This window comes from Olleya sp. UBA1516, from assembly GCF_002323495.1.
Taxonomy (GTDB): Bacteria; Bacteroidota; Bacteroidia; order Flavobacteriales; family Flavobacteriaceae; genus Olleya.
Window position 1 is genome coordinate 115,344 of the sequence record NZ_DCQO01000022.1, and the last position, 57,671, is coordinate 173,014.

The 57,671-nt window shown below is 32.1% G+C and carries 57 protein-coding genes (1 of these 57 only partly in view); 39 read left to right on the top strand and 18 right to left on the bottom strand.

The genetic code is table 11. The annotated features are described in order from the left end of the window. Positions 1-267 precede the first annotated feature (267 nt). Together B2989_RS14765 and B2989_RS14770 are read left to right on the top strand one after the other, a co-directional pair. Positions 268-822, top strand: coding sequence for a sigma-70 family RNA polymerase sigma factor (locus tag B2989_RS14765; RefSeq protein ID WP_145002810.1), 555 nt, complete (start codon positions 268-270; stop codon positions 820-822). Between the two features lie 8 nt (positions 823-830). After that, positions 831-1,082 (top strand): hypothetical protein, encoded by a 252-nt coding sequence (locus B2989_RS14770; RefSeq protein WP_292949970.1) that lies wholly within the window; start codon positions 831-833, stop codon positions 1,080-1,082. Here B2989_RS14770 and B2989_RS14775 read toward each other — a convergent pair. Next, positions 1,065-1,892, bottom strand: a complete 828-nt coding sequence (locus B2989_RS14775; protein WP_292949972.1) for a hypothetical protein — start codon at positions 1,890-1,892, stop codon at positions 1,065-1,067. The genes B2989_RS14770 and B2989_RS14775 overlap by 18 nt on opposite strands. 161 nt (positions 1,893-2,053) lie before the next feature. Between B2989_RS14775 and gcvP the strand changes: the two genes are divergently transcribed. The 4 genes from gcvP (at position 2,054) to B2989_RS14795 (ending at position 7,552) form a co-directional block, all read left to right on the top strand. Next, positions 2,054-4,906 (top strand): aminomethyl-transferring glycine dehydrogenase, encoded by a 2,853-nt coding sequence (gcvP, locus tag B2989_RS14780; RefSeq protein ID WP_292949974.1) that lies wholly within the window; start codon positions 2,054-2,056, stop codon positions 4,904-4,906. A 94-nt stretch (positions 4,907-5,000) separates the two neighbouring features. Continuing rightward, positions 5,001-6,059: a 3-oxoacyl-ACP synthase III family protein gene (locus B2989_RS14785; protein ID WP_292949976.1), complete on the top strand. Its 1,059-nt coding sequence runs from the start codon at positions 5,001-5,003 to the stop codon at positions 6,057-6,059. A 39-nt stretch (positions 6,060-6,098) separates the two neighbouring features. Further along, complete coding sequence (locus tag B2989_RS14790) at positions 6,099-6,620, top strand: methyltransferase (protein ID WP_292949978.1); 522 nt, start codon at positions 6,099-6,101, stop codon at positions 6,618-6,620. 83 nt (positions 6,621-6,703) lie between these two features. Continuing rightward, the gene (locus B2989_RS14795) at positions 6,704-7,552 is read left to right on the top strand and encodes a glycosyltransferase family 2 protein (protein ID WP_292949980.1); all 849 of its coding nucleotides are present in this window, start codon (positions 6,704-6,706) and stop codon (positions 7,550-7,552) included. On the opposite strand, the gene B2989_RS14800 is transcribed toward B2989_RS14795, so the two are convergent. From B2989_RS14800 to B2989_RS14815, 4 genes are all read right to left on the bottom strand, one after another. Then, positions 7,549-8,355 (bottom strand): DNA/RNA non-specific endonuclease, encoded by an 807-nt coding sequence (locus B2989_RS14800; protein ID WP_292949982.1) that lies wholly within the window; start codon positions 8,353-8,355, stop codon positions 7,549-7,551. The genes B2989_RS14795 and B2989_RS14800 overlap by 4 nt on opposite strands. Next, a complete protein-coding gene (locus B2989_RS14805) occupies positions 8,355-11,321 on the bottom strand; it encodes a T9SS type A sorting domain-containing protein (protein ID WP_292949984.1) in 2,967 nt (988 codons plus the stop codon). The genes B2989_RS14800 and B2989_RS14805 overlap by 1 nt, the downstream gene beginning before the upstream one ends. 193 nt (positions 11,322-11,514) lie before the next feature. Further along, the gene (locus B2989_RS14810) at positions 11,515-12,216 is read right to left on the bottom strand and encodes a hypothetical protein (RefSeq protein ID WP_292949986.1); all 702 of its coding nucleotides are present in this window, start codon (positions 12,214-12,216) and stop codon (positions 11,515-11,517) included. 255 nt (positions 12,217-12,471) lie between these two features. Further along, positions 12,472-15,111 (bottom strand): valine--tRNA ligase, encoded by a 2,640-nt coding sequence (locus tag B2989_RS14815; RefSeq protein ID WP_292949988.1) that lies wholly within the window; start codon positions 15,109-15,111, stop codon positions 12,472-12,474. Between the two features lie 185 nt (positions 15,112-15,296). Between B2989_RS14815 and B2989_RS14820 the strand changes: the two genes are divergently transcribed. Continuing rightward, complete coding sequence (locus tag B2989_RS14820; protein WP_292949990.1) at positions 15,297-15,722, top strand: DUF1573 domain-containing protein; 426 nt, start codon at positions 15,297-15,299, stop codon at positions 15,720-15,722. 58 nt (positions 15,723-15,780) lie between these two features. Here the strand turns inward: B2989_RS14820 and B2989_RS14825 are convergent, their stop codons facing one another. Next, positions 15,781-17,118 carry an aspartyl protease family protein gene (locus B2989_RS14825; RefSeq protein WP_292949992.1) on the bottom strand — a complete coding sequence of 446 codons (1,338 nt, stop codon included), beginning with the start codon at positions 17,116-17,118 and terminating at the stop codon, positions 15,781-15,783. A gap of 127 nt (positions 17,119-17,245) precedes the next feature. Between B2989_RS14825 and B2989_RS14830 the strand changes: the two genes are divergently transcribed. The 4 genes from B2989_RS14830 to B2989_RS14845 are packed head-to-tail and all read left to right on the top strand — an operon-like array spanning position 17,246 to position 20,842. Further along, entirely contained in the window at positions 17,246-18,436 is a 1,191-nt protein-coding gene (locus B2989_RS14830; RefSeq protein WP_292949994.1) for a pyridoxal phosphate-dependent aminotransferase, read from the top strand. Next, positions 18,436-19,449, top strand: a complete 1,014-nt coding sequence (gene murB, locus B2989_RS14835) for a UDP-N-acetylmuramate dehydrogenase (protein WP_292949996.1) — start codon at positions 18,436-18,438, stop codon at positions 19,447-19,449. Before B2989_RS14830 ends, murB begins: the two co-directional genes overlap by 1 nt. A gap of 57 nt (positions 19,450-19,506) precedes the next feature. Next, positions 19,507-20,037, top strand: a complete 531-nt coding sequence (locus B2989_RS14840) for an RNA polymerase sigma factor (protein WP_028283724.1) — start codon at positions 19,507-19,509, stop codon at positions 20,035-20,037. 7 nt (positions 20,038-20,044) lie between these two features. Next, positions 20,045-20,842: an anti-sigma factor gene (locus B2989_RS14845; protein WP_292949999.1), complete on the top strand. Its 798-nt coding sequence runs from the start codon at positions 20,045-20,047 to the stop codon at positions 20,840-20,842. A 67-nt stretch (positions 20,843-20,909) separates the two neighbouring features. On the opposite strand, the gene aqpZ is transcribed toward B2989_RS14845, so the two are convergent. Further along, complete coding sequence (gene aqpZ / locus B2989_RS14850; protein ID WP_145002844.1) at positions 20,910-21,599, bottom strand: aquaporin Z; 690 nt, start codon at positions 21,597-21,599, stop codon at positions 20,910-20,912. A gap of 203 nt (positions 21,600-21,802) precedes the next feature. Here aqpZ and B2989_RS14855 point away from each other — a divergent pair, with 203 nt between their 5' ends. The 6 genes from B2989_RS14855 (at position 21,803) to B2989_RS14880 (ending at position 27,924) form a co-directional block, all read left to right on the top strand. Beyond that, positions 21,803-22,006: a hypothetical protein gene (locus tag B2989_RS14855; RefSeq protein WP_028283727.1), complete on the top strand. Its 204-nt coding sequence runs from the start codon at positions 21,803-21,805 to the stop codon at positions 22,004-22,006. Between the two features lie 3 nt (positions 22,007-22,009). After that, positions 22,010-23,125, top strand: coding sequence for a glycosyltransferase (locus B2989_RS14860; RefSeq protein ID WP_292950002.1), 1,116 nt, complete (start codon positions 22,010-22,012; stop codon positions 23,123-23,125). Then, on the top strand, positions 23,116-23,664 hold the full coding sequence (locus B2989_RS14865; RefSeq protein WP_145002849.1) for an RNA polymerase sigma factor: 549 nt from the start codon (positions 23,116-23,118) through the stop codon (positions 23,662-23,664). The genes B2989_RS14860 and B2989_RS14865 overlap by 10 nt, the downstream gene beginning before the upstream one ends. A gap of 82 nt (positions 23,665-23,746) precedes the next feature. Then, positions 23,747-24,625 carry a lipoyl synthase gene (gene lipA / locus B2989_RS14870; protein WP_145002852.1) on the top strand — a complete coding sequence of 293 codons (879 nt, stop codon included), beginning with the start codon at positions 23,747-23,749 and terminating at the stop codon, positions 24,623-24,625. Between the two features lie 2 nt (positions 24,626-24,627). Further along, the gene (gene gap, locus B2989_RS14875) at positions 24,628-25,620 is read left to right on the top strand and encodes a type I glyceraldehyde-3-phosphate dehydrogenase (RefSeq protein WP_292950005.1); all 993 of its coding nucleotides are present in this window, start codon (positions 24,628-24,630) and stop codon (positions 25,618-25,620) included. A gap of 51 nt (positions 25,621-25,671) precedes the next feature. Next, positions 25,672-27,924: a tetratricopeptide repeat-containing hybrid sensor histidine kinase/response regulator gene (locus B2989_RS14880; protein ID WP_292950006.1), complete on the top strand. Its 2,253-nt coding sequence runs from the start codon at positions 25,672-25,674 to the stop codon at positions 27,922-27,924. On the opposite strand, the gene lpxK is transcribed toward B2989_RS14880, so the two are convergent. Further along, complete coding sequence (gene lpxK, locus B2989_RS14885; RefSeq protein ID WP_292950007.1) at positions 27,902-28,909, bottom strand: tetraacyldisaccharide 4'-kinase; 1,008 nt, start codon at positions 28,907-28,909, stop codon at positions 27,902-27,904. The two genes, B2989_RS14880 and lpxK, sit on opposite strands and share 23 nt — an antisense overlap. Before the next feature lie 111 nt (positions 28,910-29,020). Here lpxK and B2989_RS14890 point away from each other — a divergent pair, with 111 nt between their 5' ends. From B2989_RS14890 to B2989_RS14905, 4 genes are all read left to right on the top strand, one after another. Then, positions 29,021-30,115, top strand: coding sequence for a Nif3-like dinuclear metal center hexameric protein (locus tag B2989_RS14890; RefSeq protein ID WP_292950008.1), 1,095 nt, complete (start codon positions 29,021-29,023; stop codon positions 30,113-30,115). Between the two features lie 3 nt (positions 30,116-30,118). Beyond that, on the top strand, positions 30,119-30,898 hold the full coding sequence (locus B2989_RS14895; protein ID WP_145002867.1) for a zinc ribbon domain-containing protein: 780 nt from the start codon (positions 30,119-30,121) through the stop codon (positions 30,896-30,898). A gap of 143 nt (positions 30,899-31,041) precedes the next feature. Further along, positions 31,042-31,689 carry a peptide-methionine (S)-S-oxide reductase MsrA gene (msrA, locus tag B2989_RS14900; RefSeq protein WP_292950011.1) on the top strand — a complete coding sequence of 216 codons (648 nt, stop codon included), beginning with the start codon at positions 31,042-31,044 and terminating at the stop codon, positions 31,687-31,689. Positions 31,690-31,821: 132 nt separating this feature from the next. Then, positions 31,822-33,729, top strand: a complete 1,908-nt coding sequence (locus B2989_RS14905) for a T9SS type A sorting domain-containing protein (RefSeq protein WP_292950013.1) — start codon at positions 31,822-31,824, stop codon at positions 33,727-33,729. On the opposite strand, the gene B2989_RS14910 is transcribed toward B2989_RS14905, so the two are convergent. After that, positions 33,726-34,520 carry a class I SAM-dependent methyltransferase gene (locus B2989_RS14910; protein ID WP_292950015.1) on the bottom strand — a complete coding sequence of 265 codons (795 nt, stop codon included), beginning with the start codon at positions 34,518-34,520 and terminating at the stop codon, positions 33,726-33,728. The two genes, B2989_RS14905 and B2989_RS14910, sit on opposite strands and share 4 nt — an antisense overlap. 72 nt (positions 34,521-34,592) lie before the next feature. Here B2989_RS14910 and B2989_RS14915 point away from each other — a divergent pair, with 72 nt between their 5' ends. The 14 genes from B2989_RS14915 (at position 34,593) to B2989_RS14980 (ending at position 46,129) form a co-directional block, all read left to right on the top strand. After that, entirely contained in the window at positions 34,593-35,255 is a 663-nt protein-coding gene (locus B2989_RS14915; protein WP_348661666.1) for a hypothetical protein, read from the top strand. A gap of 176 nt (positions 35,256-35,431) precedes the next feature. After that, the gene (gene kynU / locus B2989_RS14920) at positions 35,432-36,697 is read left to right on the top strand and encodes a kynureninase (protein ID WP_292950017.1); all 1,266 of its coding nucleotides are present in this window, start codon (positions 35,432-35,434) and stop codon (positions 36,695-36,697) included. Positions 36,698-36,704: 7 nt separating this feature from the next. Then, a complete protein-coding gene (locus B2989_RS14925; protein WP_292950019.1) occupies positions 36,705-37,049 on the top strand; it encodes a PH domain-containing protein in 345 nt (114 codons plus the stop codon). Next, complete coding sequence (locus tag B2989_RS14930; RefSeq protein WP_292950021.1) at positions 37,042-38,439, top strand: FAD-dependent oxidoreductase; 1,398 nt, start codon at positions 37,042-37,044, stop codon at positions 38,437-38,439. Before B2989_RS14925 ends, B2989_RS14930 begins: the two co-directional genes overlap by 8 nt. Positions 38,440-38,518: 79 nt before the next feature. Then, on the top strand, positions 38,519-38,926 hold the full coding sequence (locus B2989_RS14935) for a RidA family protein (RefSeq protein ID WP_292950023.1): 408 nt from the start codon (positions 38,519-38,521) through the stop codon (positions 38,924-38,926). Further along, positions 38,927-40,363: an aldehyde dehydrogenase gene (locus tag B2989_RS14940; protein ID WP_292950025.1), complete on the top strand. Its 1,437-nt coding sequence runs from the start codon at positions 38,927-38,929 to the stop codon at positions 40,361-40,363. Positions 40,364-40,433: 70 nt separating this feature from the next. Beyond that, entirely contained in the window at positions 40,434-40,754 is a 321-nt protein-coding gene (locus tag B2989_RS14945; protein ID WP_292950027.1) for a GIY-YIG nuclease family protein, read from the top strand. 239 nt (positions 40,755-40,993) lie between these two features. After that, a complete protein-coding gene (locus B2989_RS14950) occupies positions 40,994-41,776 on the top strand; it encodes an SDR family oxidoreductase (RefSeq protein WP_292950029.1) in 783 nt (260 codons plus the stop codon). A 181-nt stretch (positions 41,777-41,957) separates the two neighbouring features. Then, complete coding sequence (locus B2989_RS14955; RefSeq protein ID WP_292950031.1) at positions 41,958-42,494, top strand: 3-hydroxyanthranilate 3,4-dioxygenase; 537 nt, start codon at positions 41,958-41,960, stop codon at positions 42,492-42,494. A gap of 316 nt (positions 42,495-42,810) precedes the next feature. Next, the gene (locus B2989_RS14960) at positions 42,811-43,896 is read left to right on the top strand and encodes an amidohydrolase family protein (RefSeq protein ID WP_145002903.1); all 1,086 of its coding nucleotides are present in this window, start codon (positions 42,811-42,813) and stop codon (positions 43,894-43,896) included. Next, on the top strand, positions 43,896-44,537 hold the full coding sequence (locus tag B2989_RS14965) for an O-methyltransferase (RefSeq protein ID WP_292950034.1): 642 nt from the start codon (positions 43,896-43,898) through the stop codon (positions 44,535-44,537). The genes B2989_RS14960 and B2989_RS14965 overlap by 1 nt, the downstream gene beginning before the upstream one ends. Positions 44,538-44,545: 8 nt before the next feature. Further along, entirely contained in the window at positions 44,546-45,325 is a 780-nt protein-coding gene (locus B2989_RS14970) for a HipA family kinase (protein WP_292950036.1), read from the top strand. Then, the gene (locus tag B2989_RS14975) at positions 45,315-45,719 is read left to right on the top strand and encodes a DUF3037 domain-containing protein (RefSeq protein WP_292950038.1); all 405 of its coding nucleotides are present in this window, start codon (positions 45,315-45,317) and stop codon (positions 45,717-45,719) included. Before B2989_RS14970 ends, B2989_RS14975 begins: the two co-directional genes overlap by 11 nt. 11 nt (positions 45,720-45,730) lie before the next feature. Then, the gene (locus B2989_RS14980; RefSeq protein ID WP_292950040.1) at positions 45,731-46,129 is read left to right on the top strand and encodes a hypothetical protein; all 399 of its coding nucleotides are present in this window, start codon (positions 45,731-45,733) and stop codon (positions 46,127-46,129) included. Here B2989_RS14980 and B2989_RS14985 read toward each other — a convergent pair whose 3' ends face one another. Next, positions 46,130-47,182 (bottom strand): flavin-containing monooxygenase, encoded by a 1,053-nt coding sequence (locus B2989_RS14985; RefSeq protein WP_292950042.1) that lies wholly within the window; start codon positions 47,180-47,182, stop codon positions 46,130-46,132. It lies immediately after the preceding gene. A 191-nt stretch (positions 47,183-47,373) separates the two neighbouring features. Between B2989_RS14985 and B2989_RS14990 the strand changes: the two genes are divergently transcribed. Continuing rightward, entirely contained in the window at positions 47,374-47,880 is a 507-nt protein-coding gene (locus B2989_RS14990; protein ID WP_292950044.1) for a hypothetical protein, read from the top strand. Between the two features lie 111 nt (positions 47,881-47,991). Continuing rightward, positions 47,992-48,522: a DUF421 domain-containing protein gene (locus B2989_RS14995; protein WP_292950046.1), complete on the top strand. Its 531-nt coding sequence runs from the start codon at positions 47,992-47,994 to the stop codon at positions 48,520-48,522. A 71-nt stretch (positions 48,523-48,593) separates the two neighbouring features. Here the strand turns inward: B2989_RS14995 and B2989_RS15000 are convergent, their stop codons facing one another. Continuing rightward, positions 48,594-50,108, bottom strand: coding sequence for a S8 family peptidase (locus B2989_RS15000; protein ID WP_292950048.1), 1,515 nt, complete (start codon positions 50,106-50,108; stop codon positions 48,594-48,596). 240 nt (positions 50,109-50,348) lie between these two features. Continuing rightward, on the bottom strand, positions 50,349-50,636 hold the full coding sequence (locus B2989_RS15005; RefSeq protein ID WP_145002937.1) for a Sec-independent protein translocase subunit TatA/TatB: 288 nt from the start codon (positions 50,634-50,636) through the stop codon (positions 50,349-50,351). A gap of 106 nt (positions 50,637-50,742) precedes the next feature. Here B2989_RS15005 and B2989_RS15010 point away from each other — a divergent pair, with 106 nt between their 5' ends. Then, entirely contained in the window at positions 50,743-52,503 is a 1,761-nt protein-coding gene (locus B2989_RS15010; RefSeq protein WP_292950050.1) for an aromatic amino acid hydroxylase, read from the top strand. Here the strand turns inward: B2989_RS15010 and B2989_RS15015 are convergent. Together B2989_RS15015 and B2989_RS15020 are read right to left on the bottom strand one after the other, a co-directional pair. Beyond that, positions 52,500-53,102, bottom strand: coding sequence for a hypothetical protein (locus B2989_RS15015; RefSeq protein ID WP_292950052.1), 603 nt, complete (start codon positions 53,100-53,102; stop codon positions 52,500-52,502). The genes B2989_RS15010 and B2989_RS15015 overlap by 4 nt on opposite strands. Positions 53,103-53,135: 33 nt before the next feature. Beyond that, a complete protein-coding gene (locus tag B2989_RS15020; protein WP_292950054.1) occupies positions 53,136-53,888 on the bottom strand; it encodes an enoyl-CoA hydratase/isomerase family protein in 753 nt (250 codons plus the stop codon). A gap of 85 nt (positions 53,889-53,973) precedes the next feature. Here B2989_RS15020 and B2989_RS15025 point away from each other — a divergent pair, with 85 nt between their 5' ends. Beyond that, a complete protein-coding gene (locus B2989_RS15025) occupies positions 53,974-54,279 on the top strand; it encodes a rhodanese-like domain-containing protein (protein ID WP_292950056.1) in 306 nt (101 codons plus the stop codon). Here B2989_RS15025 and B2989_RS15030 read toward each other — a convergent pair. The 4 genes from B2989_RS15030 to alaS all read right to left on the bottom strand — a co-directional run. Beyond that, positions 54,274-54,885: a DUF4230 domain-containing protein gene (locus tag B2989_RS15030; RefSeq protein ID WP_292950058.1), complete on the bottom strand. Its 612-nt coding sequence runs from the start codon at positions 54,883-54,885 to the stop codon at positions 54,274-54,276. The genes B2989_RS15025 and B2989_RS15030 overlap by 6 nt on opposite strands. A gap of 320 nt (positions 54,886-55,205) precedes the next feature. Continuing rightward, positions 55,206-56,150, bottom strand: a complete 945-nt coding sequence (locus B2989_RS15035; RefSeq protein WP_292950060.1) for a GSCFA domain-containing protein — start codon at positions 56,148-56,150, stop codon at positions 55,206-55,208. Between the two features lie 143 nt (positions 56,151-56,293). Continuing rightward, on the bottom strand, positions 56,294-56,686 hold the full coding sequence (locus tag B2989_RS15040) for a GxxExxY protein (protein WP_272021967.1): 393 nt from the start codon (positions 56,684-56,686) through the stop codon (positions 56,294-56,296). Positions 56,687-56,743: 57 nt separating this feature from the next. Further along, positions 56,744-57,671, bottom strand: the end of a protein-coding gene (alaS, locus tag B2989_RS15045; RefSeq protein WP_292950062.1) for an alanine--tRNA ligase. 1,688 nt of this gene lie beyond the right edge of the window; the window shows 928 of its 2,616 coding nt (coding positions 1,689-2,616); its start codon lies beyond the right edge, outside the window; its stop codon occupies positions 56,744-56,746.

The window sequence follows — 57,671 nt, forward strand, 5'->3', positions numbered from 1 at the left end:
AGCACAGCCAAAAATGCATAGCAAAATAAGTTAGAATAGTAGATTTTTAAAATCAGGCAAAAGAAGAATACATGTTTTGGAGTAAAGCTAATATTATTCATTTTGACTATTCCTCACCTTAAAAACTAACTATTAAAAAGGTTCTTTCAACCCTTTGCTATCCAGTTTACATATCAAAGTTTTAGGTATTCCATTATTTAGATGTAAAAAAACGTAATTACTTAATTGTAATTTTAGTATTTTTAGCACGAAAAAGAAATCTTAAACATGTCAGATCACACAATTAATCCTAATAAATGGATAGATTTATACAGCGACTACCTCTTTAATTACACCATTACACGTGTAAATGACAGAGCAATAGCGCAAGACTTAGTTTCTGACACTTTTCTAGCTGGTCTAAAAAGCATGAAAAACTTTAAAGGAGAAGCTAGTGAGCGTACTTGGCTAGTATCTATTTTAAAAAGAAAAGTCATTGACCATTACCGTAAATCTAATTCTAATAAAGGTAAAGCTGAAGTTAGAATGTCTTACAATTCTGACAGCGAAACAGAAGGTGATTGGTTAGAAGAGCGCGTTGCAGATCCTTTTGATAAAACTGCAGAAGACCAAATTGAAAATACTGAATTAGCCAGCGCAATTGATGATTGCCTGTCTAAATTACCAAAAAAACAAGCTCAAATATTTGAAATGAAAACCATTTTAAATTATGAAACCGAAACAATTTGTAATGAATTAGAAATAACTGCGTCTAATCTTTGGGTAATAATCCACAGAGCAAGAACTGCTATGGCAGGTTGTTTAGAAAAAAATTGGTTTTAATTATGTTTATGAAAAAATTTATGATTTCTTGTGAGGAATCAAGTCATATCTGCGATAAAGCTCAGTATCACGAAGCTAGTATTTTAGAAAAAGTGAAGTTTAAATTTCACACATTTATGTGTGCGGTTTGTAGACATCACTCTAAAAACAATACCAAGTTAACGCATTTAATAAATAGCATAAAAGGAAACCCATTATCGGTAACCGAAAAAAAAGAACTTAAATCTTCTTTTGACAAAGAATTACAGAAGCATAAATAACATCCAAAATATGGGTAAGGCTTCTACCCAAAACGATGTATAATAGGTGTTTCTATTTTGATTAGCAAAGTAGATAAACAAGCATAAAATTACACCTACAACACCTTGCAGTAGCAATCCCAAAACAGAGATACTGTCCTTAAAAAATTCTGAAAAATAGAAAATTAAAACAAAAGCAAAACCTAATAACTTCGTGCGTTTTACACCTATTTTTTGTGGTATGGTAGCCAACTTTAAACTATCATAGCTTAAATCTCTTATTTCAAAAGGCAGCATTAATGCTATAACCAAAATAAAATTTTGACAAATTGTAATAATAGCATCTTGATTAAATACTCCATTGCTATCTAATAGTGGTAAGACTACCGTAACACCACTCCAGACCAAAGCAATAACATACACCTTTAAACCACTTATATCCCTTAAGTTTTGTTGCGTATCTAAATACCATTTTTTTGGTAAAAAAGGTATGGCGTACAAAAATGTAACAACACCAAAACCACCAATTAACAAGACAGTGTTTTGTTGTAATTGCAACCCAAAATACAACATCAAACTAAAGCATATAAAAGAGAACAGTTGTATAACTTTTAACCAATTAGCCAAACTACGATGGTGCCATTTAGCAATACCAAAATATTTTACAAAATTATAACCTGTTATAGTGGCAAAAAAATTAAAATAAAGGATGGTAGCGTCATAATTTATGTTCAGCTTTTTTAAAGTAATCCAACTTAACGCATAGACTGCTAAAGCAACATGAATGCTACTATTTATGTAAAAATCTAAAAGCTGTTTTAGGACCTTCATTAGACAAAAATAATTAATCTGTTAATAAAGCAGCCGATTAGTTGAAAACTTTCAATTTTTAACAAAATTTTACTATTAGTTTTCGTTAATTTTGCAAACATTAAAAAACAACTATATTTTTTCTCAAACCTTGTAAAAAGGTTAATAACAACACAACACAAATGAACACAAACGCATTCGCATTACGTCACATTGGTCCAAGAGAAAATGATCAAAAACTAATGCTTCAAACAGTAAACGCAGATACCATTGAACAATTAATATCTGAGACTGTTCCTGCTCCAATTCGTCTTGAAAAAGACTTACAGCTAGATGAAGCTATGACAGAATATGAGTATTCAAATCATATTAATAACCTGTCAAAACTTAACAAAACTTACAAAACGTATATTGGTTTAGGATACCATCCAACTATTCTACCTGCTGTTATACAACGTAACATACTAGAAAATCCAGGTTGGTATACTGCTTACACGCCTTACCAAGCCGAGATTGCTCAAGGTCGTTTAGAAGCATTACTAAATTTCCAAACTATGGTTACTGACCTAACTGGAATGGAGTTAGCAAACGCGTCTTTATTAGACGAAAGTACTGCTGCTGCAGAAGCAATGAGCTTACTATTTGCTGTTAGAGAACGTGATCAGAAAAAAGCTGGTGTTTCTAAATTTTTTGTTAGCGATACTATTTTACCTCAAACCCTATCTTTATTACAAACACGTGCTACTCCAATTGGTGTAGAGTTAGTAATAGGTGATGAAACTACGTTTGATTTTTCTACAGACTTTTTTGGAGCAATACTACAGTATCCAGGTAAAGATGGACAAATTACAGACATCAAAACCTTTATAGAAAAAGCTAACGCAAATAACATTAAAGTAGCAGTTGCTGCAGACATTTTAAGCTTAGTAAAATTAGAAGCTCCTGGTAAATTTGGTGCAGATGTTGTCGTTGGTACTACACAACGCTTTGGTATCCCAATGGGTTATGGAGGACCACATGCAGCTTATTTTGCGACTAAAGAAGCTTACAAACGTGATATTCCTGGGCGTATTATTGGTGTAACTAAAGATGCAAATGGTAACAGAGCTTTGCGTATGGCTTTACAAACTAGAGAGCAACACATTAAACGTGACAAAGCAACCTCTAACATTTGTACAGCACAAGTATTATTAGCAGTTATGGCTGGTATGTATGCTGTGTATCATGGACCAAAAGGGTTAACTTTTATTGCAAATCAAGTACATAATGCAACGTCAACATTAGCCAATGCCTTAACTAAAATGGGTGTTGAGCAATTAAATACTTCATTTTTTGATACGCTTCAGGTTAAGGCTAATGCTTCAGCTGTAAAAACAATTGCAGAAAAGCACGAGGTTAACTTCTATTATCCTAATCACAATACAGTTACAATCTCAATCAACGAGACAACTTCTGTTAAAGATATCAATCAAATTATAGCAATTTTCGCTGAAGCGGAAACAAAGCCGACTATAATAATCGATAGTTTTACAGAAGCAAACAATATACAAAACAGCATACAACGTCAATCTGAGTTTTTAACTTTAGACGTATTTAACACGCATCATTCTGAAACCGAATTAATGCGTTACATAAAAGGTTTAGAGCGCAAGGATTTAGCCTTAAACCACTCTATGATTTCTCTTGGATCTTGCACAATGAAGCTTAATGCTGCTTCAGAGATGTTACCATTAAGTTCTCCAAATTGGGGAAGCATCCATCCATTTGTTCCTTTAGATCAAGCTGAAGGTTACCAACAAATGTTAAAAGCATTAGAAGATCAATTAACTGAAATCACTGGTTTTGCAGGTACCTCTTTACAACCTAACTCTGGAGCTCAAGGTGAGTATGCTGGATTAATGGTTATTAGAGCGTATCACGAATCTAGAAACGATCATCACAGAAACATCTGTTTAATACCAAGTTCTGCTCACGGAACCAATCCTGCAAGTGCAGTAATGGCTGGAATGAAAGTTGTGGTTACTAAAGCTGATGAAGATGGTAATATTGATGTAGAGGATTTACGCGAAAAAGCAGAATTGCATAAAGACAATCTAGCTGCTTTAATGGTAACTTACCCATCTACTCATGGTGTTTATGAGTCTGGAATTAAAGCTATTACACAACTAATACACGATAATGGTGGTCAAGTCTATATGGATGGAGCCAACATGAATGCTCAGGTTGGATTAACTAATCCTGGAAATATTGGCGCAGACGTTTGTCACTTAAACTTACACAAAACCTTTGCTATTCCTCATGGTGGTGGTGGACCTGGTGTTGGACCAATTTGTGTTGCTAAACAATTAGTGCCATTTTTACCTGGTAACCCTGTTGTAAAAACTGGTGGAGACCAAGCTATAACTGCTATTTCTGCTGCGCCTTTTGGATCTGCTTTAGCATGTTTAATATCTTATGGTTACATAAAAATGTTAGGTGCTGAAGGATTGAAAAAATCAACCGAAATAGCGATACTTAACGCTAATTATATCAAACACAGATTACAAGGTGCTTTTGAAACTTTATACTCCGGAGAACAAGGTCGTGCTGCTCATGAGATGATTATAGATTGTCGTCCATTTAAAGAGCATGGTATTGAGGTTGTGGATATTGCAAAACGTTTAATGGACTATGGTTTTCATGCTCCAACAGTATCTTTTCCAGTTGCAGGAACTATGATGATTGAACCTACAGAAAGTGAAAGTAAAGCAGAAATGGATCGTTTTTGTGACGCTATGATTTCTATTAGAAAAGAAATTGATGCTGCAACTAAGGATGACGATAATAATCCTTTAAAAAATGCACCTCATACATTAGCTATGTTAACAAGTGACGAATGGTTATTACCATACACTCGTGAGAAAGCTGCTTATCCTTTGGATTACGTGGTAGACAATAAGTTTTGGCCTTCTGTACGTCGTGTGGACGATGCTTATGGAGACCGTAATTTAATATGTACTTGTGCTCCAATTGAAGCTTATATGGATGCTAACTAAACGTTGGACATCGTAAATAATTAACCAATAAAATTGCCTTTAGTTTTTTACTGCTTATCTTAGCAGTTAAACAATTAAAGGCAATCCTTTTTTTATGAATATTAAGATTATTGGAACAGGAAGTTACATTCCAAGTACTATTGAAAAAAATGAAGATTTTTATAATCATGAGTTTTTAAATGCTGATGGTTCTAAAATAAATAGCACAAATGAAGTTATCGTTGATAAATTCAAAGCCATTACAGGTATTGAAGAAAGACGCTACATAAAATCAGAATTATTAAACTCTGACATTGCATTTTATGCAGCCGAAAAAGCAATTGCTGATGCTAAAATCGACAAAGAAACTTTAGACTATATTATTGTTGCCCACAATTATGGTGACATAAAACACAATACAGAACAAAGTGACACTGTCCCTAGTATAGCCTCACGCGTAAAACATTTATTACAAATTAAAAATCCTAAATGTGTGGGTTACGACCTACTATTTGGATGTCCAGGTTGGATAGAAGGTGTCATACAAGCCAATGCTTTTATTAAATCAGGAATAGCAAAACGCTGTTTAGTTATTGGTACGGAAACATTATCTCGCGTTGTAGATAAACATGACAGAGACTCCATGATTTATAGTGATGGCTCTGGAGCTGTAATTGTCGAAGAAACCAATGACAATAGTGGAATTATTGCACACGAGTCCGCTACTTATGCGTTAGATGAAGCTCATTTTATCTTTTTTGGAGAAACCAATAATTTAGAATCTACAAGTCAACGTAGATACATTAAAATGTATGGTCGTAAAATTTACGAATTCGCTTTAACCAACGTGCCTTTAGCTTTAAAATCATGTTTAGAAAAAAGTGGCTACAATATAAATGATGTTAAAAAAATATTGATACATCAAGCTAACGAAAAAATGGACGAAGCTATCGTAAAACGTTTTTACAAGCTACACGACATGAAAATGCCAGAAGGCATTATGCCAATGAGTATTAACACTTTAGGTAATTCTAGTGTAGCAACTGTACCTACTTTGTACGATTTAATTTTAAAAGGTAAACTAAAAGACCAAGAGATTAATAAAGGTGATGTTATACTTTTTGCTAGTGTTGGTGCTGGTATGAATATTAATGCTATAGTTTACAAACAATAAAACGTCTGCATTTTATTATAAAACTAAATCATTTTTTTTGTGTACGAACAAACTTTTCCGCATAAACGCTTTAAACTAACGTATCAATTTTTAGAAAAACATATTTCTAAATCTGAAACAATTTTAGACTTAGGAGTAGAAAACCCTTTTACTAAAATATTAAAAGACAATAATTACAATGTTGAAAACACTAAAGGTGAAGATTTAGATTTTGATGTTTCAAGTATCAAAAACTCTGAAACCACAGTAGTTACAGCTTTTGAAATTTTTGAACATTTATTAAACCCCTTTACTGTTTTACAAAGTATAAAAGCGGACAAATTAGTAATTAGCGTACCACTTAAATTATGGTTTTCTTCGGCTTACCGAAGCAAAACAGATCCTTGGGATAGACATTATCACGAGTTTGAAGATTGGCAATTAGATTGGTTATTAGAAAAAACAGGTTGGAAAATTATTGACAGACAAAAATGGACTAATCCCACCAAAAAAATTGGAATCAGACCTATTTTAAGATGGTTTACACCTAGATATTATATTATTTATGCTGAAAGAACTTAAACAAATCTAGTCCTTACGAATATAGTGAAGCAATCTTTTCATTAAATTAAAATCATTTAACTTTGAATTTTAACTACTAAACCTTGAATTTCAGTATAATCATTCCTGCACATAACGAAGCTTCATCAATTGGATTAACACTGCAATCTTTAGTTAGTCAGACATTGCTGCCCAAGCAAATTGTAGTGGTTAATGATAATTCTACAGATAACACAAAAACTATTGTAAAAGATTTTCAGAAACAACACGATTGCATCACTTTAGTTAATGCTACCTCATCAAACCAACACTTGCCAGGCACTAAAATAATTAATGCCTTTTATAAAGGCTATGAGGTCGCAAATAAAAATTATGATGTGATTTGTAAATTTGATGCCGATTTAATTTTTCCTTTAAATTATTTAGAAACATTAGCCTTTCATTTTAATAAAGATGCATCTATTGGGATGGTTGCTGGCTATTGTTATATTGAAAAAAATAACGATTGGGTTTTAGAATCTATTACTGGTAAAGATCACATAAGAGGAGCACTTAAAGCCTACCGAAAACATTGTTTTGAAGCCATAGGACAATTAAAAAAATCTATGGGTTGGGATACCATTGACGAGCTTCTAGCAAAGTATAACAACTGGTCTATTGTCTTAGATGAAAATTTACATGTTAAGCATTTAAAACCCACAGGAGCTAGCTACAATAAAGGTGCAAAACACCTGCAAGGCGAAGCCATGTATAAAATGCGTTATGGTTTTACACTGACGTTAATTACTGCTTTAAAAATGAGTGTAAAAAAGAAAAGCTTTAGATACTTTAAAGATTATATTGTTGGGTATTTAAAAGCCACAAGTAATAAACCTGAACGCTTAATTACTAAGGCTGAAGGACGGTTTGTTAGAGATCTAAGATGGAAAGGTGTAAAACAAAAATTATTTTAAAAGCTCCATCCTTTATAACTGCTTGATGCTTCTAGCCTATCTTCAATAGCATCATCTAATTCTGAAAAGAAATCAATACCAGTTAATTGTTCTATATGATCTACAGAGGTTACAAATTTATATAAAGGTTGTTCAGACTCCATGTGTGGTAATAAAAAAGCAATCACTTTAGTAGTTCCATTATTATTGTCAATTAATACTTTATAAAACTGATTAGGAATTGACACCTCTTCCTCTCCTATTGTTTTTAATCCATTTTCTAAAACACCTCCTGTAACTACAAAAACACCATCGTACTTACTAGCCCAATAACGTGTTTTTTGTTCTAATCTATTCCAAACTCCTGCATTAAAATCGTGATTTTGAGGAGCGATATTACTAGTCAAAAAAGTTTCATCATGTGCTTCTTGGCTATATTTTCTGTCTCCTGCTGGACAAAGGTGTCCACGATCGTAACCTGACTTTTTATAATTACGCCAATGTGCAGCACCTGTTTTTACAGCATGATCCACTTCAAAATAAGGACGTTTATAATCCGCATTACTTAAATGAGATTTTTTCAGCTCGTAAGCTACCCATTCTGCTTGTTCATGTGGCTCGCTATAACTTAAACTATAACCATTATGGTGTATAATTTGTCCTGTCGTGCTTGTTGGTAAAAAGTACTCGTTTGTATTGTTTTTTACTGTTGTACCTTGTATTACAGTGTCTATTTTATCTTTGGAATCTAAATAATTATTTACACCATACGATGCTATAATTACTAATGCTGTTAATATAGAATACTTAGTTTTATTAGACATTAACGTTTAATAAATTTAAGATTAACCAACTGTCCATTAGCCTTTGTGATTTTAGCAATATATACTCCTGAGTTTATATTTGACAATTCAACTTCCTGAGATTCAATAGAATTTATAGTTTTAACATTTTGACCTAATAGGTTAAATACATTTATATTTTTAATACTATTCAGGTTTTCAATATCTTTAAATACTAAAGCATTTTTAGAACTATCAAAGTATACTAAAGACTGTGTAGTTATAAAATCTTCGGTAGATAAAGTTTCTGATGATTGATATACAATAGAGAATCTAGACTCATCAACACCTGACACTAAATTTAATGTTACAGGATTAGATTTAATATCGTATAACGTATTAGTTTGATTATCTTTTAAATAGATTTTCTGATTTGTTGGAAAGTTCAAAGTTTCACTAATTTCAAAAGTAAAATTACCTGAATTTGAAATATCAATTCCTAAAGGAATCTCATCTGAAACATCAAAAGTATTTAGACCTTGAATACTTAATCTTTGATCAGAAATAACCCAATATAAATCATTAGGTAAATCGTTAAACATTTTACTATCGTAACCTTTATCAAAATCTGTACTAGCGTTAGTATCATAACCTAAAGCAATAGTAGACTCGTTATCATTATTATCTTTAAACTTAAGCCAAAATTTAATACGGTTATCCGCTAAAGTTGCCTGAGCAGATCTAAAAAAAGTAGTTTCACCTGCAGACTCTTTAGCAAAAATACGCTGATTATTATTAAAGGTTATGGTTCCAGAATTGGCAATCTTTACAAAAAAGCCTTGCGCTACAGCTACATTACTTGTTGGAGCACCTTTGGTTGTTGTACCACCATTTGTTGGAGGAGCAGGACTACCTATAGACGTTAACAAGTTGTAAGTTGCATAACCACCTTTATAATTGGCTAAAATATGAGAATTGTTAGATTCAAAATGTTCATAAAAATATAAAGTTCCGTCAAGTACTGATAAATTATCTGTAATAAACTGGTCAGCATCAATTGCTGATGGATAAGGGTTTCCTATTAAAATTTGATTTCCACCTAAGGCTGACACATTGTAATCGCCATCATTAGCTGTGCCTCTAAATACATAATTTTGATCCACAGATGGGAATGGAGATGGTGACACATTACCAGATCCTTTCATTATATAACCCGTTGTTGGGCTAAGTGGTGTGGTTGTTGAAATGTGATTCCATCCATAATAATTATCAATTAAATTATTAAAAGTATGCAACCAATAACTACTAATTTCTCCTGGCGAAGCCAAAGGATTAGCATCATAACCTGATGTAAAACCTACAGGACCAGCTTCGGTTTCTAAGAAACTTACTTGCCAATCTCCACCTCTATTAACTGGAGCACTCCAATAATTATAATTATATAAATTATAAGAACCTTGTTGTCTAATTTTTAAATCACCAGAACCAGAGTTTAAACTTGTTCCTGTATGTTTTTGAATAAGTTGTGCGTCGCCTAGCAACTCTATAGTACCTTGATTTACAATACCCTTTTCTACTTCTAATAAAATACCATCTTCAACTTGTAATGTTGCTCCTGATTGTACCTCAACGTCTCTAACAAAAGCATCTTCGGTTAAAAAGGCAGTACTTCCGGACTTAACAATTAACTTAAGGCATGAATCTGTATTATTTGGTGCATTTAATACTCCAGACCCATTAAAGTATGTCGTTCCATCCCAAACAATCGAATCTATATTTCTAAGTGTAAAATAATCTCCATCTGCAAAAGACACGCCTGTTGCTGTTGCTGTATTACCTGAAACTACTAAATTAAATATTGACGGACTTCCAAAATTACTATCATTATCTACTACTAATTGTAATGTATTACATTGAATGCTACTAGCGATACTTGAAATATCAAAAGACACAGAAACTGTACCTAAATCTCCAACCTTACTAACACGCCATTTAGAGTTTAACTGATTTGTATAAGTAGTGGTTTCACTTACCAATGTATATACAGGATCTTTAGTTTCTTCTCCCCAAAACAAATAGTCTCCGTTTGATAAGGCTGAAGGCGAATTAATGGTTACAATTCCTGTTCCTTTAGAATCTGTATGATTACTTCCATCGTCAGCTTGACCAATTCCAGCAACGTCAAAATCGAAGTTACCATTTACAGCGTTATCTTGAGTATAATAATCTACAGTGCTCTCTAAAGTCAATCCATACTTTGCTGTTAGATAGTTTTGGATAATAACTCTTTCTGCAGCGTTGATAGCAACGTTGAACAAAATCACTTCTGAGAAATCACCTTGATGAGATTGGGCTGCATCATAATTAGCATCCACTGCATCTTGTTCTCCCGCTAAAGACAAGCTACCTCCAGGCGTAATTGTCGATCCTGGAACATAATTAAAAGTTCGCTTTAGTTTTCCATCAAAATAAGTTTTCATTCCTACACCTGAATTCATCCAACTCATATCTACCATATGCCAATTCCCATCGTTGGCAGTAATATTCATACTTGTGTTTCCGTTTCGGTAAAAACTTAAATTAGAACTATTAAAAAAAAGAAAATTATTATTATGACTTGTTGAAGCATAAGATAAAACACCATCACTAGAATCTGTTGTTTTGTTTATATAAAATGCACTAACTTGCGTGGTAGGAAAGCTTGTAAAATCAGTTTTTCTTAGACGTCTATTACCAGCTTCAAATCTAACAACGTCATAACTATTAACAATATTAGTTTTAACTATTGGTCTAAATGTTGCGTCAGGCTGTGTTAATGAGTTTGCATTACCTGAAGTATCATCCCAAGTATCCAAAACAGTTCCATCTGCTACAGAAAAACCATCTGGTTTTAACCATAACACTTGAGTTGTTGAATTACCAACACCACCAGGACCAGATTGAGAAAACAAATAAATGGGCAAAAATAATGCTACAAGCATTACTACTTTAAAGGAACTTTGAAACATGCTATTAATATTTAGGGACTGCTAAAGTATAAAAACAAAAAACCTACTTAAAGCAATTAAGACTATGTTTAACATAGATTTCGATAAAGCGTATTTTACATCGATGATTGTGGTTTTAACCACACCTCCAAAATTATAAACACAAAAAAACCACGTATTTACGTGGCTTTTTTCTGTAATAATTTAAGCTTTATTATTTATCGTCAGCTACTTTATTTAGCTTTTTTATTTCTTCATTATACTCTTCTCTAGCATCATCTACATCACCATCATCCATAATCTCTTCTTTATATTCTTCATTAGCTTTACGATTAATTTTGACATATTTATCAAAGGTTTCATTAATCTCTTCAACTAAATCGTCATAGGCTTCATTTAATTCTTCTAAATTTCTAACATTACGTTTTTCCTTTCCATTTTGTTCCTTAATATATTCGTTATATTCCTTTTGAACGTCTTTAATATCTTCAGTGATTTCTTCTGTTTTCATCCAATCTGGTCTTGTGCTTTGAAGTGACGCAATTATAGATCCCATATTAGGTATCGCAGCAGATTTAGTATTAAAGTCTGCATCTTCAATTTTTTTCATTTGAATGGAAAGCTTATTAAATCCATCCCATCCACTAATCTGCATTGCGTTTACTTTAGTATTTATAGATCTAGTGACAACATCTCCAGACTTGGTTGTTGTGGTATTACCATCAGAAACATTTTTATTAATCATCATTTTGTCTGAATTTGAAGACATTGCTTTTGAATTGGCTTCTAATTTAGCGTCTTGACTAGTTTCTGAATCAGTCATATTAGATTGATTATTTTTTTTATCATCCATACAAGACGTAAATAGAAGTCCTGTAATTGTCAATAATCCGATGGCATTTTTTAAATTTTTCATAGTAATATTTTTGGTTTGAATCAAAGATATTAGACTTTAGAAACACTAAATCACAAAAAATTATAAATTAAGCATAAAAAAGAAGATTAAATTAACATTAATTTAATTAAAACAACAATAATAGACATTTTAATAAAACAAAATGTTAAATTTCATGTATTAAAATATGAATAATTCAAAAAATTAACAAATAATCACAAACAAAAAAAGCCTTCCCAAACGGAAAGGCTTTTTACTTATAAATATAATTTTAAGCTACGACTTTAAACTAGCCAAGCTACTTTTTAATGTTTCTATTTTAGCTAAAGCATCTGCTTCTTTGTTACGCTCATTAGCAATTACTTGCTCTGGTGCTCCTGCAACAAAACGCTCGTTAGATAGTTTCTTTTGTACAGATTTAAGAAAACCTTCTGTGTACTTCAACTCTTCCGTTAGCTTAACAATTTCTGCTTCTACATCTATTGCACCATCCATTGGAATAAAGTACTCGTTAGATTTTACTCTAAAGGTTAATGCGCCTTCAACAGGTTCTTTTACATAATCGATAGCTTCTAAATTACCTAATTTTGCAATTACAGTATCAAACGCTGTATTTGAGTTTTCGTTATTTATAACTGAAAAACCAATCGCATCTTTAAAAGCGATGTTCTTTTCTTTTCTAACGGTTCTTATTCCAGAAATAACCTCTGAAGCAAATTCAAACTGTGCAATTAACTCTTTGTTTACTGGTTTAGCTTCTGGCCATTTTGCAACAATTAGTGCTTCTTCCGGAGTTCTTTCAGCAATATACTGCCAAATTTCTTCCGATAAGAAAGGCATAAATGGATGTAATATTTTTAAGTTATCCTCAAAAATAGACATCACTTTATTATACGTTGCAGCATCAATTGGTTGTTGATATGCTGGTTTTACAATCTCTAGTAACCATCCACAAAAATCGTCATAAACTAGCTTATAAATAGCCATTAAAGCATCACTTAAACGGTATTTACTAAAGTGATCTTCAATTTCTAATAAAGCTTCACTAAACTTAGACTGGTACCAATCTAAAGCTATTTTACTAGATTCTGGTTGCACAATAGTATCACTAACTTCCCATAAATTGGTTAAGTTAAAAGCATTCCAAATTTTGTTTCCAAAACCTTTACCTTGTTGGCATAAGGCTTCATCAAACATTAAATCGTTTCCTGCTGCACTACTTAATAGTAACCCAACTCTAACACCATCTGCACTATACTCTTCTATTAATTTTAAAGCGTCTGGCGAGTTCCCTAAGGACTTACTCATTTTACGACGTTGCTTATCACGTACTAAACCTGTTAAATAGACATTGTTAAATGGTTTTTGGTCTTTATACTCATAGCCTGCAATTATCATACGTGCAACCCAAAAGAATAAAATATCTGGTCCTGTAACTAAATCGTTAGTAGGATAGTAATATTTAATTTCTTCATTTTCTGGATTACGGATTCCATCAAAAACAGACATTGGCCATAACCAAGAGCTAAACCAAGTGTCTAAAGCATCTGTATCTTGTTTTAAATCTTCTGCTTTTAAATCTGCTTTTCCTGTTACTTTTTGTGCCTTTTCAACAGCTAATTCAATAGTTTCTGCAACTACAAAATCTTCTTTTCCGTCTCCATAAAAATAGGCAGGAATTTGTTGTCCCCAAAGTAGTTGACGCGAGATATTCCAATCACGAATATTCTCCATCCAATGACGGTATGTGTTTTCAAATTTCTTCGGAAATAATTTAATTTCAGCTTCTTCTCCTAAAACAGCTTCAATTGCTGGCTTAACCAACTCTTCCATTTTTAAGAACCACTGGTCACTTAATCTTGGCTCGATAACTGCTTTTGTACGTTCTGAGGTTCCTACTTTATTCATGTGTGTTTCAGTCTTTACTAAAACACCCAATGTTTCTAATTCTTTAGCCACATTTTTTCTAGCCACAAAACGATCTTGACCTTCAAATTGTAATCCAAAGCTATTTAATGTTGCATCTTCATGAAAAATATCAATAACTTCTAATTTGTGCTTATCTCCAAGATTCTTATCGTTTTCGTCATGTGCAGGTGTTACTTTTAAGCAACCTGTTCCAAATTCGATATCAACATAATCATCTTCAATTATAGGAATAACACGATTAGAAATTGGTACTATGGCTTTTTTTCCACGTAAGTGTGCAAACCTTTCGTCTTCTGGATTTATACAAATTGCTGTATCTCCAAATATAGTTTCAGGACGTGTGGTAGCGATAGTTAAGGTATCCTCACTTCCTTCAATTTTATAATTTATGTAGTATAAGTTTCCTTGACGCTCTTCGTGGATAACCTCCTCATCAGACAAGGTTGTTTTTGCTTCAGGATCCCAGTTTACCATGCGGTAACCTCTATATATTAATCCTTTTTCGTGTAGATCCACAAATACTTTAATTACAGCTTCAGACATGTCGTCGTCCATTGTAAATTTGGTACGATCCCAATCGCAAGAACATCCTAATTTTTTAAGTTGTTCAAGGATTACGCCTCCATATTCTTCTGTCCATTCCCAAGCATGTGCCAAAAACTGGTCTCTTGTCAGGTCATTTTTGTCAATACCTTGCTCTTTTAATTTAGCAACAACTTTAGCTTCAGTAGCAATTGACGCGTGATCTGTACCAGGAACCCAACACGCATTTTTACCTTGTAAACGTGCACGACGAATTAAAACATCCTGTATAGTATTGTTAAGCATGTGTCCCATATGTAAGACTCCTGTTACGTTTGGAGGAGGAATTACAATTGTGTAAGGCTCTCTGTCGTCTGGTTCTGAATGAAAATAATTATTTTTCATCCAGTAGTCATACCACTTATTTTCTGCTTCTATAGCATTATATTTTGATGGAATTTGCATACTTTGGAATAGTTTTTGAAATATATCTTACAAAAGTACTTATATTTCTGTTTTTGTGAAATTATAACGATGAATAATGTATAGTTAAATATGTTATAAGTATTTGCAAGTATGCATTACATCTAATAACTTTGTAAAATGGAATAAAAGTAATTAGATTTACAAACCAATAAAATCAAAATACAATGAAAAAATTATTTACAATATTATTTATCGGACTTATTAGTTTATCGATGAATGCTCAGGACAAAGTAGCAAAAATAGAGTTTAAAGATACGACTATAGACTACGGAACTATTAACAGAGGAGATAATGGTGTAAGAACTTTTGAGTTTACAAACACTGGTAATGCACCTTTAATTGTATCTAAAGTTAGCTCTAGCTGTGGATGCACAGTACCTAAAAAACCAGAAGCTCCAGTAATGCCTGGACAAACTGGAGAAATTGAAGTAAAATATGATACTAACAGAGTTATGCCTATTAGAAAAACAATTACTGTTTTATCTAATGCTGACACACCAACAGTATCTTTAAAAATAAGAGGAGAAGTTATTGATCCTGCTAAAACTAGTGTTTTAGAGAAAAAAGGAAAAAGTGTAATGGAGCAATAAGCCCTCTATTTAAATCATATTTTAAAAGCCGAAACATATGTTTCGGCTTTTTTATGGTCTACTCTATGGGAGATTTTAATCTAAATTTAATTTCTTTTTCGTAACCATTTCTATTGACTAACAATCTAATTTGAGTCCCTGATTTTTTATAAAAGTGATTAACAATACGATCTAATGTTAAATCAAAAGTAATTTTATTATTTATTGTTAAAATAACGTCACCTTTTTTGACTCCAGCCCAATAAGCAGGAGAGTTTTTGACAACATTATGTACTATAAATGTTGGTTTTAATGAAAAATTACGATTTGTCTTTACTACACTATTAACTGCAATGGAATTGGACTGTTCACTTCTAATATGAGCACTGTTTTCTTCAACATTAATCTCCATGACCACTCTTACACCATCGTGCTCTACTTGCAAACCACTTTTATTATAGCTAAACGCATCATGAAAAGTACTATTTTTTTTAAGAGTAATTTTAGAGTTTGAATAATCTACAATTAGATTAAATCGCTTTAAAATTTCTCCACCAATAGTCCCATCTCTATCTTTAAATTTTTTAACTGCCTTCACAGTTACAGAATCAGGAAAAGCAACTTTAGGATATTTAATAGTAAAACGATTTAAGTTTAGCGCTTCTATCTTAGTTCTTTTACCAAAAACGTCTCCACTAAGTCCAGAACCTAAAAAATCTTCAAAATATTTATCGCTATGCTGCAAGCCTTTATCTTTATCCTCAAATAACCACAAGGCATCACTACCTCCAGAATCCATAAGTAGTTTTACTGGAACTAATTTATCTTTAATAGTTACGTTAGTATTTAAGTAAGGCCTATTATCTTTAAATTCTAAATCTAAAACTTCACATCTATTGCACCTTTTATACTTATAATGTTCAGGATTGTGTAACCTAATATATCTACCAGAATAATTAACCTCCACAACAAAATCCTTAAACAAATCATAGCCAATAATACCATCTATTGGTGTACCTAACTTAGGAGCCAAATTAATTCTGGAATCAAATACTGCAAACAATGTTTGATCAGTATTTATGGCGTCTCCAATTTTAAAAGTATTATGACTAGATCTTAAAGCGTCAATATAGTCTCCATCTCCAAGTCCCTTAATTTTAATTTTTTCTGAATTTAAAATTTTTAACGAGTCTGAGCCTTTTATAAAATTGAAAAGAATTGGTTTGCTAACACCTGTATCAAGCAGAAATTTTAAAGTAATACCGTTAACTTCTACAGGAATAAGAATTATATTATTAATTAACTCAAACTCTATTTTTTGGGATTTAATTTTATCTGTTAACTTGTAGTTACTTTGCGCATTAACACAAAAAGTAAGGATTAAAAAAAAATAAAATAATAGTTTATGTAAGCGCATCCATGGTATAATAAATTATGTCTTTAATAAAATTACAAATCTTTTAACTATAATCTCTTTTAAAAGGTCTTTTTTTAAAGAAACATTACAATTATTTTTTGCAAATTTGCAACCTAAACGATATGTAATGCCAAAAATTTCTCAAAAAGGGCAATCAATGCCACAGTCACCAATAAGAAAGTTAGTTCCTTTTGCTGAAAAAGCATATAAAATGGGGAAAACTGTTTATCATTTAAATATTGGGCAACCAGATATTAAAACACCACAAGCAGCTCTTGATGCAGTAAAAATGCATGGCTTAGATATATTAGCTTATACACGATCTGAAGGATCTGAAGAGTATCGTAAAAAAATCGCCAACTATTACCAAAAAAATGATATCCATGTAAAACAAGACGATATTATTGTAACAACAGGTGGTAGTGAAGCATTACTTTTTGCTTTTGGAAGTATAATGGATGTTGATGACGAAGTGATTATTCCAGAACCTTTTTATGCAAATTACAATGGATTTTCAACTGCATCTGGTGTTAAGGTCGTACCTGTAATTTCTAAAATAGAAGACAATTTTGCCTTACCTGCAATTGAAGAGTTTGAAAAACTTATCACACCAAAAACTAAAGCAATATTAATCTGTAATCCAGGAAACCCAACAGGTTATTTATATTCTAAAGACGAAATAAAAAAATTAGCCGAAATAGTTAAAAAACATGATTTGTTTTTAATAGCTGATGAGGTTTATCGTGAGTTTGCTTACGATGGAGCAAAACACTATTCCATATTACAAGAACAAGATCTAGACGACCATGCAATAGTTATAGACTCTGTGTCTAAACGCTACAGCATGTGTGGTGCAAGAATTGGTTGTTTAGTCTCTAAAAACAAAGAGGTTATCGCAACTGCATTAAAATTTGCACAAGCAAGATTAAGCCCTCCAACCTTGGCACAAATTGCTAGTGAAGCTGCTTTAGAAACACCTCAAAGTTATTTTGACGATGTTATTGAAGAGTACGTTGAAAGACGTAATGTGCTTATCGCAGAATTGCAAAAAATAGATGGTGTACAAGTCGCTAATCCAAAAGGTGCTTTTTATTGTATCGCACAATTACCTATAAAAAATAGTGACGCTTTTGCACAATGGCTTTTAGAAGATTTTGATATTGATGGAGAAACCGTTATGGTCGCTCCTGCTGCAGGTTTTTACAGCACACCTGGAGTTGGATTAAATCAAATCCGTATTGCTTATGTATTAAATCAAGACAGTTTAAAAAAAGCAGTAAATATTATAAAACAAGCATTAAAAGTATATAAAGACTAGTGCAAATTTTAAACGACATATCTTTAAAACCTTATAATACCTTTGGCATAGATGTTAACGCTAAACAATTTGTAGCAGTTAGCACACTACAAGATTTAAGGTTTATCTATTCCAATTACAAAAACGCCAATAAATTTATCCTTGGTGGTGGTAGCAATATGTTACTTACCAAACCTGTAGATGCTTTAGTGATACAATTAAATCTTAAAGGAAAAACTATTGTTGACACTACAGATAATCATGTATTAATAGAGTGTCAAGCTAGCGAAAACTGGCATGAATTTGTAAAATGGACACTAAAACAAGATTTTGGCGGTTTAGAAAATTTGTCTTTAATTCCTGGCAATGTTGGCACAAGTCCAATACAAAATATTGGCGCTTATGGCGTAGAATTAAAAGATCATTTTTACTCTTGTAATGCTCTAAATCTAGACACTTTAAAAATAGAAACTTTTACTAAGCAGGACTGTGATTTTGGGTATAGACATTCAATATTTAAACAAGAAGCAAAAGGAAAATATATAATAACAAGTGTGGTTTTTAAACTAACAACTAAAAACCACATTTTGCATACTAATTATGGTGCTATAACTACAGCGTTAGAAACCATGAATATTACCCAACCCACAATACAAGACATCTCCAAAGCAGTTATAGCTATTCGCGAAAGCAAATTACCAGACCCTAAAATTATTGGCAATTCTGGAAGTTTTTTTAAAAACCCTGTTATTTCAAAATCTCAGTTCTTACAATTGCAAGATAACTTTAAAGAAGTGCCACATTATGTGATTTCGGATAACGAAATAAAAATACCTGCTGGATGGTTAATTGAAACCGCAGGTTTTAAAGGAAAAACATTTGGCAATTATGGCGTGCATAAAAAACAAGCCTTAGTACTAGTTAATTATGACGACGCTAAAGGAGAAGACATATTAAACCTTTCAAAATTAATACAAAATACTATTTATCGTATCTTTAATATTTCAATTGAAGCTGAAGTAAATATTTTTTGACACAATATAAAATAACTTCAATTTAAATTAGTTAACTAACAACTACAATACAATAGCTTGGAATTTTCTTTAGAAAAACATATTATAACACACCTTAAAAATGGCGACAAACAAGCCATTAATTTGTTATACGAAAATTATGCTGATGCTTTATTTGGAGTCATAAAAAAAGTGATTTCGGATGACGACTTAGCGCAAGACGTGCTTCAAGAGACTTTAATAAAAGTTTGGAAAAAAGGTAAAAGTTATAATCCTGATAAAGCCAAATTATTCACTTGGCTATACCGCATTGCATATAACTCGGCAATCGATAAAATTAGATCTGTAAATAATAAATCTAATAAAGAAGTCCAAATCGAAGATTCAAACGTATATAAACTGACAACTAATAGTTTAAACGAGGATGTTTTAGATATTAAAAAGCATTTAAACACTTTAGACGAAAAGTATCAAATAGTTATAAACGCGCTCTTTTTTGAAGGAATGACGCAACAAGAAGCGAGCGAAGAATTAGACATACCGTTAGGTACAATAAAATCAAGATTAAAAATTGCGTTACGTGAATTGAAAAAAATTTACAACCCTTAATTGTAAAATGATGAATCAGAAAGTAAAAACATTTTTAGACACTGACTTATTAGACAGATATTTAATAGGTCTAACTACAGCTTCAGAAACTTTAGAGGTAGAGCATTACATATCAGAATACCCACAAGTTAAAAAAGCATTTCAAAAGCTTGAAGACAAGCTAGAATTTACTACGCAATTAAATGCAGTAAAAGCACCAAAATCTATTTTAGATAATGTTCTAGATACTTTAGACGATAAACCAGTAATAGCATTAAAACCAGAAAAATCAAAAAAATGGTATAGCTTAGCAATTGCTGCAAGTGTGGCTGCACTATTATTTGCAGGAAGCTCTGTTTATCTACTTAATCAAAACAATAATTTAGTAGATGAAAATCAAACTATCGCTGATGAAATCTTTGATTTAAGAAGTGATATTTCCAATAACAATAGTACTTTAAATAAAGTATTACAACAGTTTGAACAATTAAATAATCCTGAAACAGAAAAATATGTGTTAACAGGGAATACTAGAGCTAAAAACCTTAAAACTGTAGCTTACATTAATCCAGAAGAAAAAAAATCTATGATTGATGTAGTATCCTTACCTCAATTACCTGATGACAAAGTATATCAAATTTGGGCTAACTTACAAGATAAAATGGTTAACCTTGGTGTGCTAAGTGAAGCAGACAGACGCTTACAAGAAATACCATATACAGAAGATGCCTTAGGTTTAAGTATATCCATAGAACCTAAAGGAGGTAGTCAATTTAGATCAAATGACACACCTGTTGCAGAGATCTCTTTAAAGATTAATGACTAATTAGTTTTACTATATAAAAAAGCCTCATAACTATTATGAGGCTTTTTTTATGTCAAAATTTGACGATTTAATCCTTACTAAACAATGCTTTATGGATTAAACCAGCTACAATTGCACCTGCAATTGGTGCTAACCAAAACAACCATAGTTGTCCCATATATTCACCACCTTCGGCAAATAAAGCTTGACTAGTTGATCTTGCTGGATTAACAGACGTATTTGTTATAGGAATACTAATTAAATGAATTAAAGTTAATGCTAAACCAATAGCAATACCTGCAAATCCTTTTGGTGCTTTAGGGTACGTACTTCCTAATATTATTAATAGAAAAAATAAGGTCAAAATAAACTCAGTCACCAACGCAGACATCATGGAATAACCATCAGGTGACAAAGCGCCATAACCATTAGCAGCAAAACCACCTTGACCAGAAAATCCTGCTTTACCAGAAATAATATATAATAATGCTGCAGCTGCTAAAATAGCTCCAACTAATTGTGCAATAATGTAACCAGGCAGCTCCTTTGCAGGAAACTTGCCACCAGCCCATAAACCTATAGATACTGCAGGATTAAAATGTGCTCCAGATACGTGACCAACAGCGTAAGCCATTGTTAATACGGATAATCCAAAAGCTAAAGCTACACCTACAAATCCAATACCTAAATCTGGATAACCTGCTGCAAAGACTGCACTACCACAACCTCCAAAAACTAACCAAAAAGTTCCAAAACATTCTGCCAATAATTTTTTCATAATCTAAATAATTAAAAGTTAAGGGTTTAAGATATTTAAAAAAAACAAATGTTAGACACTTATTTTTCGCTTGAATAAAAAATTCGATAAAAAACAACTTTAATAGATATAAAAGATAAAAACACTGTTAGAGGTTTTATAAAACCTTTATATTATTCTTTAAAATTTAGTATCTTTGTAGTCACAAAAAAAAGAAAAATAATTTGAAACTTTTACTACTTACATTAGGTCTTCTAGCATTAGGTTTTGCTGGAATAGCAATTAAAATATGGGCAAAAAAAGATGGTAAATTTGCTGGTACTTGCGCAAGTCAAAATCCAATGTTAAATACTACAGGAGAATCTTGCGGATTTTGCGGTAAAACTCCAGATCAGTTTGACAACTGCAACGAAACGCAACACTCTTAATACATGCTAATACTTGAGGTTTTATTCTACAGCTTTGTAGCTGTGGTTGTTATTCAGGTATTATATTATGCTGTATTATTTGGCAGCTTTGCTTTTTCTAAAAGTGTTACAACCTCTTTAAACAGAAACTATCCAATTTCTGTAATTATCTGTGCCAAAAACGAAGCACAAAACCTTAAAAAATTTCTACCTAGCATATTAAATCAATCGTATCCCCATTTTGAAGTGGTACTAATAAACGACTCATCTCACGATGAGACATTAGATGTTTTTGAAGATTTTAAATCTAAATATAGCAATATTAAAATTGTAGATGTCAAAAATATTGAAGCCTTTTGGGGAAATAAAAAATACGCACTCTCACTAGGCATAAAAGCTGCTACACACAATCATTTACTGTTTATTGATGCAGATTGCCAACCGGTTTCAAACCAATGGATCAACAAAATGAGTCAAAGTTTTAATGACGAGAACACCATTATTTTAGGTTATGGTGCGTATAATAAAATAAAAAACTCATTTTTAAATAAACTAATCAGATTTGAAACCTTGCTGACTGCAACACAATATTTTTCGTTTGCTAAAGTTGGGATTCCTTTTATGGGTGTTGGTCGTAATTTAGCCTACCATAGAGATGAGTTTTTTAAAACTAATGGTTTTATTAAACACATGAAAATTAGATCTGGAGATGATGATCTTTTTATCAACGAAGCTGCTAATGCAACAAACACCGCAATTTGTTACCATAAAGAAAGTTTTACCTCTTCCATACCAAAGACTTCATTAAAAGATTGGTTTAAACAAAAACGCAGACACGTGTCAACTGCTCAATATTATAAATTTAAACATCAATTTTTATTGGCTAGTTTCTATATCTCGCAAATACTATTTTGGATATTAGCGATTGTATTAGCCATAACCACCTATTTATGGCCTTTTGTTATGGGTCTAATTATTTTACGTTTTATCATTCAATTTTTAAGCTTAGGCTTTTCAGCAAATAAATTAGACGAAAAAGACACCATTTTATTGTTACCAATCCTAGAAATAACCTTGATTGTATTGCAATTTAGTATCTTTATAGCCAATAAAATTTCAAAACCAAATTATTGGAAATAGAAGAAGCAATAAAAAGAGCCAAACAAAACGACCAAAAAGCGTTTAATTATTTACTTCATAATTATTGGGATAAGGTTTATGGTTTTCAACTTAAGCGCATCCAAAATGAAAACGATGCAGAAGACATTACCATTCAAACCTTCTCTAAAGCTTTTGACAAAATAAAAACTTACGACAGCAAATACGCATTTAATACTTGGTTAATTACAATTTCTAAAAACATTCATATTGATATTATTAGAAAACAAAAAAACAGCATTAAACAAGCTATTTCAAGTACAGATGACAATGCTGTCTATCAAGTTTTAGACGAAACACCATCTGTTGAAGACAAACTAATTACAGAACAAAATTTAGCTAAATTACTTCGTGACATTAAAAAGCTAAAACCACATTATCAAGAAGTAATAAACCTAAGATACTTTCAAGAATTAAGTTACAAAGAAATTTCTGACGAGCTAAAAGAGCCGATTAATAATATAAAAGTAAAGTTACTTCGTGCTAAAAAATTATTAGCAGAAATTATTCAAAAAAAGTAATTATTAGCTTACCCTACTTTACTCCTACTCCTTAAATTTTAACCAAAATACTTCGTATCTTTGCATCTACAAAATTGCAACTATGAACACAGAAACTGCATCAAATATATTACCAGAAAGACAACCTAAACCAAAATGGTTACGCGTTAAATTACCAACAGGTAAAAAATATACAGAATTAAGAGGATTAGTAGATAAATACAAATTAAACACCATTTGTGCATCTGGAAGTTGTCCAAACATGGGAGAATGTTGGGGAGAAGGAACTGCAACTTTTATGATACTTGGAAATGTTTGTACTAGATCATGTGGATTTTGCGGTGTAAAAACTGGACGTCCAGAAGATGTTGATTGGGACGAACCAGAAAAGGTAGCACGATCTATAAAAATTATGGGAATCAAACATGCTGTATTAACAAGTGTGGATAGAGATGACTTAAAAGATATGGGAAGTATTATGTGGGCAGAAACAGTAGATGCTGTTAGACGAATGAATCCACAAACAACCCTAGAAACATTAATCCCTGATTTTCAAGGTGTAGAAATGCACATTGACAGAATTATTGATGTAGCTCCAGAAGTGGTCTCTCATAACATTGAAACCGTAAAAAGACTAACCAGAGAAGTCCGTATACAAGCTAAATACGAAAGAAGTTTAGGCGTATTAAAATACTTAAAACAACAAGGACAACGCAGAACAAAGTCTGGGATTATGCTAGGTCTTGGTGAAGCGCGTGAAGAGGTTATTCAAACTTTACACGATTTACGTGATAACGATGTGGATGTTGTTACCATTGGTCAATATTTACAACCAAGTAAAAAACACTTACCTGTTAAACGATTTATACTTCCTGACGAATTTAAAGAGTATGAAGAAATAGGACTAAAACTTGGATTTAGACATGTAGAAAGTAGCGCATTAGTACGTTCTTCATATAAAGCACAAAAACACATAAATTAAATATGATTACAGTAGCTATTAATGGTTTTGGACGTATTGGAAGACGCGTTTTTAGACTACTACATAATAATCCCAATATTAAGGTTGTTGCCATAAATGATTTAGCAAATGCAAAAACGTTAAGTCATTTACTAAAGTATGATAGTATACATGGTGTGTTTCCTGCTGAAATTTCTTCCACAGAAAACACTATACTAGTAAACAATGTGTCTGTTTCTCTTTTAAATCAAACACATCCTAAAACTATAGATTGGTCCCAATTTGCTCCAGATTTTGTTATTGAAGCAACCGGAAAATTTAAAACTACAGAAGATTTACAACATCATATAAACAATGGAGCTAACAGCGTAATATTAAGCGTACCTCCAACTGAAGATGATATTAAAACTATTGTTTTAGGCATTAATCAAAACGATTTAGATGGTACTGAAACTATAATATCAAACGCCTCATGCACTACAAATAACGCAGCTCCAATGATTGACATAATCAACGAGCTTTGCGGTATTAACCAAGCATACATAACAACAATACACTCGTACACCACAGACCAAAGCCTACACGATCAGCCACATAGGGATTTACGACGTGCTAGAGCTGCTGGACAAAGTATTGTACCAACAACAACAGGAGCTGCCAAGGCTTTAACAAAAATATTTCCTGAGTTATCAAATGTAATTGGTGGATGCGGAATTAGAGTTCCTGTAGCCAATGGATCGTTAACAGATATTACTTTTAATGTAAAAAAAACGGTCACTATTGAAGCCATAAATCAGGCTTTTAAAAATGCATCTAAAGGCAAATTTAAAAATATCTTAGAATATACTGAGGACCCAATAGTATCCATAGATATTGTTGGCAATCCACACTCCTGTATTTTTGATGCTCAAATGACCTCTGTTATAGGTAACATGGTAAAAATTATTGGATGGTATGACAACGAAACTGGTTACTCTAGCCGAATAATAGATTTGATTTCCAATTTATCGGAATAAAAATAACTTTTAGAGTATAAATATTTATATTTGTTTTTATATACCCAACCAATGAAATCCCATTTTATAAAATTTTTCACGTGCTTAATATTGTGTTTTGTAGGATTAAATCTACAAGCACAAAACTTAACAGAAAAAGAAAAGGAAGTCATTAAAAGCAAAATAAACTTTAACATTAGTCAAGCTCAAAAAAATATTGATAACAATCAATATTACAAAGCGCAAAGTGATTTAGACGAAGCCTTAGCATTGGCTAATCAAATTAATGACAACAAAAACATTGGTTTAATTTACTCAAAAATTGGAAAAATTCAATTTATTACTGAGGAATCTAACGAAGCCCTTCAAACGCTAATTAAAGCTATTGAAAAGCAACGCTTTGCAGAAGACAACATTAACATAGCAGAAACTTACAAAACGATTGGTATCGTTTACATGAGTAAAAATAATTTTAATCGCGCACTAGATTATTTTACTTCTGCAGAAGGTCTTTTTGAAAATGAAGACTTACATGATTTTGAAGCAGAGTCGGTCCTATATAAAGGTGATGCCTACTATAACTTAGAAAACTACGAAGAAGCAGAAATAGAATATGAAAAAGCGGTTAGCATATCTAAAAGCTATTTAAACAATAAAATACTTAGTAGCGCTTACGTCCATTTAGGAAAAAATAAAATAAAATTAGGCCAATTTGATGAAGCTGAAAAGTTAATTACACAAGGATTAACCATTGCACAAAAAAACAACTTCCCTTCCATTACTAACATTGCTTATGCTTCTTTAAGTGATATTTATAACGAAACTGAAGATTATAAAAAATCAAATACTTATTTAAAAAAGCACATCAAACTTAACGATTCATTATTAATGGCTAAGCGTGGTTTTCTTTCTTCAGATAAAAGGTTAGACAAACTTTACAGTAATCCCGTAGAATACCAAAAAGAAAAAGAAGCTGATTTAGAAAAAGAGGCAAGCTCAACTTGGTTAGAAAAACTAACAACAATATTAAGTATTGCTTTAATTACAATTTTATCATTATTGACGCTTTCGTTATATAAAAACAATAATATTAGATTAAAATCTAATAATATTTTACATAAAAAAAATGCAGAATTAACCATTGCAATGGAAAAAGCAGAATTGGCTACCAAAACCAAAGCTAATTTCCTATCTACTGTAACGCATGAGTTAAGAACACCTTTATACGCTGTAACAGGATTAACAAATATGCTTTTGGAGGAAGACCCAAAACCTGGCCAAGTACAACATTTAAAATCACTTAAATTTTCTGGTGATTACCTTTTAACTTTTATTAATGACATCCTTCAAATTAATAAAATTGAAGCCAATAAAGTAGACATAGAACCTGAAGTTTTTAATCTTAAAAAGAAAGCTGAAAATGTCATGTCAGCATTAAATAATTCTGCTTTAGACAACAATATCACCTTGCATTTAGAATACGACAGAGACCTACCAACTAATTTTAATGCAGATCAATTAAAAATCTCTCAAATACTAATTAACCTAATTGGTAACTCTATTAAGTTTACAAAGGATGGAGATATTTGGATTAGAATTATCAAACAAAATCAAAATGGAGAAAACTTTGAAGTTAGATTTGAAGTAGAAGATAATGGTATTGGAATTAGTGAAGAAAAGCAACAAAATATGTTTGAAAGTTTTTCTCAAGGATCAATTCAAATCAACCGTAAATATGGAGGAACTGGACTTGGTCTTTCCATTGTTAAAGGATTGATAGATATATTAAAAGGAAAAATTTACATGAAAAGTCAGCTAGGAAAAGGAACTACCTTTTTCTTTGAAATACCTATGAAAAAAAGTAATGAGATTATTGTTGAGAAAAAGGCAAACTACTTTAACGAAATTGACGAAATTGAATTAAGCAACATCAAAATACTAGTTGTAGAGGATAACAAGATCAACCAAATGATCACCAAAAAAATCCTGAATAAAATGAAACTGTATTGTGACGTTGTGGATAATGGTGAAGAAGCTGTAGATATGGTAAAAACCACCAAATACGATGTTGTTTTAATGGACATCCACATGCCAGGAATTAGCGGTATGGAAGCTACAAAAATTATAAGAACCTTTGATAAAGAACTTACTATTTTTGCATTAACTGCTGTTACTATTGAGGATAAAATGCAAGAATTTGAAGAAGCTGGATTTACAGATATTATACCTAAACCTTTCAAGCAAGAAGACTTCGAGAAAAAACTTTTTAATGCCTTAATGCTATCGGAAAAAGGAGATAATTCTACCCTAAACCATACGTCTTAATAATAGCATCAAACTTATCACTGTTATCAATATCTATTTTAATAGGTAGATAAAATAATTTTCCTTGTAAAGAAGCTTCAGTTTTTAAACGCATATAATCTTTTTCCGTAGTAATTATCAGTTCATACTTTGATAAATACTCGATTTCTGAGGATAAAAACTCATGATGATCTTTAAAATTTAAATGTTCAAAACTTAAATCTCTACGCTTCAAATAAGACACTAATGGTTTTGCATTAGCAATACCTGTTACCAATTTAAAATCACCTATTAATTTATCTAATGCAATTGTTTTATTTTCAGAATATACTTTGTCACTATAACGTATCTTACTAAAAAACACCTGTTGATAAGCTAAAGGTTTGATTTCAGCAATTATATCCTGTTTATTAATTTCTGTTATCTCTTCTGGACATTTGGTTACAACTATAATATTTGCACGCTTAGCTCCTGACTTTGGTTCACGTAAATTACCTGTTGGCAATACAATATCTTTAGTATACCTGTTATCAAAAGTGGTCAACATGATATTTAATCCTGCTTTAACTTTTCTATGCTGAAAAGCATCATCCAACAAAATAACATCTGGCTTATCCTTTAAAAGCAATAAATTAGAGATACCAGATTGTCTATCTGCATCCACTGCAACTTTAATATCTTCTGAAAACGTATTATAAAACTGAAAAGGCTCATCTCCTAAAATTGTCGCATTAGTCTTAGCATCACCTAACTTAAACCCTTTACTTTGGCGTCCATACCCTCGACTTAAGGTAGCCAAATTAACATCATCTTTTAATAAACGTATTAAATACTCAACCATTGGCGTTTTTCCAGTTCCTCCTGTACTAAGGTTACCAACACAAATAATTGGAAAATCATAAGATTTAGAAGCCAACCAACCTTTATCAAACATGATGTTTCTAAACCAAGTTATTAAATAATAAAACGGTACAATAGGAAATAAAATAAATCTTAAAAACTTCATTTAATACATTTAAAGCTCATTTATCTTTTTATAAAAACGAAATGGAGCAAACAATAATAGTAACGAAAGTAAATATTTTATATTTGTTTTAAATATTAAAGACCAAAAAGTATGTTGATAAAAGACCTTGTTAATCACCTTGAAGAAATTGCGCCTTTAAAATATGCTGAAGATTTTGATAACGTAGGATTATTAATTGGCGATAAAAACACTAAGATAACCAACGTATTGGTAACTTTAGACACATTGGAAGATGTGATTGACGAAGCAATTGCTAAAAATTGCAACTTTATATTAAGTTTTCACCCAATAATTTTTAAAGGCCTTAAAAGTCTTACCGGAAAAAATTATGTAGAGCGTACCGTTTTAAAAGCTATCCAAAACAACATTGCTATTTACGCTATACATACAGCTTTAGATAATGATAAAAACGGTGTTAATGCCATGTTATGTGATCAACTTAACTTAACTAATCAACGCATATTAATACCACAAAAACAAACCATAAAAAAACTAACAACTTACGCACCAGAATCAGAAGTTGAAGCCATAAAAAACGCCTTATTTAAAGTAGGTGCAGGACAAATTGGAAACTATTCTAACTGTAGCTTTACAACAAAAGGGATAGGGTCATTTAAACCTAATCAAGAAGCTAATCCTACAATAGGTCAAAAAGGAGAAAATTATATCGAAGCTGAAACACAAATAAATGTCACCTTTCCAAAACATTTAGAATCTACCATTTTACAAACTTTATTTAAAACACATTCTTACGAAGAAATAGCTTTTGAAGTAACCACTTTAGAAAATACAACCCAAAATATTGGTATGGGAATGATTGCAGAACTAGAAAATTCCAAAACCGAAATTGAGTTTTTGCAGTATTTGAAAGAAAAAATGGATATTTCAGCAATTAGACATAGTAAATTAACAAATAAAAGAATAAAAAAAGTTGCTGTATTAGGAGGTTCTGGAAGCTTTGCTATAAACGCAGCAAAAGCAGCAGGAGCTGATACTTTTGTAACTTCAGACCTTAAATATCATGATTTTTTCCAAGCAGAAAACAACATTTTATTAGTAGATATAGGACATTATGAAAGTGAACAGTACACAAAAATTGGTTTAGTAGCAATACTTACGAAAAAAATCCCTAATTTTGCATTCATTTTATCGAACACAAATACCAATCCTGTTAAGTATTTTTAAAATATGGCAAAGACAAAAGAAGCAACAGTAGAAGATCGCCTAAGAGCGTTATATGATCTACAATTAATAGACTCTAGAATTGACGAAATAAGAAGCGTACGTGGAGAATTACCTTTAGAGGTTAGCGATTTAGAAGACGAAGTTGCAGGATTAAAAACTAGATTAGAGAAATTAGAAGATAGTTTAAGCTCTGTAGATGCTGAAATTACTGCTAAGAAAAATTTAATTGAAGAATCTAAAACTTTAATTAAAAAATACTCTGAGCAACAAAAAAATGTTAGAAATAACAGAGAATTTAATTCTTTAACTAAAGAGGTTGAATACCAAGAGTTAGAAATTGAATTAGCTGAAAAGCATATCAGAGAATTTAAAGCTCAAATTGAGCAGAAAAAAGACGTTATTGCTAAAACTAAAGAGCATAACAAAGAGCGTGAAAACCACTTGAAACATAAAAAAAGTGAGTTAGATGCTATCTTAAAAGAAACTGAAAAAGAAGAAAAAGCACTTATAGACAAGTCTGAAGATTACAAGAAAAAAATCGAAGCGCGTTTAGTAAAAGCTTACAACCGTATTAGAGTAAACGTAAAAAATGGTTTAGCTGTTGTACCAATCGAAAGAGGTGCATCAGGAGGATCTTATTTTACAATTCCACCACAAGTACAAATGGAGATTGCTGGACGTAAAAAAATTATTACGGATGAGCATAGTGGACGTATACTTGTTGATGCTGCTTTAGCAGATGAACAAAGAGAGAAAATGGAAAAAATGTTTTCTAAATTATAGAAACCTTTTCATTATAATATAAAGCCTTTACATAACGTAAAGGCTTTTTTATTGCTATATATTTATTTTTTTTTAAGAAATAATTATAAGTAAATAAGCAAGGATGTTATAATTTATACGTCCAATTGAAAAAGAAAAGAAAAATGAAAAAATTATTATCAGTATTATTTCTAGCCTTATTATTTAGCTGTAACAATCAAGCCCAAACCAATCCTAAACAAGAAGCTATCAAAACAGAAACTCCAGTAACTGTTGCATTACAAAACGGAAAAGCAAAAGCCTATTTTGCAAGCGGTTGTTTTTGGTGTGTAGAAGCTGTATATGAAAGCGTTAAAGGTGTAGATGAAGTTATTAATGGATACGCAGGAGGTCATACGCAAAATCCTACTTACGAGAAAAGTAACACAGGTCAAACAGGTCATGCTGAAGCAGTAGAAGTTATATACGATCCAAAAATTGTGAGTTTTGAAACTTTAGTAGACGTTTATTTTGCTTCGCAAAATCCAACACAAGTAAATGGTCAAGGTCCAGACAGAGGCAGTCAGTACAGATCTATTATTTTTTATCAAAATCAAGAACAAAAAGAAATTATAGAAGCAAAGAAAAAGGCATTAGCTGAAAAACTAAATAGCACAATTGCTGCCGAAGTTTATCCTTTTCTAAAATTTTGGATTGCAGAAGACTACCATCAAGATTATGAAAAATTACATCCTGAGAATCCTTACATACAAAATGTTTCCATTCCTAGATTAAATAATTTTAAATCTAAGATGCCAAACATCCTAAAATAAAACGCCCTAAAAAACTGTTTATCGGTTAAATAAGTTATTTTAGCGATTAAAATTAAGCTGTAAATGTAATTAGACTTGCTAAGTGCAATACTAATTACATTTACAATAAATCGTTAATTAACCTATTAATCCATGAAACAAAAATTACTTATAGTATTTTCTATCGTTTTCTTTTCAATTTGTTCTGCTCAAAATACAGAAGTAGTTTTATCTGTTAATTGGCCACAATGGTCAACAGAAAATAAAGTTGAGTTTTATGATCCTAATGGAACATTATTAGTGACTATAGATAACGGTTATGATGGATCTGGTAGTCAAGCAAATCCTTACTCCACTTCAACCATTCCAATGGATTACCCAGTAAACAATAGTACTACTGCTGGTTACTATGTTATCGTTTATGATACTTATGGTGATGGATGGAATGGATCAGGTAGCTTAACCATTACCACTGATGGTCAATCGGCATTTACATTTAATGGTTCCTTTAATACGTCTGCTACCAATAGCGAAATTTCGCAAACAATCTACTTTGCTTTAGAACAACCTGCTCCTCCTTTTCCGGGAATATCTCAATTTGATTCCAGCGGAAACAATTATATTGAATACATACCAGGTAATATTCCAATTATAATTTCAGCACCACATGGTGGCGTAAAACAGTCAGGTCTTACTATTGGAGGCACTTCATATCCTGATAACGATAATAGTTTACCTGATAGAAACTGCGGAACGGTTGAAAGAGATGACAATACTGATATATTAATTAGAGAAATACAGCAATCTGTATATGATCAAACAGGTTGTTATCCATACATTATTATAAACAATTTACACAGAAGTAAATTAGATCCAAACAGAGCGTCTGCTGAGGCTACATGTGGAGACTCAGATGCGCTATTTTACTGGAATGAATACCATAATTTTATTGACACTGCAAGTGCTGATGTTATGAACACGTTTGGCAAAGGTCTTTACATAGACTTACATGGTCAAAGTCATGCTATACCAAGAATAGAAGCTGGTTATAATATTTCCGCTTCAGATTTAAATAACACAACTACAAATTTTCTTAATACAGTATCTAATTCTACAATTTCCAACTTAGTAACTAATAACATTGGAGGGTTAACACAAGAACAATTAGTAAGAGGTCCAAATAGTTTAGGTGGTATATTTAGTGATACTGGAGGTGCTTTTTACAATGCACAAGGTTACTCTCAATGTGGTGTTAGTAGTGGATATCGTACGCTTCCAAGTGACTTTAATGGAGGATCAACAAGTTGTGATGACACACGTCCTTATTCTAACTCCTATTTTGATGGAGACTTTTACAGCAATAAACGTCATGGATCTGGACCTGCAGCAAGCGATGGACTTGGTGGTGGTGGAAGTATAGATGGTATAATGACAGAAGTTAATAGACGCGTAAGAGATTTAGGGACTTACAATGGAAATACTTATGATACTAGACCACAAACATTAGTACCATTTGCTGATGATTATGCTACAGTTATAGTATCTTTTTTAGACATACATTATAACGATTTTGCAGATTTTGAATACGCTTCAAATAGTTACAGTATAACGGATAGCAATCCAACGCCTATAATTACAGGTAGTGCAATTGGAACGTTCTCTAGTACGCCAGGATTAGCAATAAATGCAGCAACTGGAGAAATTAATACAGCAGCATCAACAACAGGAAATTATACAGTCACATACCAAATTGATGCTTGTAATAATTATAGTTCAACTTTTAATTTGGATATTACAGATAGCACATTAAGTGTTATAGATATTGAAAATATTAATTTTAAGTTATACCCAAATCCAACAGATGGTCTGATATCATTTAAATCTAACACGCAAGTAACCAACTTTAAAGTCTATAATATATTAGGCCAACAAGTAATTGATAAAAATCCAAATAGCAAAGAAGCTACAGTAGATTTAAGTCAAATTAAATCAGGATCTTACTTTATAAAGATTTATAGTTTTGATAAACTGATTGGTTCAAAAATGATTATCAAAAACTAAAGTTTAGTTGCTTTTATTTCAAAAATAAGAGGATATAGTTTTTCTTTTAATTCAAAATTGCCAGATTTAGTTTCGATTAAGTCTGGCAATACGTTATACGGACTTTCATCATATTCATTTAGATAATCAATGTGTAACCCAGCTTCGGTTAAGGCATTTATAACTTCGCCTAAACCATGATTCCATGAATAGGTCTTAGATAGCACATCAGCAGTTTCATCTGCATAAGTACCTTGTTCTTCTTCATAAATAACCTCATCCCTATTATAAGCATAGCGCATTACAGGCTTTTTTTCTAAATAATCAAACATCCAAACTATCGGATGAAATTCTGCAATATAAAAGACACCTCCTTTGTTTAAACGCTCAGCTATCATTTTTCCCCATGGTTTTAAATCTGGTAGCCAACCTATAACACCATAGCTTGTAAACACTATATCAAAAGTTTCCTTGACATGACTAGAGGTATCTAAAACATTACAACAAACAAATTTGGCATTTAATGACAAATCGTTATTTAAAGTTTGGGCTAATTTTATACCTTCATCACTAATATCAACACCCACGCACTTAGCTCCTAACCTGCTCCAACTAAGTGTATCTTGACCAAAATGACATTGTAAATGCAACAACGATTTACCTCTAACATTTGGTAATGCCTTTAACTCATAGTGTTTTAAGGATGTTTCTCCTTTTTTAAAGGCATCCATATCATAAAAGTCACTCGTGGCATGAATTTTTACTTTTTCATTCCAAGTAGATTTATTGGTGTTAAAATAATCAGTTTTCATAATATTGGTATTTGTTCCCAATTTAATATTTCTATTTTAAATAAAAGGCTTCCGTATCTTTGCAATAAAAAAATGATGAAAAAATTATTACTTATATTAATGGCTATAGTTAGTTTTTCTTGTAAAAAAGAGGTTAAACCAACTCAAATACAACTGACTACTGCTCAAAAAATTGCTAACGCTAACGGAATATCAAATTGGAAAAATGTAACCCAAATTGACTTTACTTTTAACGTAGATAAAGATAGCACACATTTTGAACGCTCTTGGTCGTGGCAACCAAAATCCAAACAAGTTACGCTAATTACGGATAAAGACACTATATCGTACAACAGAAGCAACATGGACAGTACAGCAATGATGGCTGATCGTGGTTTTATAAACGATAAATTTTGGCTTTTAGCACCTTTTCAAATATCATGGGATAAAGGCACAACTATTACTGATACAATTGTAGAATTAGCGCCAATTAGCAAGGTTAAACTAAACAAACTAACACTAACATATACCAGTGATGGTGGTTACACACCTGGTGATGCCTATGATTTTTACTACGATAAAAATTACATTATTAAAGAATGGATTTTTAGACAAGGTAATACTACAAAACCCTCAATGATCACAACTTTTGAAAATTATCAAGACTACAACGGTATTAAAATAGCTAAGGATCATAAACAGAATGATAGTAATTGGAACTTAAATTTTTCTAATATTTCAATAAAAATGAATTAGATAAAGTCCAAATTAAAACTTAAAACGTATATAAAGTTATTCCGCTTTACGCGTCAACATATATCTCAAAGGGTTTCATAATTTATATTTATGAAACCCTTTTTTTGTCTTAACCAACTACTTCCTTTCTAACCTAATTATTCTTATTTTTGTTGGACACCTAAAAACAAACCATTTTGACCAACTATAAATTAGGTTTAGATTTTGCTAAACAATTAGATAACGAAGACCAATTGGCTGACTACCGTCAACAATTCCACATTCCTAAAGATAAAAACGGAAAGGATTTAATTTATTTCTGCGGAAACTCATTAGGTCTTCAACCAAAAATAACTAAAACTTATATTGACCAAGAGCTTCAAGATTGGGCAAATTTAGGAGTTGAAGGACATACCGAAGGTAAAAACCCTTGGCTACATTATCATGAGTTTTTAACAGATACTATGGCTAATATCGTTGGTGCTAAACCATTGGAAGTTGTAGTAATGAATTCATTAACTGCTAACCTACATTTTATGATGGTTAGTTTTTATCAACCTACACCTAAGCGTTATAAAATTTTAATAGAGGCTGATGCCTTCCCTAGTGATAAATATGCAGTAGAGTCTCAATTACGTCATCATGGCTATGACGACAAAGAAGGCTTGATATTATGGAAAGCTAGAAAAGGCGAAGAACTAGCCAATTACGACGATTTAGAAGCTATTTTAAATCAACATGGTGACGAGATAGCGTTGGTCATGATAGGTGGTGTAAACTATTATACAGGACAGTTTTTTGATTTAAAACGAATTACTGATTTAGGTCATAAACATGGCTGTGTTGTTGGTTTTGATTGTGCTCATGGTGCAGGAAATGTCCAATTAAATTTACACGATTCTGGTGCAGACTTTGCAGTTTGGTGTACATACAAATATTTAAATTCTGGACCAGGAAGTTTATCTGGTGCGTTTGTGCACGAGCGTCATGCTAATAATAAAGATTTAAATAGATTTACTGGATGGTGGAGTCATAACAAAAAGACACGATTTAGAATGCGTGACGATTTTGACCAACTTCCAGGTGCAGAGGGTTGGCAACTTTCAAATCCACCGATATTATCTATGGCTGCTATTAGAGCGTCTTTAGATGTAATACAAGAAGCTGGATTTGATAAACTTTGTAAAAAATCAAAAGTATTAACTGGTTATTTTGAGTTTTTAATAAACCAATTAAACAACAAGGATATAAAAATAATTACTCCTAGTAATCCTAACGAAAGAGGATGCCAACTGTCGATCCAAGTTAAAAATGCAGATAAATCTTTGTACGACAAGTTAACAGATGCAGGCGTTATAACAGACTGGAGAGAACCTGATGTTATCAGATGTGCTCCTATACCATTATATAATAGTTTTCAAGATGTTTACATTATGGTGGAGCGTCTAAAACAATTACTATAATTTTACTTTGAACACTTTCTACAAAATAATAAGTGATGAAACAGTATTACTAAAACTAAAGAAAAAAAGTGATATTGGATTTTGGCAATATCAAATACTAGGTTTACTAAGCTTTTTTGCCAATAACCAATTTGATTATCTATTTATCACAAACAAAAGAATAGTAGTCTTAATTAAAGACACTGTAGTTACAAACATAGAGTATCATAATTTTAAAGAATTAAAATTTAACAGCATGAATAATACTTTAAGTTTTAATGACTCAAATAATCAACAACAACAGTTATCCTTAAATAAGTTAAGATTAACTTACGAAGAGATACAGTTAATAAAGAAAAAATTACATGCCTAATAAACAAAACATATTAATCATTGGTGCAGGACTTTGCGGAAGCTTACTAGCTCTAAGACTTGGACAAAGAGGCTATAATGTTAACGTGTACGAGATGCGTCCCGACTTACGCAAAACTGACATATCTGCAGGTCGTTCTATCAATTTAGCATTCTCAGACAGAGGTAATAAAGCAATGAAACTAGTTGGTATAGAAAAACAAGTAGAAGCACTTTGTATACCAATGAATGGTCGAATGATTCATGATAAACAAGGTAACACGTTTTTATCCAATTATAGTGGTCGTGATCATGAATATATAAACTCAATATCAAGAGGTGGATTAAACGCTTTACTTTTAGATGAAGCCGAAAAACATGATAATGTTACCTTTCATTTTAATAAAAAATGCAAATCGGTAGATTTTGAAAACAAGACTGCTCTTTTTGAAGATTATACTTCTAAAGACAAATTTATTGAAGATGCCGATTGTATAATAGCAACAGATGGAGCTGGTTCTGCTTTACGAAAAAGTTATTATTTAGAGCGTAAATTTTTATTCAGTTTTTCTCAAAACTACTTAACACATGGTTATAAAGAGTTAAGCATATTACCAACAAAAACAGGAGATTACAAAACATACAAAAACGCTTTACACATATGGCCTAGAGGGGATTTTATGGTTATTGCACTACCAAATTTAGACGGTAGCTTTACTGTAACACTATTTTTAAGCTATGCTGAAGGTGAATATAATTTTAACAACTTAACTACTCCAGAAATTGTAACCGAGTTTTTTCAACAAGAATTCCCAGATGCATTAGCTTTAATGCCTAATCTGGTGGACGACTTTTTTGAAAACCCAACAGCTCCTTTAGGTACGGTAAAATGTTCTCCTTGGCACTATAAAGGCAACACCCTATTAATGGGAGATTCAGCACACGCAATAGTACCTTTTTACGGACAAGGCATGAATGCGTCTTTTGAAGATGTTGTCGAGTTTGACGCTGTATTAGATAAATTTGAAGGCGATTGGGAAACAGTTTTTACAGAATACGAGAAAACCAGAAAAAAAGATACAGATGCTATTGCAGATTTGGCTATAGATAATTTTCACGAAATGAAAGACCATGTTGGTCAAGCTATATTTCAAGAAAAACGAAAAATTGAACAAGCATTAGAAAAAGAATTCCCTAATGAGTATTCATCAAAATATAGCTTAGTTACTTTTAACGAGCATATTGGCTATCGCGAAGCAATGCTTAGAGGTCGTGCTCAAGATAAAGCCATACTAAACCTTTTAGACGACGGAATTATTAAAACATCAGATAATCTAAAAGATATTTTGGAAAAAGTAAAAATACAAACAGAAGCTATTTTACAAGACGATAAAATTGCAGGTTTAAAATAGCCGACAAGCAGCCAGTAGCAAACTAGAAAAATAATCAAACCCTGAATCAAGTTCAGGATGACGCAAAAACATAAAATTAATGAACGAAGGAACTAAAGTAACACCAAGAGGAGCCTATCCACACGTAAAACAAGTTGGCGATTTCATTTTCGTTTCAGGAACAAGTTCTCGCAAAGCAGACAACAGTATCGCTGGAGTTGATATCATCGACGAGATGGGAACTAAAAAACTAAACGCATACACACAAACGCAAGAAGTTTTAAAAAACATAGACACCAATCTTAAAAAAGTTGGTGCCAGTCTAAAAGATGTTGTAGATGTGACTTCATTTTTAGTAAACATGAATGACTTTGCAGATTATAATAAAGCTTACGCTGAATTTTTTGATAAAGAAACAGGTCCAACCAGAACGACGGTTGCTGTACATCAATTACCACATCCCGATTTAGTGGTTGAAATTAAGGTAATGGCTTATAAGAAACAATAAATGAAAATTCAAAACTACATTAACGGAGCATTCCATAATCCATTGCAAGACCTTTGGATAGACAATTACAATCCTAGTAATGGAGAAGTTTACGGACAAATTCCAAACTCATCAAAAGAGGATGTAGAAAACGCATATATCGCTGCAAAATCAGCTTTTCCAAGTTGGTCACAAACTAGTATAGAAACACGTAGTAGAATTTTAATAAAGATTTCTGAATTATTAGAAGCTAATTTGCAACGCTTTGCGGAAGCAGAAAGCAAAGACAACGGAAAACCGATTAGCTTAGCAAAAGCAGTAGATATACCAAGAGCAGCAAGTAACTTTCGCTTTTTCGGGAATGCCATAACACAGTTTGCCAGCGAAAGCCACGAAAGCATTGGACAAGCAATAAATTACACCTTACGTCAACCCATTGGTGTTGTTGGTTGCATTTCACCTTGGAACCTGCCACTATATTTATTTACATGGAAAATTGCTCCTGCAATTGCTGCAGGAAACTGTGTGGTTGCAAAACCAAGCGAAATCACTCCAATGACTGCTTATTTATTAGGCGAAATTTGTAACCAAGCTGGTTTACCTAAAGGTGTGTTAAATATTGTACATGGTTTAGGAGGTTCAACTGGACAAGCTATTATAGAACACGAAGACATTAAAGCGATTAGTTTTACAGGAGGAACAGCAACAGGAGCACATATTGCAAAAGTAGCAGCTCCAATGTTTAAAAAACTATCTTTAGAATTAGGAGGAAAAAATCCAAATATCATTTTTGCGGACTGTGATTATGATGATATGTTAGACACAACCGTACGCTCGTCCTTTGCAAATCAAGGACAGATTTGTTTATGCGGAAGTCGCATCTTTGTAGAAGCATCTATCTATGAGAAATTCAAGAAAGATTTTGTCACTAAAGTGAAAGCGTTAAAAGTTGGTCATCCATCTGAAGCATCCACTAACATTGGAGCATTAGTATCCAAACCACATTTAGAAAAAGTAAAAGAGTATATAAATATCGCTAAAGCGGAAAACGGAACAATCCTTTGTGGCGGAAATGAAGTCACTGTAAAAGATTATGAAAACGGTTACTATTTGGAACCAACCGTTATTGAAGTTCCAAACGATGAATGCAGAGTAAACCAAGAGGAAATTTTTGGACCTGTAGTAACTATAATGCCTTTTAATACCGAAGACGATGTTTTAGTTATGGCAAACAAAGTAAAGTATGGTTTGTCAGCAACATTATGGACCAACAACTTAAAACGTACCATGCGCATGAGTAACCAATTACAAACCGGAATAGTTTGGGTAAACACGTGGATGATGCGTGATTTACGCACACCCTTTGGTGGTGTAAAAGCTTCTGGAGTTGGACGCGAAGGTGGTTTTGAAGCATTACGCTTTTTTACTGAGGCCAAGAATGTTTGTATAAAATACTAGTTCCCAATAAAGTGGGAATCTTATAAATTGAAAACTAAATGTCTCCTCGAGCGTAGTCGAGAGGTTTACTATGAAAACTTATTATGTTTACATATTACAATGTTCTGATAATTTAACCTATACAGGAGTTACAAATAACATATCCAGACGATTAGAAGAGCATCAAAATGGATTAAACAAAAATTGTTTCACTTTTAAAAGAAGACCATTAAAGTTAATTTTTCATCAAGAATTTAACGATATTGAACAAGCAATATTTTTTGAAAAGAAAATAAAAAAGTGGAGTTCAAAAAAGAAATATGCCTTAGCAAATGATGAGTATGATTTGTTACAAATTTTATCTGAATGTAGAAATGCTAGTCATTCAAAATATAATCCAGATAGCGAATAAGGTCTCGACTGCGCTCGACCAGACATTTAAACTAAAAACATAAACGAATCGTCTGCTAGAGCGAAGTCGAGAGGTGAATTAAAAAATATAATTAAAATTAGGTCTCGAATAAGTTTGACCAGACATTAAAACTAAAAATATAATTTACACGAATAATCTCCTCGAGCAGACAAATAAACATTAATTAAAACTATATGTCTCCTCGAGCGCAGTCGAGAGGTTACAAAAGAACTTAGAATATGAACTTAAACTTAAATAACAAATTCGCATTAGTATGCGGAAGCACAGCAGGAATAGGTAAAGCAACAGCTTTAGCGTTAGCTGAAGAAGGTGTACAAGTTACCCTTATTGCTAGAAATGAAGACAAGTTAAAAGCAACATTAAAGGAATTACCTCAGCATAGAAATCACGATTATATTGTAGCTGATTTCTCTAACCCAAAGGAATTAAAAGAAAAGGTAGAAGCTTACGTAAAACAAAATCATGGGTTTCATGTATTAGTAAATAATACAGGTGGACCAAAGGGAGGACCAGTATTTTCAGCAGAAGTTGATGAATTTGAAGCTGCTTTTACTCAGCATTTAAAATGCAATCACGTGTTAGCACAAGCAGTAGTTCCTTTTATGAAGAGCGAAGGTTTTGGTAGAATTATAAATGTTATTTCAACATCAGTCAAACAACCTTTAGATGGTCTTGGCGTGAGTAATACTATTCGTGGTGCTGTTGCCAATTGGAGTAAAACATTAGCAAACGAGCTTGGTCAATTTGGAATTACAGTAAACAACGTGTTGCCAGGTGCTACTGGAACCGATCGCTTGGCAGAAATTATTAAAAACAAATCTGCCAAATCAGGAAATACAGAAGAAGAATCTGCAAATGCTATGAAAAGTGCTGTGCCTGCAAAACGTTTTGCAAAGCCCGAAGAGCTAGCTGATGCAATTACTTTTTTAGCAAGCGAACGTGCTAGTTATATTAACGGAATTAATCTTCCGGTTGATGGCGGAAGAACAAAGAGTTTATAATTCCATCTGCCATTGCGAGATTTTTTTCTTTTTAAAAAATCGTGGCAATCTGTTCAATTATCACTAATTTTATTGAATTGATGAATCCGCGTTAAGGATTGAAAGGTTTGTTTGAGCTCCTCGCAGAGAGCGAGCCTTGAAAGCCTGACCCTGTTTAGGGTAACGCCCAAAATATTATACAATGAGTAAATTATTTCCACCTATAAATTTTAAAGCTTGGATTGAAGAAAATAGACATCTTTTAAAGCCACCCGTTGGTAATAAAGTAGTTTGGAAAGATGGAGATTTTATTGTTATGGTTGTTGGTGGACCAAATAATAGAAAGGACTACCATTATAACGAAACACCTGAATTTTTCCATCAAATTGAAGGTGATATTGTCTTAAAGGTTATTGAAGACGGTATGCCAAAAGATATTCATATTAAAGAGGGTGAAATATTTTTGTTACCTCCAAAAGTACCACACTCGCCACAACGTGGTGCAAATACAGTTGGCTTGGTAATTGAATATCCAAGAGAAAAAGGTGTGCAAGATGCCTTATTATGGTTTTGTGAAAATTGCACAACAAAACTATACGAAGAAGATTTTACAGTAAAAAATATTGAAACCGATATGCCAAAAATATTCGATAAATATTATGGCGATTTAGACAAACGTACATGTCCAAACTGCTCGGCTATCATGCAACCACCACAAAAGGTAAAGTTAGAAAACTAGTTAGCAGTTAGCAGTTAGCAGTTAGCAGTTAGCAAAAAAAATAAAGATGGGATTAAAAATAACATTAGCTTAATTGAAAGTCCCCAATCAATTTGTAAAATTGAACGCCAAGGCGAAGAATAGATTAAGAAAAGCTTCGAGAGCAGGAGAACTACGTTCGACGCGAAGTTTTCGTATCGGTTTTCAGTTTAAAACTGAAAAATTCCTTGGCTTGGATGTCTTTTTTTGGTTCGTTTTTTGGACAAGCAAAAAATGAATAAAACAAATAATTTAAGACAAAAATTGCCACACCTAAAGACCAGCAATGACACAACATATGGAAAAACGCAAACTTAGAATTAACGGGCACTCCCACTTATTGCCATATCCAGAGGAAATCCCTCAGTTTATGCAAGACAAAGAAATTTTCTGGGTGGATAAAGACCGAAAATTTATGCTTCAAAAAGATTGGAACAGACCAATTACCGATTCTAGTTTTTTTTTAGATGAAAAACTAGCTTGGATGGAACGTTTTAAAATTGACCATGCAGTAGTTTTAAACTTATCGCAATTATACGGTAACGGATTGCGTGTGGAAGAAATGAAGCAAGCGCTTAAATTTCAGAACGATTTTAATGCCAAAGTGCAACGCGAAAACCCAAGTAAATTTACTTGTGGTTTTGTAGTACATCCTGGTTTTGTTAGAGGTGCTTGTTGGGAAATTGAACGTTGTGTGGAAGAATTAGGCATGCAATTACTATGCTTACCAACGCACTACATGGATACTATTGGAACTTGGCGTTGTATTTTTGACGAAGAAAACGAGCCTATTTTTGAAATGGCTAACAAGTATAATCTAGCTGTAGAAATACATCCTTACGATGGAGAAAAATTTATAAAATTAGAAAACACGTCTTGGCGTTTTCACTTGATATGGATGTTAGCACAATGTGCCGATGCCTATCACTTTTTAACTTTAAATGGTTATCAAGATAAGTATCCAAATATGCGTACTTGCTTTGCACATGGTGGACAATTAGCACAAATAAACCTAGGACGTCGTATCCAAGGTTTTGATGGTAGACCCGATTTATTTGAAGGTAAAAGCCACCCAAGGAAAGCGGTTGGGCATAAAAACATCTTTTTTGACACGTTAGTGCATGATACTGGTGGTTTGGATTTGTTATTAAAAAACCAAGGTTCTAAACAGGTTTTAATGGGACTTGATGATCCTTATCCTTTAGGGGAAATGGAAAGCGAGAAACAAAGCTCGTACCCTGGAAAAATTTTAGATTTAGCCATAGACCGAAAAATTATTACAGAAACAGAACGTGATGCTATTTGGGAAGACAACGTAATCCAATGGTTATGTGGAGATGACCAAGCTGCTAAAGATAAACTTGTTAAACGTATTTTAGGATAATGTATTTTTTACCAGAAAAATTAGACGACTACGTTGTGGCTCACAGTCAAGATGAGCCCGAATTATTACAACAATTAACTAGAGAAACGTATCAAAAAATATTACAACCTATTATGTTGTCCGGACCTTATCAAGGTCGCGTATTAAGTATGATTTCTAAATTAATAAGACCAAAATCTGTTTTAGAACTAGGGACTTTTACTGGCTATGCTACTTTATGTTTAGCGGAAGGGTTACATCCGGAAGGCGAAATACATACTATTGATGTTAATGAGGAGTTGGAAGATTTTCAGCGTAAATATTTTGATAAATCAGAATTTGGGCAGCAAATACATCAGCATTTAGGAAGTGCAATTGACATACTTCCAAAGCTAGACAAATCTTTTGATTTGGTATTTATTGATGCTGACAAACCTAACTACGTTAATTATTTTCATTTAATAATAGACAAATTAAGACCTGGCGGAATCATATTATCTGACAATGTATTATGGCATGGAAAAGTGATTGAACCAGTAGACCCAAAAGACATTTCTACCAATGCTGTTTTAGAGTTTAATACACTTTTAAAAGAAGACCCAAGAATAGAAACTGTTTTACTACCTATTAGAGATGGCTTAACTATTAGCCGAAAAATATAATATTACTAATGAGTAAATTAGATATAAGAACCGTTGATGTTACACAATACATCACTCCTCTAAGAGAAGGTGGTTCTTTACCTGCAATTGTAAAAGCAGACGACGACTTTTTATATGTTTTAAAGTTTAGAGGTGCAGGACAAGGAAAAAAAGCATTGATTGCCGAATTTATTGGTGGTGAGTTAGCTCGAGCTATTGGCTTAAAAGTACCAGAATTGGTCTTTATGAATTTGGATGACTCTTTTAGTAAAACAGAACCAGATGAAGAAATACAAGATTTACTTAAGTTTAGCGTGGGTTTAAACCTAGGATTACATTATTTAAGCGGTAGTATAACCTTTGATCCTTTGGCGTCGGTTGCAGATCCTTTGACAGCATCCAAAGTAGTATTATTAGATAGCATTATTAGTAATATTGACAGAACAGTTAAAAACCCTAATGTACTTAATTGGAATAAAGAGTTATGGGTTATTGATAATGGAGCAAGTTTTTATTTTCATCATAATTGGGAGACTTGGGAGAATCATTTAACCAGAACATTTCCTTTAATTAAAGATCATGTTTTATTAGATCGTGCTTCAAAATTTGATGAAGCATCGCAACAAATTATTGAAAAATTAAGTTTAAATACTATTGACACTATAATTAATACCATACCTGAAGATTGGCTAATAAATGAGTCTGACACTTTTACGCCAGATCAAATGAAAGCTGCGTACAAAACGTATTTAAACTCCAGACTTGAAAAGATTAACTTACTAGTTAAAGAAGCTAAAGATGCAAGATAAAGTTACTTTTGAATATGCGATAATACGTTTAGTACCTAAAGTAGAACGTGAGGAGTTTTTTAACATTGGTGTTATTTTATTTTCTAAAAGAAAAAAATATCTAGAGGTTAAATTTAAAATAGACGAGGCTAAATTGGCTGCATTTGCATGCGAACTTAATATAAAAGACCTAAATACATATTTAAAGTCTTGGGACTTAATTTGTAAAGGTGACAAAGCTAGCGGAACTATTGGACAGTTTGAATTATCTGATAGATTTAGATGGTTAGCAGCTTCACGCAGTACAGTAATACAAAGCTCTAAAACTCATTCTGGAATTACAGATAATCCAGAGAAAGAATTAGAGCATATTTTTAAAAACTATGTTTTGTGTGAAACTACTAGCAAAAAATAAAAACTAATTACATGGACTTTACTTTATCTATAGAAGAAAACGAAGATTTTTTTACTAATAAGATGATTACTTTTGAAAAAAGATACATCCTTCAGCATTATTTTAAAAACAGAATTAAAATAAACGAAATTGAACGAGGCATATTAGAAAATTGCCATACTGATGAGATTGAACCTATTGCTTTAATTGGGTATTTACTTGGTGACAAAAGTCCACTAAACATTATTAGATTAAGAATTGGTTCGGTTTTTAAAAGTGATTTAGAGTTGGCTAAATGCTGCCAAGATTTAATGACTGAAAAAGATATTAAAGATGCCGAAGCTATTTTGTTTCATTATGAATATGAAGAAAACGACCACATAGAGAGACCCATTTTTGAATATTACTACAAACTCCTAAACACTAATTAGCTATTTAATATTATCCTTTGAAAGCATTACATTAGCTAAATAACTTGCATCTTTAGACACACCACCTAATGTCGCAGAGCCACGTGTAAACATCCAAGGTAAACCTATAAAGTATAAACCATCAATATTACTTACTCCTCTATAATTTTTCGGATAGCTATTAGCATCTAATTCTAAACCTTGTATCCAATTAAAATTGGGACGATAACCTGTTGCCCAAATCACATTTTTAATGGTTGAAACTTTTTGTTTTTCAAAAAAAACATCATTATTTAAAGCATCCTTTGTACGTCCAACAGCAATTACATTCTCTCTTGACAAAATCCCCTTAACATCTGTTCCAATAACGGGTTGTGTCGATGAGTTAATTTTTTTTCCTATCCAACTATACTTACTATAACTTAAAAAACCAACAACAGTAAACCACCACCACAACGTTTTACCTAAAAAATTTTGAGGTAAAGATTTTACTGTTGTATCACCAGAAAAGTAAACTGTTCTGGATGCATCCTTAGAGATTTCATTTAGTATTTGATACCCAGAATCTCCTCCTCCTACAACCAAAGCATCTCCTTGTTGTAATTGCTTAACACCTTTGTAGTAATTACTATGCATTTGCAAAGTGCTTTTAGAAATTTTGGTATGACAAGGTGGTGTATATGGTATATGGAATGGACCTGTTGCAACAATAACGTTTTTAGCTTCAATTTCGCCAGTATCATGCTGAACAAAAAAACCTGTTTCAGTTTTACTTACAGAGGTCACTAAAGTGTTTAATTGTATTGGTATATTAAATTTTTTGACATAATCCTTAAAATAATTAGCAACATCAACCTTAGTTGGATAATATCCTTTAGGTGCATCAAATTTTAAGCCTGGTAAATGGTTATATTCTGTTGGTGTAAATAACTTTAAAGAATCCCATCGGTTTAGCCAAGATGCTCCAACCTCTGACTCTCCATCAAGCACCAAAAAATTTACATTCATTTGTTTTAAATGATAAGCCATAGCCAATCCTGCTTGTGCGCCACCAATTACTACATAATCCAACATCTAAATTCCTTTTTTAATTTAGTGCAAAAGTACCCACAATTTATCAATCTGAGCAATAAAGACTAACTCAAGATTAATAATTAAAAGATTGCTAATTATGTACACGTATAAAAAAACGTGCTTAACTAAACCAAATGCCTTTTACACTAATTACTATTTTAATTATAAGGTAAATAGCATACTTTTATAATATGAAGCACAATTTAATACTGATTTTTATAATTCTAATTGCACAAATAATTAGTGCTCAAAATACTGTTGAGGATAAAACCTTGACTTTAAACGACAATATTACATGGTTAAATGATTTTGAGAAACTAGAATTAAAAGTCAATAGAGTTACTATTTTCAAGCAGAAAATAAACGCAGACACATTATTTACAGCTAAAACTGCAAATTCTAGAATTCAATTTAAAAACAAAAGCAACCCTATTTTGCCTAAAGAAAAAATAGAGTGCGATTGCAAAATTCAGTTTTTACTAAATTTAAACGAACCTAATTATTATTTACTTGATCCTATAGCGTATCCTAAAACGACAGTGGTTCTAGAATTAATAAACTTAAATAATATTGAAGATTTTTATATTGTAAAACCAGCTAAAGCTGCTGCTATATTTGGAGAGCAAGCCAAATGTGGTGTCCTTATCCTTAAAACCAAAAACAAGCAACTTATAAAAAAAGTAAAACAAATATTATAATTGCATGTAGCAACTAGCAATTTAACAACATTTAACTAAAGTTTTTTATTGCCATTTATTTTTACGAAATTTAAGCTAATAACGTAAAAAAATAACCACTAAAACATAAACATGGATTGGATATATTCTTTAAGTGACCCTTTATGGGAAACTATTTTAGGAAGCCTTATATTATTTGTAGTCATTATTATATTAACCAGAATTATTGGTTTACGCTCGTTTGCTAAATTTACAGCTTATGACTTTGCATTTACTATTGCTATTGGTAGTATTATCTCTTCAACTTTAACGTCAAGTACATCCATAACACATGGTAGTGTTGCAATTGCAGGCTTACTATTTTTAACTTATATTTTTTCTACTTTACAAAAAAAGTTTCCTAGTATAAACACTTTAATATCAAATAAGCCTTTATTATTAATGAAAGGTCAAACCATTTTACATGACAATTTAAAACATGCTAGAATTGAAAAATCGCAATTAATAGCTAAGCTAAGAGAAGCAAATGTGTTAGACTTTAAACAAGTAGAGGCTGTGGTTTTAGAATCTACAGGAGACATATCTGTATTACATAAATCTTCTGAATCTGACGACACAAATTTAAGTGCTGACCTCTTAAAAGGTGTTAGAGAAACACCATAAGTAAACGTATTATAAAAACAAAAAGCCTCTCAATGTTATGAGAGGCTTTTTTAACTAATTTTTAAAATGTTTTACTGCACTGCTTGTAAGGCATCAATATTACCATAACCAAAACTGCTGTTCTTGTTAGGATAAAACTCGGCAGATTGCTTTAATTTATTTAACACTTGTGTTCTAGACCAAGATGGATGTCTTGACCAAACTAATGCTGCAATACCAGCTGTAGTTGCTGTTGCTACAGATGATCCACCTGTGTAACGTCTATCTCCATTATAAAAACCTAATACAGGAGGCGCTTTACTTGTGTTATTATCACCTTCCATAATAATTGTAAAATCTATTTTACTTCCGCTATGACACACTTCGCATCTGTCATAATTTGGACCATCATCAACACCTGTAACAGCAACAGTCTCACTCATAGTTGCTGGAAAAATTACGCCAAATCCATTTGTAAAACTAGTAGACGTCCCTCCTGCAGCAAAAATTAATTTCCCTTTACTATAGGCATATTTAACAGCATCTTTAATATTACCAATAGACCACACATAACCAATTGACATAGATATAATTTTGACATCACTTCTGTTACCTAATTGCGTTAATGCTGCAGACACACCTTTACGCTCATGATAGTCATTAAGCAAAACATCTTCTGTTGCTCTATAAGCTACTAAATTTGCATTATAGGCAACACCAACTGGCATACCATTATCATTACGTGGTGCTGCCATAGTTGACGCCATAGCTGTACCATGTCCACATTTATCGTGTGGTCCATCATAGTTACTAGACCACCACCAAGAGGAATCTATAAAGGTTCCATATTTTTGTACAAAGCGACCGTTAGAATAACCGTCATTAATTCCTGATGTATTTAATAAGCTTTGTGATGCTGATACACCTGTATCTATCAACCCTATAGTTATTCCTGATCCAGTACTATAATTCCATGCTTGCGGAATATTATGCTTGTTAAAATGCCAAGATACTTGTGCATTATTTGGTGCTATTGTTGTGTAATGCGATGCGTTTATAGCATCTGCATTTTTATCACACCCTGAGCTTGAGCGCGCATTATTAACGGTTTCGTAGTGATTATAACCGTTTGGTTCTAAATATCTAACACCATCTGTTTGTAACAATTGTTTTATTGTTATATAGTTTTCTACTTTAACGTCTACAACATTTATTATATCATGTTCAAACATTGTTTTTTCGCTTTTTTTGTAAGCTTCATTGGCTTCTACTAGTTGCTCTATATTAGACAAGGTAGACTTTAAGCGCTCTGTTTTGACCTCTGCAAAACTTTCTCCTTCTTCTCCATATCCTATGGTTAAGATATTATTTCCTCTAACAACTGCACTCCATAAGGTATGTGGTGTAACGTCCTTCCAATCAAAACTTCCAGTTTCAGTAAGACTAGTATTAATTATAGCATTAATTTCTGGGATAGTCAATGCTGCTTTTTGGTCGTCGTTAACTGTGGTTTCTTCAGGATTGTCTAGATAGGCCTCATCCTGACAGGCATTAAAAAAAGCAAAAGTCATTACTAGTAATGACAATTTAAGTACACGTTTTTTCATTTTATATAGTTTAAGGTTGATGCTTAAATATATAAATTATTCTTAAAGAAAAGTTAATAAAAGTTACAAATTAACAAATAATCACTACGAAAAATAGTAAATCGACACATTTTTAAGAGTACTGCTTTGCGTTAGCGGTAGGAATGACATCCTTTTTTTGCTGCCATATATGGCAAAAAAAGATATAATGGATGACGCGACCCTTGTGGTAACGCCCAAATAATTAAAATAAATTTTGAATTATAGTTTACGACGTACAGATCCTGTAAACTCTTCTAGATCGTCTTTAACTTTTTTAAGCTCTTCGTTTACATCATTGGTGATGCTTGTGTCTAGACCGTTACGTTCTGCAGATTTTGTGATTTCGGTTTTAATATCGTTAGTTGCGTCTTTAAGTTGGCGCATACCTTTACCCAAACCTTTGGCTATATCTGGTACATTTTTAGCACCAAATACCATAACAACGATAAGTAGGATGAAAAATATTTCTCCTCCGCTTATAAATAAAAATGTTGCTAATTTAATCATGGTACAAATATACTAAGTTGTTTTGATTGTTTGAATAAACTACTGTTTTTTTTAAGAGTCTTTTAGTACGATTTTTGTATTTTTACATCAAGTGAAACACAATACTATGGCGTTTAAAAATATTGAATCTAATCCAATTTTAGATCGTTTACCTAAGCATTTAAGACAATTTATTAAACCTCAGGATTATGAGGATTACTCTGCTATTGATCAAGCAGTTTGGCGTTATGCTATGCGTAAAAATGTGGATTACCTAAGTGAAGTAGCACATAATACTTACCTAGAAGGCTTGCAGCAAACTGGTATTAGTGTGGATGCTATACCTAATATGTATGGTATGAACCGTATTTTAAAAGCTATTGGTTGGGCTGCTGTTGCTGTGGATGGTTTTATACCTCCTAATGCTTTTATGGAATTTCAGGCGTATAACGTCCTGGTTATTGCTAGTGATATTAGACAATTGGAACATATTGAGTATACGCCTGCTCCAGACATAATCCACGAAGGTGCTGGTCATGCGCCAATTATTGCTAATCCTGAGTATGCTGAGTATTTAAGACGTTTTGGTGAGATTGGTTGTAAAGCGATAAGCTCTGCCAAAGATTACGAGTTATATGAAGCTGTGCGACACTTATCTATTATTAAAGAAGCTCCTAATACACCACAAGATCAAATTGATATAGCTGAAAAAGCAGTTGAAGATTTACAGAATAACATGGGTGAACCAAGTGAAATGGCTTTGATTAGAAATTTACATTGGTGGACAGTTGAGTATGGTTTAATTGGCACAATAGATAATCCAAAAATTTATGGTGCAGGTTTACTATCGTCTATTGGTGAGAGTGCTTGGTGTATGACAGATAAGGTTAAAAAATTACCTTATACGATCGACTCTACCTTTCAGAATTTTGATATCACAAAACCGCAACCACAATTATATGTCACTCCGGATTTTGCACATTTAAGTTTAGTTTTAGAAGAATTTGCTAATACTATGGCGTTGCGTACTGGTGGACCAAGTGCAATTAAAAAACTGATACAAAGCGAAGCTTTAGGAACTATCGAACTGAGTACTGGTTTACAAATATCTGGTGTTTTTACCAATATGATAGAACATAATGGTAAAGTAAGCTACATACAAACTACCGGAAAAACTGCCTTAGCTAATAGAGATAAAGAGCTAGTTGGACATAGCACTTTAGAGCATCCTGATGGTTTTGGGTCGCCAATTGGTAAATTAAAAGGAATTAATTTGGCTATTGAAGACATGTCGCCTAGAGATTTACGCGCTTACGATATTTATGAAGGCGAAACAGTTACTTTGGAATTTGAAGGTGGTATTATTGTTAAAGGTGAAATTATTACTGGTACTAGAAACCTACAAGGTAAAATTATATTAATTAGTTTTAAAAATTGTACGGTAACCCATAACGATACTGTTTTATTCCAACCAGAATGGGGACAATATGATATGGCTGTTGGTAAGGAAGTGCTTTCAGGATATTCTGGTACTGCCGACTTACATAGTTTTGATTTAATTACACACACTATTAGTAGCACTACTATACATGAGGAAAAATCACCTGAAAAGCTAGAACTTATAGCGCTTTACAAACAGGTACGTGATTATAGAGAAGGGACTAACTTTACTATTTCTAGAACTAAAGTGTTAGAGCAATTAATTAATCGTTTTCCGATGGATTGGTTATTACCAGTTGAGTTGTTTGAATTAGCTAAAAAAGGAAATGAAAATGAATTATGTAATACTATTTTAGATCATTTAGAAACAATTAAACAAAACAGACCTGAAGTAGGACATTTAATTGACGATGGTATTAAGATTGCTAGTCAGGAGATTGTGGTTTAAGATTTTGTAATACTATATTGTACTGTCGCTTTAATTGTATTTTCTTCATTAAATGAAGACATAACAATAGATGCTTTTTTAACCTGTTGTTCCTGTAAAGGCACAAACTGTATATTGGTATATGCTACATTTTCAATTACAATTTCTGATACACCAATTAGCTTTTTAGATTTTATATCAATAGGAATAAAACTATAGAAATCTTCTCTTTTAAGGATGTCATTTTCAGTATAAGCATTAAAAGTCAGCGTTTTAAATAAGTGTCTTGATAGCAATATGTCTTTAATTATCAAACCCAACAATATAACTTGTGCATTTACACCAATTGATAATTGACCAATAGTTATTGCTAAATGAAAGTGTAAAAATTGAGACAAATCAAAAATATCATTTTGATATGCAACGTAAGGGATTTGAGCTACTATCCATAGTATAGCTACATAGTAGAAATTAAACTTTTTAGCAAAAAACAAAATTGAAGCTACAATACCTAATACACTAACTATTGCACTTAAATTTAACACTATAAATCCATTATTAAATAGCGTTAATATACTAGAGATAATAACAAACGTGTAGAAGATTTTTAATTTTTGCATTTATATGTTTTATAAATTAGATATTATTAAAACCTACTTATAACTCTTCAATTTCTCTTTAGTAAAATCACTTAAAACTAGTTTTCCACTAATTTCGGCACGCTCCAGTAGAGAAACACACCACTCATTTGTGTCTTCCCATAGCACTCTTTTAAGTTCTAGCAAAGCTTCTGGATTGTAACTTGCCAATTTAGCAGCTAAAATATCTACAGCATTATCTAACGCTTCAACAGAATCAAACACATTGGCATATAAGCCTTTTTCTTTTGCATATTCTGCAGTAAAAAATGATTCGGCATCAATAGTCATTTGAGAAAACGCAGTTTGACCCATTTTTCTAGTAACTGCAGGCTCAATAACAAAAGGTCCAATTCCAATACTAATTTCGCTAAGTTTTATGGCAGCAAACTTAGTAGCCAAACAATAGTCGGTTGCACTTGCCAATCCAACACCACCTCCAACAGCTTTACCTTGTACGCGACCAATAATTAACTTTGGACATTTACGCATCGCATTAATTACATTTGCAAAACCAGAAAAAAAGCGCTTACCCTCTTCTAAATTAGTAATAGCCACTAACTCTGTAAAACTTGCTCCTGCACAAAATGTACGCTCGCCTCCACTTTTTAAAACAATTACTTTAATGTCATTATTTTTACCTGCATCTTTAATAGCTAATTCCAATTGTTTTAAAATTGGACTAGGCATCGCATTATGTTCTGGTGTAAAAAAAGTGATGTAACCTATGTTATTTTCAATGGATTGATTAACGTATGCTTGAGACATATACTGCTTTTTTTTAAGTTGAAGTTACACAAATTTAAGGATTTTTAAGTTTCAAATTAGTAGCTTTGTAATAAACAATTATACTATGGGAATTTTTAGTTTTCTTTTTGGAAATAAAGCCAATAAAATAAAAGAATTTACAGATCGAGGTGCTGTTATATTAGATGTACGCTCAAAAGCAGAATATGACTCTGGAGCTATTCCAGGTTCTAAACATATTCCGTTACAACAAATACAAGCAAAAGTTGCAGATATAAAAAAATGGAACAAGCCAGTAATTACTTGTTGTGCAAGTGGTATGCGCTCTGGTAGTGCTGCAGCAATTTTACGCAGCAATGGTGTAGAGGTTATGAATGGTGGTGGATGGCAAAGCCTATATAATAAGCTATAGTTTTAAAATTTCTAACCTGTCTGGAGTATCTATTTTACTGTCGTTATACTGCAACGTCCAACCTAAACTATTGGTTAAAATATAAAATTTAGACAGCTCGCTTACCAATCTGTTTTTAGCATTAATACGTAAATTGGATGCCTCTATTTTTTTTGTTATGCGTGTTGTAACAATTTCTTTTATTTTGTTATAATCGTCATGATTAAAAGCGTTAAGGTATCCACTTTCTACGTCGTAATATTCTAAATTTGGATAGATTTTTAATTCTTCTTTAGGAATAGATTTTATTTTTAAAACCTTATTAATACTATCTATTTCATATTCAATTTTACTTAAATCATAAGCCACAGTAACCTCAGCATTTACAATAACTAATGCTTGTTTATCTGAGGTTAAATTAGCAAACAAAGCTTTAGAGTTTTTATAACTGTAAGCATCACTAAAATACCCTTCGGTAACAATTAATTTACCAACATTATTTATTTGTTTTTGGATTAACGCAGAGTGTTCTCTTACAACTGTTTTATCTGCACTACCTTCTGTACACTTCTTTATTACAAAAGAAACTACAAACGCTATTACTATACCTATTACTATTTTTCGCATACCATAAAAGTACATAAAAAAAGCATTTAAGATTTTAATAATTATTGAAAAATTTAGCAACATTTAAAACCTACCGTTACTAATTAAAAAGAGACTTTTAAGAATCGAAAAAAACTTAAAAAATTAGTAACAAAAAAAACACCAACATAAAAACTAGATTGGCAGTTCTATGGTTGGTGTTTGAAAATATAATGATTAATAGCTTTATAAAAATAAGCCTACTTTTTCGTTTAATATTTTTTATTCGACAAAAAGGATAAATAATTAGTTGTAAGCAATATTTGTATTAAAAAAGCTACAAATCAACTACTTACAAATTACTAAAACTTAATATTAGGAAACTGATTTGTTAGCGTAATTTGTCTTTCTACCAATTGCTGTACAAATTTAAGATGTGCAGTCGAGTTTGGATTGAATGGTTTGTGCTGTAATCCTTTTTGAATAATATCTACTTCAGACATAATAGCAATAGCAGAATCTGCCATCCAAACCGTTTTAAACCTATCCCAAATATAATCGACCGCTAATGGACTTGGATGTAGCAAATCTTGGTTATAAAAACGGTAATCACGTAACTCATCCATCATAATTTCGTAAGAAGGAAAATAATGAGATTGGTCATCCAACATTTTATGGAGCGCAGCAAGTAAATGCGATTTACTTTGTGTGTTTTCTATAAAACCATCCTTGATATGCCTAACAGGTGATACTGTAAATATAAAATTAACCTTAGGATTTACCTTTTTAACCTGCTCTATTATAGACTGTAATGCTGCTACAATAACATCTACACTTAATATTTGTTTTTGAAATTGCTGCTGCGGAATTTTATGACAGTTAGCTACAATTTTATTAGTCTTTAAGTAACGGTATACCCAAGCTGTACCTAAAGTGATGACAACATGTGTGCTTTGCTTTAAATAATGACTAGTCTTTTGCGAAGCTGCATTAAGTTGGTGCAATAATAAGCTTTTGGTATGTTGACTTAATTTTGAATGTGCATCAAAACTATGAAACTGCTCGTTATTAATAAACACGTCATCCTCTGCATATTTTTTACCATGTAATGCATTAGATACTAAATTATGAATGGCTATTGGATGAAACAAAATACCAAACGGATTAACGTAGTGCTGAAACTTGAAATATTCAAATTTTTCACCAATATTTTCCGCAAAGCATGAGCCTAACAAAAACACTTTAGAGTTATAATCTATCAGATTATATTCTTGTTTTTTTAATGGTATTTTGGTTTGAAGATTCATCTTATTTTAATTCTTAAATTTTAAAATGTTTTTATAACATGAAAAACACTAATTAAATGCTGCCATCACTTTGAACAAATAGCTCTCGCTGAGACGCTAAGACGCAAAGACGTATTCTTTTAAAAAAATTAAATCTTATCTATTTACAAATTATTTACAATCCGAGTTATACCTGTTTTTATTAAAGGACTATTAAAATTAATCAGTAAACCCAATTTTAAACCACTCAATTTTAAATACGTTAGTAATTGTTTTGGATGTACTGGATGAATTTCTTGCACTGATTTAATTTCGATGATTACTTTATTATCCACAATTAAATCCGTCCTAAAACCCAAATCTAACGTTTTACTTTTCCAAACCACTGGTAACTCTTTTTGTCTCTCGACAGATAAGCCTGCAGCTATTAATTCTGTATAAAGTATTTCCTCATAAACGGACTCTAAAAGTCCTGGACCCAACTGAACATGAATATTATAACAACAATTAACTATAATCGATGACAGGTAATCCTCAAATTTTCTATTCTGCTCAATTTAACCAAAACTACAAAAATATAACTTTAAGACTTCCCTACTTTGCGAGAAAAACCTTTAAGAGATATACCCTTTAGCAGCCTCTAAAGCATTATCTATACCATCTGGATGCTTACCACCTGCTGTTGCAAAAAATGGCTGTCCACCTCCTCCACCATGGATGTGTTTACCTAATTCTCTAACAATAGTTCCTGCATTAAGCCCTTTAGCGTCCACTAAACTTTTAGACACATAACATGAGAGTATTGCTTTACCATCATTTTCTGCTCCAAATAACAAGTATAAGTTGTCAAATTGGCTACCTAACTCAAAACATAAATCTTTAATACCAGAAGGATCTAAATCTAATTGTTTAGCTAAGAAGTTTACTCCGTTTATTTCTGTAATTTCATTTTTAAGCTCGCCTTTTATATTCTTAGCTTTATCTTTAAGTAATTGTTCTATTTGCTTTTTAAGACTTGAATTTTCCTCTTGAAGATTCTGTAATGCTTTAACAGGCTCTTGTGCGTTGTTAAGCATATCTTTCATTTCAAAAAATGATCTATTATTGTCCTGATAATAAGACTTAACAGCATCATTTGTAATTGCTTCAATACGACGTATACCTGAAGCAACTGCACCTTCAGACACTATTTTAAAATGCCAGATATCTGCAGTGTTATCCACGTGTGTTCCTCCACATAATTCTATAGACTGACCAAAACGTACTGTACGCACAGCGTCTCCATACTTTTCGCCAAATAAAGCCATAGCACCTTCTTCAATCGCTTTTTCCATTGGTACGTTACGACCTTCTTGTAATGGTAACTTACTTTCTATTCTAGAGTTTACAAAGTTTTCTACATCACGCAATTCTTCAACAGTTAACTTAGAAAAGTGAGAGAAATCAAAACGCAAATATTTAGAGTGTACTGCACTACCTTTTTGCTCTACATGCTCTCCTAAAACCTCTCTTAAAGCTTGATGCAATAAATGTGTTGCTGTA

Excerpts from the sequence above, each read along its gene's own strand:
- B2989_RS14765 (WP_145002810.1), top strand. The coding sequence starts at position 268 with ATGTCAGATCACACAATTAATCCTAATAAATGGATAGATTTATACAGC.
- B2989_RS14770 (WP_292949970.1), top strand. The coding sequence starts at position 831 with ATGAAAAAATTTATGATTTCTTGTGAGGAATCAAGTCATATCTGCGAT.
- B2989_RS14775 (WP_292949972.1), bottom strand. The coding sequence starts at position 1,892 with ATGAAGGTCCTAAAACAGCTTTTAGATTTTTACATAAATAGTAGCATT.
- gcvP (WP_292949974.1), top strand. The coding sequence starts at position 2,054 with ATGAACACAAACGCATTCGCATTACGTCACATTGGTCCAAGAGAAAAT.
- B2989_RS14785 (WP_292949976.1), top strand. The coding sequence starts at position 5,001 with ATGAATATTAAGATTATTGGAACAGGAAGTTACATTCCAAGTACTATT.
- B2989_RS14800 (WP_292949982.1), bottom strand. The coding sequence starts at position 8,355 with ATGTCTAATAAAACTAAGTATTCTATATTAACAGCATTAGTAATTATA.
- B2989_RS14805 (WP_292949984.1), bottom strand. The coding sequence starts at position 11,321 with ATGTTTCAAAGTTCCTTTAAAGTAGTAATGCTTGTAGCATTATTTTTG.
- B2989_RS14810 (WP_292949986.1), bottom strand. The coding sequence starts at position 12,216 with ATGAAAAATTTAAAAAATGCCATCGGATTATTGACAATTACAGGACTT.
- B2989_RS14815 (WP_292949988.1), bottom strand. The coding sequence starts at position 15,111 with ATGCAAATTCCATCAAAATATAATGCTATAGAAGCAGAAAATAAGTGG.
- B2989_RS14820 (WP_292949990.1), top strand. The coding sequence starts at position 15,297 with ATGAAAAAATTATTTACAATATTATTTATCGGACTTATTAGTTTATCG.
- B2989_RS14825 (WP_292949992.1), bottom strand. The coding sequence starts at position 17,118 with ATGCGCTTACATAAACTATTATTTTATTTTTTTTTAATCCTTACTTTT.
- B2989_RS14830 (WP_292949994.1), top strand. The coding sequence starts at position 17,246 with ATGCCAAAAATTTCTCAAAAAGGGCAATCAATGCCACAGTCACCAATA.
- B2989_RS14845 (WP_292949999.1), top strand. The coding sequence starts at position 20,045 with ATGATGAATCAGAAAGTAAAAACATTTTTAGACACTGACTTATTAGAC.
- aqpZ (WP_145002844.1), bottom strand. The coding sequence starts at position 21,599 with ATGAAAAAATTATTGGCAGAATGTTTTGGAACTTTTTGGTTAGTTTTT.
- B2989_RS14860 (WP_292950002.1), top strand. The coding sequence starts at position 22,010 with ATGCTAATACTTGAGGTTTTATTCTACAGCTTTGTAGCTGTGGTTGTT.
- lipA (WP_145002852.1), top strand. The coding sequence starts at position 23,747 with ATGAACACAGAAACTGCATCAAATATATTACCAGAAAGACAACCTAAA.
- gap (WP_292950005.1), top strand. The coding sequence starts at position 24,628 with ATGATTACAGTAGCTATTAATGGTTTTGGACGTATTGGAAGACGCGTT.
- B2989_RS14880 (WP_292950006.1), top strand. The coding sequence starts at position 25,672 with ATGAAATCCCATTTTATAAAATTTTTCACGTGCTTAATATTGTGTTTT.
- lpxK (WP_292950007.1), bottom strand. The coding sequence starts at position 28,909 with ATGAAGTTTTTAAGATTTATTTTATTTCCTATTGTACCGTTTTATTAT.
- B2989_RS14890 (WP_292950008.1), top strand. The coding sequence starts at position 29,021 with ATGTTGATAAAAGACCTTGTTAATCACCTTGAAGAAATTGCGCCTTTA.
- B2989_RS14895 (WP_145002867.1), top strand. The coding sequence starts at position 30,119 with ATGGCAAAGACAAAAGAAGCAACAGTAGAAGATCGCCTAAGAGCGTTA.
- msrA (WP_292950011.1), top strand. The coding sequence starts at position 31,042 with ATGAAAAAATTATTATCAGTATTATTTCTAGCCTTATTATTTAGCTGT.
- B2989_RS14905 (WP_292950013.1), top strand. The coding sequence starts at position 31,822 with ATGAAACAAAAATTACTTATAGTATTTTCTATCGTTTTCTTTTCAATT.
- B2989_RS14910 (WP_292950015.1), bottom strand. The coding sequence starts at position 34,520 with ATGAAAACTGATTATTTTAACACCAATAAATCTACTTGGAATGAAAAA.
- B2989_RS14915 (WP_348661666.1), top strand. The coding sequence starts at position 34,593 with ATGATGAAAAAATTATTACTTATATTAATGGCTATAGTTAGTTTTTCT.
- B2989_RS14930 (WP_292950021.1), top strand. The coding sequence starts at position 37,042 with ATGCCTAATAAACAAAACATATTAATCATTGGTGCAGGACTTTGCGGA.
- B2989_RS14935 (WP_292950023.1), top strand. The coding sequence starts at position 38,519 with ATGAACGAAGGAACTAAAGTAACACCAAGAGGAGCCTATCCACACGTA.
- B2989_RS14940 (WP_292950025.1), top strand. The coding sequence starts at position 38,927 with ATGAAAATTCAAAACTACATTAACGGAGCATTCCATAATCCATTGCAA.
- B2989_RS14945 (WP_292950027.1), top strand. The coding sequence starts at position 40,434 with ATGAAAACTTATTATGTTTACATATTACAATGTTCTGATAATTTAACC.
- B2989_RS14950 (WP_292950029.1), top strand. The coding sequence starts at position 40,994 with ATGAACTTAAACTTAAATAACAAATTCGCATTAGTATGCGGAAGCACA.
- B2989_RS14955 (WP_292950031.1), top strand. The coding sequence starts at position 41,958 with ATGAGTAAATTATTTCCACCTATAAATTTTAAAGCTTGGATTGAAGAA.
- B2989_RS14960 (WP_145002903.1), top strand. The coding sequence starts at position 42,811 with ATGGAAAAACGCAAACTTAGAATTAACGGGCACTCCCACTTATTGCCA.
- B2989_RS14965 (WP_292950034.1), top strand. The coding sequence starts at position 43,896 with ATGTATTTTTTACCAGAAAAATTAGACGACTACGTTGTGGCTCACAGT.
- B2989_RS14970 (WP_292950036.1), top strand. The coding sequence starts at position 44,546 with ATGAGTAAATTAGATATAAGAACCGTTGATGTTACACAATACATCACT.
- B2989_RS14975 (WP_292950038.1), top strand. The coding sequence starts at position 45,315 with ATGCAAGATAAAGTTACTTTTGAATATGCGATAATACGTTTAGTACCT.
- B2989_RS14980 (WP_292950040.1), top strand. The coding sequence starts at position 45,731 with ATGGACTTTACTTTATCTATAGAAGAAAACGAAGATTTTTTTACTAAT.
- B2989_RS14985 (WP_292950042.1), bottom strand. The coding sequence starts at position 47,182 with ATGTTGGATTATGTAGTAATTGGTGGCGCACAAGCAGGATTGGCTATG.
- B2989_RS14990 (WP_292950044.1), top strand. The coding sequence starts at position 47,374 with ATGAAGCACAATTTAATACTGATTTTTATAATTCTAATTGCACAAATA.
- B2989_RS14995 (WP_292950046.1), top strand. The coding sequence starts at position 47,992 with ATGGATTGGATATATTCTTTAAGTGACCCTTTATGGGAAACTATTTTA.
- B2989_RS15000 (WP_292950048.1), bottom strand. The coding sequence starts at position 50,108 with ATGAAAAAACGTGTACTTAAATTGTCATTACTAGTAATGACTTTTGCT.
- B2989_RS15005 (WP_145002937.1), bottom strand. The coding sequence starts at position 50,636 with ATGATTAAATTAGCAACATTTTTATTTATAAGCGGAGGAGAAATATTT.
- B2989_RS15010 (WP_292950050.1), top strand. The coding sequence starts at position 50,743 with ATGGCGTTTAAAAATATTGAATCTAATCCAATTTTAGATCGTTTACCT.
- B2989_RS15015 (WP_292950052.1), bottom strand. The coding sequence starts at position 53,102 with ATGCAAAAATTAAAAATCTTCTACACGTTTGTTATTATCTCTAGTATA.
- B2989_RS15020 (WP_292950054.1), bottom strand. The coding sequence starts at position 53,888 with ATGTCTCAAGCATACGTTAATCAATCCATTGAAAATAACATAGGTTAC.
- B2989_RS15025 (WP_292950056.1), top strand. The coding sequence starts at position 53,974 with ATGGGAATTTTTAGTTTTCTTTTTGGAAATAAAGCCAATAAAATAAAA.
- B2989_RS15030 (WP_292950058.1), bottom strand. The coding sequence starts at position 54,885 with ATGCGAAAAATAGTAATAGGTATAGTAATAGCGTTTGTAGTTTCTTTT.
- B2989_RS15035 (WP_292950060.1), bottom strand. The coding sequence starts at position 56,150 with ATGAATCTTCAAACCAAAATACCATTAAAAAAACAAGAATATAATCTG.